Consider the following 57,671-nt stretch of genomic DNA (forward strand, 5'->3'; position numbering starts at 1 on the left):
TTGATACAGTGAAAGTTACTTTTGTAGCTGTAGGATCTACTTTACCATTAGCATTAATAGATTGAGCAATAATTATACCCGCAGCTACACTATCTGAAGCTTGTTGCTCTCTTTGAATTTCGTATCCTTGCGAGCGCAATTGTGCTGCCGTAACATCATAATCCGACCCCACATAATCTCCAAAACGCACTTTTGCCTTGCCAGACGAAATAACCAAGTTGATACTGTCCCCTTTTTTTACGTCAGTTCCTTCTTTAGGCGTTGAACGCACAACGCTACCCTTTTTGACAGTGGTCGAAGTTGTCGAAGTCACACTACCAACATTTAAGCCAGCATCTTGAATTTTCTGTTCAGCCTTGATTCTTGTTAGGTTGGATAAACTTGGCACAGTAATTTGACTAGCCTGAATCTGAATAAACGCAAAAATAGCAATGATAGCAACAATAAAGAGAGTTGTAAAAGCCAAAATTTTCGGTAATTTGTTTTCACGGTACTTGATGCCATTGCCTCGAAGGACACTTCTAACATAATTAGGTGTTCGATCAACGATTTTTGCAATGCTCTTAACAGCGTAACCTTTTTTACCATACTCAATAATCAAATCTTTTACTGACGGTTCCTCAGGAACTTCCTCCGGTAAAACATTAACAGAGGAAACACCATTCTTGAGCTGGTCTTGAATCTGTTCCATCGGAATAATACGCGTTTCATTTTCAATATCTGCAGTTGGCGCAAATCTTTGTTCATTTGAACGACGTGGTGATAGAACCGTTTTTAAATCTTCAGCCATAACTGAGGCATCTGAATATCGATCCTGTGAGTTCTTAGCTGTGGCTTTTAAAATAACATTTTCTAGTGCTTGGGGAATTCTTGGATCAAAGTCACGTACTGAAGGCATATCGGCAGTTGCATGTTTTAATGCTATTGCGACTGGTGTATCTCCTTCATACGGTACTTGTTTTGTTAGCATTTCATATAACATAACACCAAGTGCATAGATATCAGACTTTGCCGATGCCATACCCCCACGTGTTTGTTCTGGTGACAAATAATGAACTGAACCAATCACAGTATGTGTTTGCGTTAAATCTTGCTCCGATTTAGCAATTGCAATCCCAAAATCGGTAATTTTCACCTGATCTTTTCTGTTGATTAAAATATTTTGTGGCTTTAAATCACGATGAATAATGCCTGCATTATGCGCAGCCTGGACTGCGTCTAATATTTGCATCATAATATCAACAACTTGTTGATATGCGATTGGAAAATGTTCACTAATGTATGATTTGAGATTTGTACCATCAACATATTCCATGACAATATACTGTGAACCTTGGTATTCACCAACATCGTATACTTGAACAATATTGTCATTAATTAGTTCTGTTACGGATAAGGCTTCACGCTGAAAGCGTTTTGCCAAATCTACATCATTTTTCATATCAAGACGCATCATTTTAAACGTTACATCACGATTAAGAAATTCATCATGCGCCAAATAAACATTGGCCATACCGCCATCGCCAAGCGATTTTATAATACGGTATCGATTGTCAACTAGTGTATCTGGTAACATTTCTAATCCTTTTCATGTGTGACGAGTACCGCCGTCACGTTATCTGGTGCGCCTTTTTTATTTGCTTGCTGAATCATATCAAAAACTTTAATATCAAGTGGTTCTTCGTAACGCATTATTTGCTTAATTGTTTCATGGTCTAACACTTTTGTAATCCCATCAGATGTCAAAAATAAAATATCATCCGACACAAAATTGTGTTGAGAAATTTCAATATCTACGTGTTCATCAACACCTAAAAATCGTGTCACACTATTAGCATGTGCCATATTACTAGCATCCGCGCTGGCCATAGCTCCTCTGCGGACGATTTCATTTTTCAAAATATGGTCATTGGACAGTTGTGTTAATTGGCTATTATGCAACAAAAAAGCCTTAGAATCACCTAAATTAGCAATCACAACTTTTTCGTCAAACAACACAGCCAAAACAACGGTTGTTGCCATCTGTGATAATTCTTGGAAGCGTTGTCCGGCCTGGATAATAGTATCATTCTCAATTTTGGCTTGTTTTTTTAACCACGTAATTGTAGGGACAATTGTCTCTAAATCATTAATTTCCCAAGCATGTCCAAAGTGCTCGACAGTCATTGCACTGGCAACCTCACCGCCTTCATTCGAAGTAACACCATCAGCAACGATAACCATTGTCCGTCCAGCTTTATTTATAAAAGAACCTACATAATCTTCATTGTCGTGGCGTTTGGACCCTGGATCCGTACGATAGGCAATTGCCATTAATCATTTTTCCTCAATGTAGCAACGAAAAAACCATCTGTATGGTAGTCATTGGGATACACATGTAAGGCTTTTTCGCTATGATCTAATTTTAATTTATACGTTGTTTCCGTTGGAATTAATTCAAAATTTGGATGTTTTTCCAAAAACTTTGTTACAACATCGTCATTTTCTTGACGCAATATTGTACAAGTACTGTAAACCATGATACCATTTTTTGCAAGGTTTTGGCTAACTGAGTCCAAAATTTGTGTTTGTAAACCAGCTAAACTTTCGACATCTTTCAAGGTTTTATCATATCTAATTTCAGGTTTTCGGCGTAATAAACCAAATCCTGAACATGGTGCATCAACTAGAATTCGATCAAATTTCTTGTCAATCTGTTCAGGAACCTTTCTTGCATCTAGAACACGTGCGTGAATTTTATCAGCAACATGCAATCTTTCGGCATTGTTATTAATCAACTTAATTTTATGATCATGAACATCTAAGGCCGTAATGACTGCATCGGGTGCGCTGTATTGTGCAAGCTGTGTGGTTTTTCCACCAGGTGCTGCCGCTGCGTCTAAAATACTTTTAACATCAGGCGTCAAATGTAAACTTTCTACTGGTAGCATCGCACTTTCATCCTGCAATGTTAACCAGCCATCATGGTATGCTTTAGAACTAGCCACATGCCCACCGTCGACTAAAAATGCATGTGCAGCCACGCTCGACGCTGAAATGGTGAAATTTTCTGATTCTAGCGAAGTAACCACCTCTTGATCATTAGCTAATGTCGTATTCACACGGATGGATTGCTTAGGTGCATCATTAATTGTTGCAATGATTTGGCGGGCTTGTTCATCCCCATTTTGCTTAATTAACTCTTCAACTAACCAAATCGGCAAACTCGCTTCAATAGAAAGGCGTTGTATGTCATCATCAATATCGGCAACACTACGAAGACCTTTACGACTAATGCTATGCAAAATAGCAGTAACAAATTTACCAGTTCCAACGTGTCCTAGAATTTTAGCTACTTCAATTGATTCATTAAAGATAGCATGCTGCGGTATCTTATCAAGGTATTCCATTTGAAAAATAGCTGTATAAAGTAGTTCTCGGACCCACGGATCAATCTTTTTGCTACCTACGAAAGGTTCAAGCCAATACTCAAAAGTTAAGCGATGCTGAATGACCCCATAAACCAGAGTCGTTAATAGACGGGTATCTGCTTCACCCAACTTATGTTGCTTGATTACTTGATTTAATTGCAGATTAGAATATGCGCCATTTTTTATTTTGGCTAATGTTTGTACTGCTAAAACACGTGGATTATCACTATAAACTCGTTTATCACTCATTAATTGTTGCCCATTTCTGACCTACTTTGAGATCCTTTCCAGCGCCATTTAAATAGGCACTGATCGCCATTTCTGATTTACCTGCTGGCTGCAGCCGATTAATTTGAACAACTGTACCATTGGCGGATGCCACTTTAAATTGTTTTTTGCTTTTCTCAACAATGGTACCTGGTTCTTGCACCGTTAATTCAGACAAAGGTGTCACATCAGTGATTTTCACACGTTGATCAAAAACCTGCACAAAGGCCGGATGAGTTGGATATAAACCGCGTATATGCCAATCTAGTTCTTGGGCTGTTTCCGTTGCAAAATTAAGATTCTGCATGTCATGCGGTATATTTGGTGAAAAAGTAACCTCTTCTTCATTTTGTTTCATTGGATCAATATCACCGTTTGCGATTTTAGGGAGTGTCTTTATTAGCAAGTCACGTCCTGCAATGCTTAATTTTTCAAACATCGTACCAACATTATCAGTACTCGTAATTGGAACCTTTATCGTATCAATTACATCGCCAGCATCCATTTTTTTAACCATGTACATAATTGAAACACCGGTTTCTTTATCACCATTCATAATGGCATAATGAACTGGTGCACCCCCTCGATATTTTGGCAACAATGAAGCATGCGTGTTAACTGCAGCAATTTTGGCCGCATCTAATAATTTTGTAGGTAAGAATTGTCCAAATGCCGCGGTCACAATGAAATCAGGATTAATATCAATCACTTCTTGCATTTCAGGAGAACCACTTATTTTTTCTGGTTGTAACACCGGCACATCATACGCCAATGCTGCCACTTTAACAGGACTCGGCGTCAGAGCATGCTTACGTCCCTGCGGCCGATCGGGTTGTGTCACAACAGCTTTCACATCATAATTATCACTTTCCTGAAGCGCTTCTAATATTGGAACTGCAAAACTTGGAGTGCCCATTAATACTACTGAATATGTCATTTTATACCTCTCAAACATCTGTGTTAAGGTGTTTTATTTTTTATTCGCACGATAACACAAAAATGTCCGAGCAATCTCGGACAGTTATCAGTATTTATTATAACACATCACATAAATGAGACAGGATCACGATCAATACTTAGTTGCAAACCATCTTTAGCCTGTTGTGCGCGATTTTGTAGTTCCTGTAGCAAAGTATCCATTTGATTACGTTTTTTAAACTTCAGAATAATTTGAAAGTAATAACGCTTACGCATTTTAGCAATTGGCTTTGGCGAAGGTCCTAAAATAATCACATCTTTCGCAGCATGCGTCCGTAGCCAGCGTGCAACTTTTAACATCTGAATAGCGGCTTGATTTTCATCTGAATGGCTAGCCTGTATCTGAACTGTATAAAAATAAGGTGCGTAATTTCCGGCATGACGAACGGCCATCTCTTGTCTATAAAAGCCTTCATAATCATGATTTTGGGCATAAGTAATAGCATAGTGCTGCGGATTAAACGTTTGCACCAACACCTCTCCAGCTTTTTTAGACCGACCTGCTCGCCCACTGACTTGGGTTAACAATTGAAATGTACGTTCACTGGCATGGAAATCTGGCAATCCTAGAGATGTATCTGCATTCAAAACACCCACTAACGTAACATCTGGAAAGTCAAGTCCTTTAGCAATCATTTGCGTACCTAATAAAATATCTGCCTCATGATTACCAAATTTTTGAAGCATCTTATCCATACTACCTTTTTTGCGTGTCGTGTCTTGATCCATACGAATCACCCGTGCATTAGAAAATAATTCTTTTAACTCAGCTTCAACCTTTTCTGTACCAGTCCCATAATAACGTATACGTTTAGAACCACATTGTGCACAAACGGTGGGGATTTTTTCTTCATGACCACAGTAGTGGCACTTTAGTGTATGTGTATCCATGTGCAATGTCATAGCTAAATTACAATTAGGGTCACATGGAACATCACCACAGTCTCGGCACATCACGAAGCTTGAAAATCCTCGACGATTAAGCATTAACACACTTTGTTCACCTTTTGCCAGACGGTCGGCTAATTTGATACGTAATTCTTCCGAAAAATTGGTCTCCGGCCCTTGTGACAGTGTTTCTTTCATATCAATCACATTGACACTTGGTAGTTTTGCACCACCTGCCCGCTGTGTTAGGGTTAACAGTTCATAAACACCACGTTGCGATCGTGCGCGGCTCTCCAAAGAAGGTGTCGCTGAGCCCAAAATGACCGGTATTTGATGATATTGGCCTCGCCAGAGGGCGATATTTCTAGCATCATACCGTGGATTATCTGACTGTTTATAAGTTGTTTCATGTTCTTCATCAACAATAATTAAACCAATATTTGTCAATGGCGCAAACACGGCAGAACGTGCACCAACAACAATTTTTACATCACCACGCTCAATTCTACGCCATTCATCATAGCGTTCACCATCACTCAATCCTGAATGTAAAACTGCTGTCTGGGCACCAAAGCGTCCTTTGACCCTTCTAACCATTTGTGGCGTGAGTGCAATTTCAGGTACCAAAAATAAGACCGTCTTGCCTTGTTCAAAAACATGTTGTGCGACCTGCAGGTAGACCTCAGTTTTACCCGATCCAGTAATACCTTCAAGTAAAAAAGGTTGAAACTTTTGTGCATCAAATGTATCACAGATACGTTCATAAGCCGCTTGTTGCTGTGTATTTAACTCAAGCAACGCTGTTTGTTTAACTTCAGCATGAAATGGATCGCGAAGTAACTCAACCTTTGTTTTCATTAACCACTTTTTAGTTACGGCTTGATTCAAGACAGCATCGCTAATATCGATAATTTCTTGAAGATCTTTTTTTACCCATGTTTCAGCCAAATGACCGAGTATAAACTGCAACAACATTTTTTGTTTTCTTGCTGAAGTTCGTAATTCACTTAACTCGTTTTCCAAAAACTCAATATCATCACTAAACTGATAAGCCAACTGCGTCTTTATTTTTGCTTTGTCATGTACTACCACTTCTACATCGATTTTGCGTTGACGACGTAATTTAAGCAAAGTTGCCATATCTGACTCAGTCAAGTCGCTCGTTTTAAAAGCTATCTCGTCAAGCCCTTTAAATAAACGGTCACGTACATCGTCGTCCACTTCGTCAATAATCTTTAACGTACGCTCATAATTGGCTTTAAATACATTCGGTAGCATGGTTTGTAAAATTGTAATACGAAAAGCAAATGTTTCACTGGCTAAGTAGTCAGATAGACGTAGTAGTTCTGTATTTAATACTGGTGTTAAATCTAATATTTGCTGAATTGGGCGCACTTGTTCCTCTGGTAAATCAGTTGAAGCCGTTAAATCAACAACAAATCCCATCACATTCCGGCGCCCAAAAGGCACCGTCACACGCATACCTGTCGATAAAGAATCTACCATGTTGTCTGGAACGGCATAGGTATAAGGTTGATCAGTTTGCATTGTTGGCACATCAACAATGATTTGTGCGTACTGTTTTGTCATAACTCTATTTTACCAGAGGGTCTCATAAGCGTCATTTCATTTCGCAAAATACCATATTTCATGCTATCCCAATACTGACCTTGCCACTACCTGACTTGTCGAATTCGTCCCTCTAATTTTAAGCCCAGTTTTTCGCTGACACGCATCATAGCCTTATTACCAGACCAAGTGGTTAAACCAATATGTGGTAAACTGCCATATTGATCAAATAATATTTTCAGCCACATGCTTAGTGCACAAGTTCCTATTCCCTGTCGCCAAGTTGCTTGTTGATAAATAACAATTCCCACTTCAAGCCAAGACTTTAGTTGTCCATCCTCAAAATATGCACTCACAGCACCAATCATTTGACCATCAACTAAAATAATACGTCGGTTCATATTATTCACAAATCTTTCAGGACCAATACTGTTGATGAAATTCTCCTTTGTAGGTAACACATCTTTAAAATACGGCCCGTTCCATTTAGTCCATTCAGCCTGCGGATCACTATAAGCTACCTCCCAAAATAGCGCTAAATCTTCTGTTTTAAATTGTCTTAACTCTATCATTTTTACCTTTCAAAAAAAACTGGCACAAACCAGTTTTTTCTTTAAATATGTTTAATATTAAATCCTGTTCTAGTTTGAATCGCATCTAGTGCTTGTAAGTAGCGTGCATAATATCCATAAGGATCATCACTGTCTCCTTCTGCATCAAGAATTACTAGTTTGTCCGTAAATCCGTAGTCTTCAATCACTTCTAATAAATGGTGGTGGAAAGCCCAACGCGAATCATTATCTGAAGTCGACATATTTCGGAAGCCATCATCAACATATGGCGTCACCGGTGGAATTAATAAAATTAAATCAATCAGCTCTTCACCGATTGTATTATCAAATAGTGGCTTTAGCTGCGCATTATCTTCATCATTTAACCACATATCTGCATATACTTTGGTTACCATTGCATCAGTATCAAAAATCGTTAGACCATTGTTGGCTGGAGAGTTAATTTCTCTCGAGTTCGCGTCATATTGTCCTTGAATTAAACGAATGTAGTCTTTCACGACTAACTCTTCGTCACTAACATTTGATTTTTCTTGATACTCACGAGCATACTCTTCGGAAAAAGGTGAATTACTTGTTCGAGCCAATCGACGTACTAACGTGGATTTCCCTGTTGAAGCTGACCCCATCACTGTGACTTTTTTAGCAAAATGACGTCGAAAAACACGGTTAATGTAATCCCAATTGCCAATAGGATTTTTTCGAATATCTGTCGCTGATATTTTTAATACAGTACGGTCCATCAAGCTTACTTTAAATTGACCGTTCTTAGGTAACCTTGCTTCTAATTGATTTTTGTAATCCTGCTCACCAGTATAAAATGTAATCGTTGCATCTTTATTAACAATATTATGCTTCACTGTTTCGACAAGTATTCGTGTCCATTCATCCCAACCATTAGGCATCATTGGAATATTATCTTCATTAATATAGTCAACTTTAATATCTGTCTCGTCGCTAAAAGCTTCTCTCAAATAGCGAAAACGTTTCTCAACGGACAATCCGATTTGATACCCTCTATCATTTGTGTAGCCAGAAGCAATAACAACGACACCGTCGTTTAGAGCAGCCGCTTTATATATTTCTGCTTGATGCCCTACGTGCATTGGCGCTAATGTACCAAAAAAAACACCAATTTTGTCACCTTGAAGATCATCTGTGAATAAGTTTCCTGCAATTGTTCTCATGACTTTATTAATTATATCCTATTAAAATTTGAACATTACACATGTTCATTCTTTTTTGGTTAACTTTCGCCACTGAATAATACCGTATATCGCATTAACAGATAAGGCAAGGTTCATACCTAACATGGCAAACGCACTAGGATCCGCATGTCCTGTCCAAGCACGTCCCCACAAAATAATTTCGACTATATCAAATAGTAACCAAGCATACCATGATTCCGCAAACTTTGCAGTTTGCAAAATTTGAGCCCCCATTGATATGGTCGTCGTCAATCCATCCATATATGGTTGTCTTGACCCAGCTTGATGTAAAATCATACCAACAATCACTAATATCACCAAGAAAACTGGGATAACTAGCAGCCATTGTTTTAAAGTCATATATTTAGTTGCTACTACATCTTGGCTGTCTTTTTCTGATAAATTATCACTTTTCATAAAGCCAAGCCAGGCTGCAATACCAACAAATTGCATGACAACCCAAAATGCACTTAAAGCAACTTCACCAAACAACTGTGACTGAAATGCCAATGGCATGTACATGACCGAATAAATCAGCCCCCAAAAATAATTTGTTATGCGCCCCTTAGCAACCAACACAACAGTGATAATATTCATTATCCCTGTCATCAATCCCACCCAATCAAACGTGCTATTATGAACAACCCCTAGTGTCCAAACCAGCAATTGAAGTAAAATCAGTACCAAAAATAGTACACCCTCAGCCCATTTCCAGCCAAATAACAATTCTTTGAAAATGTTCACAGGGTTAAAGTAGCGCCAAAACCGCTGCCAAATTGGTTCCTCAACCATTATATATTCTCCCTAATAATTATTTCTTTCATTATATCAGTAATTAACCTAAAAAACGCTTAGTTTAGGGAGACTTTAAAGTCCAAAAGACAGTTATTAACCTAATCTTCGAACAACTTCAAATATTGGCCGTAACCATCTTTTTCTAAATCTTTTTTGGGAATGAACCGTAAACTAGCTGAATTAATACAATATCTTAAGCCACCACGCTCAGGTAATCCATCATTAAACACATGACCTAGATGTGAAGCCGCTTCTTTTGAGGTGATTTCTGTCCTTGTCATTCCTAATGACCGATCTGTATTTGCTTGTAAATGCTCGTCGTCATCGATTCCTTTTGTAAATGATGGCCAACCACAGCCAGCATCGTATTTATCCGTTGAACTAAATAATGGTTCACCACTGACAACATCAACAAAAATACCATCTGCCCACCATTGATCATACTTACCCGTGAACGGACGCTCCGTTGCTGCATGTTGGGTCACCTCATATTCTTCTGGTGACAAACGGGCACGTAATTCTTCGTCGTTATATTTTGTCATAAAGTCCTCTTTTTATTTTTTAATTCTACGCTGGTTTTGAGATACGTCAACCAATAGCACTTAGTGGTGAAAATAAAAAAAGTTGGCATTCCTGCCAACATTTTAGATATGTTGTTCAATCCAATTCCATACTTCATCTTTACCATATTTTGTTTCCGATGAGAAAAACTGAAAATTACTGTTTTCATTATCAAAGCCTAATGCCTTTTTAATGACTGACTCAGCTTTATTAAACTTACCACGCGAAATTTTATCTGATTTAGTTGCTACAACTAGAATTGGAATATTATAGTAATGTAACCACTCATACATCGAGATATCATCTTCACTCGGTTCATGGCGTGCATCTACTAAACTAATGACACCACGCAACTGTTTACGACTAGTGATGTATTCTTCAATCATGACACCGAAAGCTTCACGTTGAGCCTTTGAGACTTTAGCATATCCATATCCAGGAACATCAACGAAATATAACTTATCTTCAACATCATAAAAGTTTAACGTTTGTGTCTTACCTGGTTGTGAAGATGTACGCGCAAAATTTTTCCGTTGGATTAGTGTGTTTGTTAAAGAAGATTTACCGACATTTGAACGGCCAACCAAAGCTATTTCAGGTTTTCCGTCTGTTGGATATTGAGATGCTGATACAGCACTCATCACCATTTCGACATTGTGTACATCCATTTATTCACTCACCTTTTTTAATTGTAGTTCGGGCTGTTCACCTTGTTCCACGCTAGCTTTGGTAATAATAACTTTAGCAACATCATCACGACTGGGAATATCGAACATGACATCCTTCATTACATTTTCAATGATTGAACGTAATCCTCGAGCGCCCGTGTGTCGCTTAATCGCAACGCTAGCCATTGCATCCAATGCATCCGGTTGAAATTCAAGTTCAACATCATCTAGGCCTAGAAGAGCAGTGTATTGCTTGATTAAAGCATTTTTAGGTTCTGTCAAAATTCTGGTTAAGTCAGAAATAGTCAACTCGTCTAGAACAGTTACAATAGGCAGACGCCCTATAAATTCTGGAATCAATCCAAACTTGGTCATATCTTCTGGTTGCACATGATGCAAAATATTATCATCATTTAAGGCCTCAGCATTTTCATTAGCATCTGAACCAAAGCCAATCACTCGTTCGCCCAGTCGTTCCTTAATGATTGTGTCAATTCCCGCAAACGCACCACCAACAATGAACAAAATGTTGGTCGTATTCACTTGAATTAACTCTTGTTGCGGATGTTTACGCCCACCTTGTGGTGGCACGCTGGCAGTTGTTCCTTCAAGCATTTTTAATAGTGCCTGCTGAACGCCTTCACCAGAAACATCACGTGTGATAGATACGTTCTCTGATTTTTTAGCAATTTTGTCAATTTCATCAACATAAATAATACCACGCTCAGCAGCTGCAACATCAAAATCAGCTGCTTGTAGTAATTTCAAAATAATATTTTCAACGTCTTCACCAACATAACCCGCTTCAGTCAATGTAGTTGCATCAGCAATTGCGAATGGTACGTTCAAAATACGTGCCAAACTTTGTGCTAAATAAGTTTTCCCCGAACCAGTTGGTCCCATCAAAGCAATGTTTGATTTTTGTAGCTCAACATCTAATGTTGGCGCCACGTTTTCATTAATACGTTTATAGTGATTATATACAGCTACCGCCAGAGTCTTTTTAGCATCCTCTTGCCCAATAACATAATCATTTAATTCATTAACAATCTCGTGTGGTGTTGGCAGTGACAAAACTTCTGCTGCACGATCTACAGTTAATTCTTCCTCAATAATGCCTTCAGCCAAAGCGACACACTCATTACAAATGTAAACATCATTTGGCCCGGCAACAATCTTTTTTACTTCACTTGCAGATTTTCCACAAAAACTGCAGTGTATTTCTTCTTCAAAATTTGGTGTATTCGCCATGATTATTATCCTAAACTTTTAGTTACTTCCTCCATTCTACCAGTTTATTCGTGCGCACGAAATAGTAAATTATGATAGTATGTGGGCCTATAAAATAATTCGAGCCAAAATAAAAAAGCCAACAGGCTTTTTTTATTTTACTTAAACTGCTTTAGCAGAATCTGTCACTTTCTTAACAGCTTCGCGCATAGCGATATCATGCTTCAACATTGATTCAGAAATGGCAGCACGCACCTTATCTTCTTCCATGTTGTATTGCGCAGCCAAGTTAGCAACTTCTTCAGAAACTTGTTCTGCTGAAGGATCAATCTTTTCAGCTGCAACAATTGCTTCCAATACTAAGCTCGTCTTTACACGAGTTTCAGCACCTTCTGCAAATTGCTTATGCAAATCATCTTCAGTTTGACCTGAGATTTGGAAGAACATTTCACGAGAAATGCCTTGTTGTTGCAATTGTCCCAAGTATTGGTCGATTTGACGATGTACATCTTCGTCGATCATCTCTGCTGGAATTTCATCGCCATCAACTGAAGCGTTATCAACTGCCTTAGAAATAACAGCATCTTCAAAAGCTGCTTTAGCAGCTTGCACTTTTTCATCAGCTAACTTCTTAGATGTCTTTTCCTTTAATTCAGCCAATGTTTCAACTTCTTCATCAACATCCTTGGCAAATTCATCATCTAATTCAGGCAATTCCTTGCGCTTCAATTCATGAATAGTTACTTCGAACAAAGCTTCCTTACCTGCCAAGTCAGCAGCTTGGTAATCTTCAGGGAATGTTACGTTAACATTGACATCTTCACCAGCTGTATGACCAACTAATTGTTCTTCGAATCCAGGAATAAATTGACCTGAGCCCAAGCCTAGAGAGAAGTCCTTACCTTGTCCACCATCAAACTTAACGCCATCAACTGATCCGTCAAAATCAATCACAACAGTGTCACCGTTTTCGGCTTTAACTGATTCTTCTTGCAAAACCAATTCTGCTTGACCATCTTGCAAGCGCTTAATTTCAGCATCTACATCAGCATCAGTAACTTCTTCATCTTGTGCTTCAACTTCAAGGTTCAAGTATTCACCCAACTTAATAGCAGGGGCAGTCTTGACAACAGCCTTTAAAGTCCAAGCTTCACCCTTATTCATTGAAACGGGTTCGATGTTTGGGCGACCAACTGGTGTGATACCAGCTTCATCAATTGCAGCTTCATAGGCAGCAGGCAAAACAATATCCATTGCTTGTTGGTACAAAGCTTCTTCACCAAACTTTTGGAAGAAGAGTTGCTTAGTTACCTTACCTTTACGGAATCCAGGAATACTAACTTCATTCTTATTACGTTGGAAAGCTTGTTCCAAACCTTCTTCAACTTGCGCACGCGCGATTTCAAATTCTAATGTGCCTTGGTTTTTTTCATCCGCAGCTGGTGTCCACTTAGACATGTTATTTCCTCCGAGTTTTCAATACTATATAATTTTAGACTAAATTCAAGAATATCACAACCATTTTATCTATATAATTGTGTATTTAACTTTACTGATAAATTAACAATATCAAAAAAGAAAAAATTATTAATAATATTTTTCTAACTTACATAAAGTTAATCAGTAATTTGTAACATAATCCATTCAATAATGGCATTTACCGTACTCGCTCTACGTTCTATGGTTGAGATGCTTAATTGTAATTTTTCAGTAACCATTTCCTCAATGATTTTCTGTTTATCTAATTTCTTATTTATCCGAATTCTTAATTGAATGAGTCGATTAAATAAAGAATAAGACACAATTTCTCTAGCTAATAATACATTACGCTTACCCACATTTTGATTAATAATGTGTTGACCTCGTACTGTTAGTTCAAATAATGTCTCTTTTTGAAAGGCTAAATCAAAATACATTAAAATATTCTTAACATAATATTCTGCCTGTCTCGGATCAAAACCGAATGCATCCGCGATTTCCTGACGTTCCATTTTTTTATTTTTCAACAACATCATCAATTCAATGACTTTCGCCATATCGTTAGCTTGGGGGAAAAGTTGTCCCTTGGTTGGCTTTGTGACGACACTTTGAGCATAAATTAGTAAGGATTCTTTGGTTTCTGTTTCATCTCGATCAATAAATTGAAACTCAAAACGTCGAATTTCATTAATACTATTATAATGATAAATATTATCAAATTGAAAAACTCGAATACGCGCATATTGACTGGCCGCATTAATCTCAAAAAAAACCGGAACTACTGGCTTTCTGGTAATTTGAAAGTCAGATAATAATTTGCGATAAGGAAAATAAAGTTGTCGAACCAGAAAGTTAGTCTCTTTAACCTGCTTTGCTTCAATGATATAGACTGCTTTAGGTGATTCTAAAACTGTATCAATTTCGATTTGAGGATTTTCAAGTTGTAAATTAAAAACTCTGTCACCTTGGTGATTTGTAATATTAAATCGCCATTTTCCACCGCCCATTCGGCCATTTAGCGTACGAATAAAATCTGAATCGTCAAAGGAAGAGTCAAATGCGTTAGCTGCCAATCCTGCACTAATCCAGCTATTTTCGTTCCATTTATCCGAATTTCCCAACAAAGACTCTAAGTTAGGAATTGGATATTTTTCAATTTTTGTTGGATTTTTTTCAGATAGATCGGCATACTCATTAAAATGCCCAACCAAATACTTTTTACGTGATATTGGCAAAATATTTAGTTCATTTTCTAAAAATACGTCTGGTAAATCTTCTTTTTTATCAAATTTTGATAAGTTTCGAAAATCTGGTCCCGACATTTTTTTTGAAATCCGATTGACTTCCATGGCCGTGATTTCGAAAAATCCATTTGATTTAAGTAGTTTCATATCGTTAGCGCGCATGCTCAAAACTTTTTGCCAAACTATATTTTTTGCACCATTAACCATGCACAATTACCTCAGCCACACGTTTACGTGAATTAGCATGTGCACCAACAGATCGGTTTACACTAACATGTTCAATCTTCACTCCTTTAATATCTCCATAAAGCTCATTAATTAAAGGCACATCAGAATTAGACAACAACACATGAACACCATTTTCATGTAGATGTTTGAACAAATCGCGCAATCTAACTTGCTGATCATAACCAAATGATGAACTATAGCTCGTAAAACTACTTGTCTCAGATATTGGAATATAGGGTGGATCAAAATATACAAAATCACCGGATTTTGCTTCTGAAACAGCTTGTTCAAAATCACCATTTAAAATTTTAATTTGTGCTGTATTTAAATATTTTGAAGAGGAAAAAATATTTGTTTTATCCGCAACGTTTGGATTTTTATAACTACCAAATGGCACATTATTTTGGCCCTTTTTATTAACGCGCCATAGCCCATTAAAACCTGCCTTATTCATATATACGAAACGCGCTGCACGCTCAACAAATGTCATATTTTCTAAACGGCCATCACGGTCGGCTGACCGTAAATCTAAATATAATTCTTTACTATGACTAGCTTGATATTTTCGTAACAACTCCAACATTTTTTCAGGTTGATCACGTACGGTTAGCCATGTTATGAATAGTTCTAAATTAAAATCGTTAATAACTGCACATTCCGGTTTTAGGTTAAGTAAAAAGGCACCGCCACCTAAAAATGGCTCAAAGTATGTCCCAAAATTTTTCGGAACATACTTAGCCAATTCAGGTAATAGTTGCCTTTTTCCACCGACCCATTTAATAAACGGTCGTAACTCAACTGAATGATTGCTTGTTGCTTGTTGCTTGTTGCTTGTTGCTTGTTGCTTGTTGCTTGTTGCTTGTTGCTTGTTGCTTGTTGCTTGTTGCTTGTTGCTTGTTGCTTGTTGCTTGTTGCTTGTTGCTTGTTGCTTGTTGCTTGTTGCTTGTTGCTTGTTGCTTGTTGCTTGTTGCTTGTTGCTTGTTGCTTGTTGCTTGTTGCTTGTTGCTTGTTGCTTGTTGCTTGTTGCTTGTTGCTTGTTGCTTGTTGCTTGTTGCTGCTAATCATAGTCGTGATCCTTTATTTTGTCAAGTATTGAGATCTTAATTGTTGATCAGTTTTGATTTTGGATCAAGTTGATTACCAAATAGCATTCATATTTCTAACAAATTTTGCTGTTCTTTTCTCGATTTGATTGGCGTTCCACTCAGTGATAACTTGTGAAATTAATTTATTATTTATAATTTTAGATTGACTTAATTTTTTGAATTTTAACTGTAATGACCATTCTTCATCCCAGGTTAAACTTTTTTCAAGCAGTGTAAAATTACCAAATCTATTAACAAAATCTCTATCATTACCAAGTTGTTCATCATTAGCTATTCTGATTAAACGATACTTTGGATTTTTATTTCCCTTAAACAAATCATATGAAGATATGGTTTCTCCATCTTCTACTGAAAGTAGTTCGGATAATAAAAACACATGCCCTTGTTTCGTATTACGGGACTGATTAATTGTCCATTTATCTCTATTCCAAAACGGTAAAGTAAGCTGAGCTCGTTCTTTTTTCTCAATTTCACCTAACTCAGTTGTTATATCTTCAACAGTTGTTGCTATTCCAGTTTTGATATTTCTAGCAACACGCACTAGGTCCTTCTCTAAATCGTTGGCAACTTCGCCTAATATAAATATATTAGTAGCATAAACACTCAATATTTTATGCAAAACTTTTCTAATATCTGCTTCCTCAAATGCTCGATCGTACAATGCCAATATAATTGGATGAAAAGTTTTGACCAATAATGAAGCAGTGTCTACTAAATTTGCTAATTCTTGATCTTTAAAATATGACTTCAATCCTTTTACTAACCCTTGATATATATCCACATATTTTGCTAATTCGTCCAGTATTCTCCTAGCGTCAGCTGAATTTTGTAGGTTTTTACTTTTTCTCATTGTTCGGAAGAGCTTATCTTGATTTACTAATCCCGAATTAAACGCCCAATAGGATCGAATATATCTTGAAGTATCGTTAGATTTACGATCTAGCGTATTGAACACTTTTTCCCATTTTTTATTTGCATTATCAGCATCATCAGCTAAAAAGCCAAGTAATAAATTCTTTAATAAGTCTGCTTCTTCCAGGCTTTTTCCACGTGCATTTAGTGTTTCAAAAATGACAAATCCGTCTTTTGTAGACGATGTGTTAATTAAAATCACCTTAAATCTTTTAGTAAATACTTGAACTAGATGTTCTAACCTTTTTAATTGTTCAGGAACACCTAAATTTGTCACTCCATCTTTAGATATGTATTCCTTCACATGTTTTTGAAAGTACAGAAATGCATTGTTTAAGTTTTTTTCAGTTTGGTTACTACTATCTGATGTATTTCCTTTTAATAATAATGTAGTAAAAAAAGAAGCAACGTCATTTTCTGAGGGCAAAGTTAAGATAGGTGTCGTAAGATCACTTGCTAATAAGTAATTTTCCTGAATATCATCAACCCTGCGACGAGCATTATACTTCTCATCATCGCTAAGCTGAGAACTATACTTTTCATCACTAATAAAATGGTTAGCAACATTTCGTATTGATGCCAATAGTAGTGTTGACGTAATTAAACGTTGTTGTCCGTCAATCACCTCATAACCATTTTCGGATGTATTTGTCACAATTTGACCAAAAAAATGTTCATCTGAGTCATCTTTTAATACTTCCTCTAAATCATCCCACAAATCTTCAAGTTGAACGCTTTGCCACGAGTATTCACGTTGATATGCTGGAACGTGGTAACGAGCCTCATTTTCTGAAAGTAAAGAATGAATTGATTTTGTCTCTGGATTTGCAATTGCCATACTATTTTCTTCCAATCATATTATTAACTCAATTAGATCACAAAAAAAGGTCATAGCATATTACATTTAGATCACAAAAAAGGACAGCTCATCAGCTGTTTTTCACACGAACTGGCTGTGGTTGTCCGACATGTAAAACTTTTTTCAATGAAACACTCACTAAACCGACAGCGACAATAATCAATAGTATCATAATGGTTTCTCCTTTATTTAGTTGTTTACTATATTAGCGTTTGAACATTAAATTTAAATCAATAACACAAAAATAAAAACAGCTTCAAAAAGCTGTTTAGTCTAAATTAGTAATTTCAGCAATTGCTTGTGCATAAATCGAAATTGAGCGGTACAAGTCATCAAGTAAAGCAAATTCGTTAACTTGGTGCATTGTGTCTGGTGAGTCTGGGAATAGTGCACCATAAGCAACACCACGTTTCATTAAACGACCGTATGTGCCACCACCAATGACTTGATCATGTGCTGGCAAACCGGTTTGGTCATGATAAACACGCAATAATGTTTCCACTATTGGGTCACTAGGTGCAACATAATGAGGGACTTGAGCATGTCCACCAATCGTTGGTTTTACATTCCATCCATTCAATTGAGAAGCAAGACCTGCTTCAATTTTTTCCGGTGTAATTCCCTTTGGATAACGGAAATTAAAGTTAATAAAGGCCTCGCCACCATCAACAAATTTCTGAATACCAACATTCATAGACAAAGGTCCCATCACATCATCAGTATATTGAACACCGAATTTTTCGCCAATAGTATCATCGTGTGCTGGTGTTCCCAAATACGTTAAGAATGACTTAGCTGTACCACCAAAATCAAAGTCTTGCAGGAAGTTTGCTAAGTAAGTTCCAGCGTTTTCTCCTGTTTCGGGCATCGCTCCATGAACTTGCTTACCGTTTAAGACAAATTTGATGATTTCACCATCAGTTTCAGTGGAACCAGATATCTTTGGATTTGCAACCAAAAACTCTTGGAATTCTGTTACGATTTTTTCTGAATGAGATGATTTTACCGTTGCACGAGCAATTCCAGGAACCATATTCGTACGCAATCCAGACTCAAAATCAACAAGCATAACAGTTCCACCATTAGTCGCCTCACCCTTGATGATTACTTGAACATTTCCCTTTTCTCCGTTGATAATTGGATATTCAGCATCTGGTGAGAAGCCAAATACAGGCTCTGGCTCAACTTCAAAGTAACGAGTCATCCCCGTCCAATCATTTTCTTCGTCAGTTCCAAAAATCAGACGAACCCGACGTTTCAATGGTACATTCAAATCAGACAAAATTTTGAAAGCATAGTAGGCTGACATTCCTGGTCCCTTGTCATCTGAAGCACCGCGGGCAATAATCTTATCATCCGTTACAACAGGCTCAAATGGCTCAGTATCCCAACCCTCTCCTGCAGGCATCACATCAACGTGAGACAAAATAGCGACATATTCATCAGCATCTTTAGGACCAATTTCAATATAGCCTACAATGTTGTCAATATTTTTGGTAGTGAAACCATCTCGCTCAGCAATAGACAACATCTTAACTAAAGCAGCCGTTGGGCCTGGCCCTAAAGGTGCATCAGGCGTTGCTTGTGAATCATCACGAACAGACTCAACAGCCAATAAGGCTTTTAAATCTTCAATATAGGCTGCTTTACGTTTCTCTGTTTCTTGTTTCCAATCAACTGTCATATTTTTTTAACCTTTCTAGTAACTCGTATAATAATTATACCCTGTTATGGCATTTTTTTCTAATATTCATGTCAGGAATAATACTCAAATAATTCATATACTATATAACGCTATAACTACGATTTTTTAATAATCGTAGCTAATTTCGCACGCAATACACGATCTGCAGCACAAATATATAATCCTTGTCGGCCACGTTTTAATAGTACATTTAGCGCATTCAACATAATTGATTCTTTGTCTTGCTCACTAAATGAGTGCCCCTTTGTTTGCCGAAAAGCAGCATTATCCTCATATTTTTCGGTATGAACCACGATTTTATTCTTTTCGTCATCAAATGTGATACTAGGCCCGATAATCACACCCGCATAGTTTAAATCAAAACCTTGAATTGTGTACACTGATCCAACTTCATGAATTGTTTCCGGTCTCAACGCCCATGGTGTTGTACCTGTATCTAACTGGTCCCAAGGCAATTTAAAATCGTCTATTGTCACATACCAAGTACCGCGATTAACTGTATACGGATAATCCGTAGTCGCTAACAAACGTGACATGCCCACTCGCTTATTTTGTTGTTGAATCATTCTGTAAAGGGCATTAGCATTTGAAAAAATCTGAAAATCGAATCCATCGATATTATCCAATGTTGAAATTTCTTTATTTTGTGTTAAATTGTCAATCCATTGAACAACATGCTCATTATGACCAAGCATACGATATTGATTACTTAATTGATATCTTTTTGGTGCGTACTGCGAAACGATTTCTTCTAACTTTTGATTTGTCCACATACTTTTGAATTTTAAGACTTGATGACTATCAAAAACTAAAATAATGACTTGAGCCCGTTTGATAATCTCAACTAGTTGGTTGGTTTGATTGAATTTATTGTAAGGATCAGGTTCAGTTAACAATAAATGTGCTTCGTCAATTAATACAACATCTGCATGACGTTGCGCTTTATCCATTTGATGAATAAAAGTTGTAGGTTTTAGAAACTGTTTCTTTTTTAATTCTTCAGTTTTTCCTGCCAAATCACGGTATATTTTCCATATTTCAGCATGATTGACAAGTAAATAATTATTGGTCTGATGAAGTACTGACAATTCATTATTTAACACGGCATGTTGAAGTTGTTTAAATATTTCAAAGAGGACAACACTTTTCCCTGAGCCGGCGCCGCCTTCAATAATCAATACTTTCTTTTTTTCTTGCTTCAAACTCTGATTCACAAAGTTAACCACATCTCGAATTAAATAGGCCTGTTCAGTCGACAACTTTTCCTCATCAGAGAGAAGAAAACTATTTTTTTCCATAAACATATTGTACACTATCTACACAATGGCTCACATACAAAGTCACGCTAGATGAGTATTCTTATCACCTTCTTTGTGCATTAAGTAAAACTATCGTGTAAAATAATACTAAGGATTAAACTATGAAAACATTAACTGAAGATATTTTATACCGAGTTATCAAAAAAAGAGCCAAAGACTCACATAAAGGGACCTATGGCCGTGTTCTAATCATTGGCGGTACGGCACAATTTGGTGGTGCAGTAATTATGAACGCATTGGCTGCGGTTAATTCTGGAGCCGGACTAGTAACCGTAGCCACAGACCCATCAAACTTTACTGCCTTACACAGTCGACTACCAGAAGCCATGGTAGTTGACTTTAATGAGGATCTGACCGAATATATTAAAAAATCAGACGTTATTTTAATCGGATCAGGTCTAGGCGATCGTATTGATTTAGTACAACATACATTCTATGTTATTTTGCCACGCCAAATACTCATCGTTGATGGTTCTGCTTTAACTTTAGTTGCTGAAAACAAGTTAAAGTGGCCAAAGTCACGGCTCGTTTTAACACCACATCAGATGGAGTGGCAACGCCTCAGTGGTGTAACAATCGATGAACAATCTTTTGAAGCATTTAATATGCTAGCGCAACAAAGGATGAATGTTAAACCAATTTTAGTTTTAAAACAACATCATACTCAAATTTATACCAGTGACTGTGCTTTTGAAATACCCGTCGGTGGACCTTACCAGGCTACCGGGGGGATGGGTGACACACTCGCAGGGATGATTGCCGGATTTACAGCACAGTTTATGCTGTCATTTCCAGAAGCAATTTTAGCCGCAGTCTATGCTCATTCTGCCATAGCTGACGAACTAGCTAAAACCCATTACATCACACTACCCACAAAAATCAGTGCCTCAATACCTGAATTTATGCATCGCTATGCTCGATAACACGTTAAAACAAACAGTATGTTAGAATGTCTATATAACGCTCAGGGGGAAAAAAACTTGAAATTTATCTCATGGAATATCGATTCTATCAATGCGGCAGTTGAACACAAAAGTGTCCGTGGTGAAATGACTTGGCATACATTAAACGAAATTGCGGCCATGCGCCCTGACGTTTTTGCCATCCAAGAAACAAAATTAAAATCAACAGGCTTAACAAAAAAACAAAAGACAACTATTGCAGAACTGTTTCCAGAATACCATTTGTACGTGAACTCTAGTACTGCGCGCTCTGGCTACTCTGGCACAATGGTGCTCTCCAAGGTGGAACCAATTCAAGTAGCGTATCCGGCTATTGCTGCACCCGCCCCCATGGATTTGGAAGGGCGAATCATCACCCTAGAATTCCCTGATTTTTTCGTATCAACTGTCTATACACCTAATTCAGGTAGCTCATTAGTACGTCTACCTGAACGCGGTGAATGGGATGATAAATATCGTGAATATATCCAAAGTTTGGATGCTACCAAACCAGTTATTTTTAGCGGTGACATGAACGTCGCACATCAAGAAATTGATTTGAAAAATCCCAAGACAAATCGGCATTCTGCTGGATTTACTGACCAAGAACGGGAAAAGTTTTCAGCGCTATTAGATGCTGGATTTACAGACACTTTCCGATTATTAAATCCAGACACACCAAGTATTTATACTTGGTGGGCACAAATTAGTAAAACAAGTAAAATCAATAATTCCGGTTGGCGAATTGATTACTACTTGGTTAGCGATAGAATCGCTAAAAATGTCACGAAATCTTCTGTTATAGATACGGGTGCGCGCCAGGATCACGCACCGATTCTTCTTGAAATTAGTATATAAATAAAAGCCGTGCATAAACTGCACGGCTTTTTATTTATTTTTAACATACGGTTTAAGTACTTCTGATCCAAAATGATCAGATTCATAAATTAAGATGTTGGCTGCAGCTACTGCATCATCAAGCGCATTATGGTGATGATCCAACGTAATCCCTAAATTACCAGCAACAGTATTTAACTTATGATTTTCGAAGTTTGGAAATAACTTACGACTGGTTTGTACCGTATCTAACAGCAAATAATGCGGTTCATCAATATGGTAATACTGCAATGTTCCTTTTAAGATACTGTTATCAAATGGTGCGTTATGGGCCACCACTAATTTATTTTCTGTGAAAAAAGGTGAAATTGTTTGCCAAACTTCGGGAAATTTTGGCGCATCAACTACATCTTGTTGATGAATACCATGGATAGCTGTGTTGTATGAGCTAAACGTTGTTTCCGGTTTGATTAATGAATAAAACTTATCAACAACTTGATTATCACGTACAACAGCTAAGGCTATAGAAACCGCCGAATGCTTTTCACGGTTTGCTGTTTCAAAATCCATTGCTACAAAATTCATAGTTATAACTCCAAGGCCATTCTTTGCAACTCTGTATCACGACCATTTGGCAACGTAAAGTGCTCTTTTTCACCCACACTTAAAAATCCATATTTCTGATAAATATGCACGGCGATGTCATTATCAATTTGTACATCTAGCCATACTTTTGATAGCTCGTTAAGTTTAGCCCAGTCCAAAAGTGCTCGCATTAAATCCTGACCAAGACCAGCACCATGAAATTGTTGCAAAATAGCCACACCAATTTCTTCATTTTCGATAGATCCTATTCCTACCGGTAATGATTGTTCACCTTGTTCAGCAATCAACAACAAAGTAATTGCCGGTGCATCGCTTTTTACAGGTATCTCATCCCCATTACGCATACTTGCAATCAAAAAAGTATCTGTTTCCACCATTAATTCTTGAATTAATTGTTGCCATTCAGCAGCTCTGGCTAAGCTGGCTTCTTCTAAGCTGAACGTGATCGGTTGGCTCATATCGAATGTCATAGTTTTTCCTCAATTTCAATAACTGAACCAACACCTGCGATACTTATTGTCCGTTCATTATCAGCCTCACCTCGAGTAAATGTGATGTCCAACCGATTGTTTGGCAACAAATCATTCATATACTGCGGCCACTCAATAAGCGTTACACCATCCGTGCCGATAAAGTCCTCGAATCCTTGATTATCAGCACCCGTCATTTCCAAGCGATAAGCATCAAAATGATAAATGGGAAACTCACGCGCTGTATAAGTATTCATAATATTAAATGTTGGACTCTTAACCCTTGACTTCACCCCTAAAGCAAGTGAAAATCCCTGAGTAAAGGTTGTTTTCCCCGCCCCTAGATCACCATTCAGCGTGATCACTAAACCAGGATAAGCAAGTGATGCTATTCTACTAGCTAAACTTTGTGTTTGCTCAAAATTGTTTGTTAAAAATTCTTTCATTATTTTATTATAGCACGAGTGAATTGGTAAAATTAAACCGAAATATCGTTACTTTTTTAAGTTCATGAATTATCTCGTAATCCACAGTTTATTGTTATCCGTATGGAAAAAAGGTTTTGACTTTTTAGTTGGATAAAAGGTCATATTCTTATCTTTTAGCTTTTTTACGCCAGCAATAACCCCACTATTTTCGTTAGTTGTAGCTTCTTTAACATAGTAGAGTCTACCTGGAATATCATCAAATGTAACAAGCCCTTCATCATTCGAACGACGGATTAATGGTTCTCCATCTCTTTTTAAAGCAATTTTTTTGTTCTTAGAGAACAATTGAAAGGCGACAGATGAAACGGGATTACCATCAATATCTAAACGATAAAATGATAAATCGAACTTCTTCTTAGCTAACTTGATACGTACGATGCGTTTATACAAGCAAATAAATTGCACTACGATTAATAAAATGATACTAATAATAATAAGCGCTTGATGGATATTGTTAAACGTATCAGCCTTTTCAATATTTTTGGTCATGTTTTTCTTATAAGGGATACGGTATCCTGTCACCAGTAAACGATGAGAATTGACCATGTAAGGTGTACAGGTTATCAAGGTTACCAAATCTTTATCAGGTTCAACTTGCAGTCCTTGGTAATTTTCAGGTTTAACAACTTCAATTTTGAAAACTTTATAAGCTAATTTTTTATGAAATACAGTTAACACAAAAGTATCATTTTTCTTAACATGATTTAAGTTCGTAAATAACATTCGTGAAGCTAAGCCACGGTGCGCCGAAATAACACTATGCGTTCCTTTTCCACCCAAAGGGAAAGATGTCCCTTGTAAGACAGTTGCACCATAATTAAGTGTTTCTTCATTAGTTGTGTCAAAAAGTGGAATATGCACATTAATTTTAGAAATACTAATTGTTCCAATTAAATGCTTCTTCAATACCCCATTTTCGTTGTCAGTAGCACCAGAAAACGGGTCGCTACCAAGTTGAATACCTTCTTTCCTTAACTGTGCATTTTTCTGTTGCATACGTGCTTCTTTTGCTGATATATCTTTAGTCGTTTCTTTTTGAATGGTTTTAATTCGTTGCTGGTCAATAAAGTGATTCAGCGCACCGACGTAAAAGGGATACAATGCTACTAAAAAGCCTATAAGAAAAATAATATTTAAAAATATACTTTGCTTATTCTTTTTTTTACTAGTTCGCTTAGTCATTTGTTTCGCCACCTTCTGTGTCTATTTGGTAACCATTTTTCACTACTTTTCTGATATAGAATTTTTTATCTTTTAAATGTTTAACTATTGCTTTAAAAGGTTTGATATTCATGTTTGAATTCATCGGAATTATTTTATACTTGCCACCACTAATTTCACCAAATGATACATAACCTCTTGAGTCACTCGTAGACTCACATAATTCACCTTGATCATTTAATATTTTTTTACCAAAAAAATCGACTACAGTGAACTTGTATCCAGAAATAGCGTGACCATTGTTATAAACAAAAAATGATAACTGATAATTCCTTTTATGTGACAATAATTCAATAACCTCACGTCTGATGATATAAAAGATCAACGCTATAAAAACCAGGATCAGCGTCGTCAAACAAAGCAAATATTTCCCCTGATAGGATACTGCTTTTTTTTCTTGTTGATCAAACGAACTTCTATCCAAAGGTACTCTTTTCCCAGTCACCAATAATCGATGTGTATTGACCATATAGGGTGTACACGTGACCAAAGTTGCCAAATCTTGATTAGTTTGTATTGTGATATCACTTAAATCTGTTGGTAAAACTACTTTGATTCGAATAACTTGATAAGCTAAACGTTTCCCATATATTTTCAAAAAAAACTTATCGCCTTTTTTTAATTCGTGCAGATGAGTAAATAATTCTTGATTAGGCAAACCACTATGCCCCATCAAAACGGTGTGCGTATTTTTTCCGCCAACAGGATAAGAGCTACCTGGTAGTAATGTGATTCCTTTATATAAAAGACTGTCAGTCGTTGTATCAAACACCGGTAAACTCAGAGATATTTTAGGAATGAATATGCTGCCTAACGAGTGCTTTTGATAGTACCCTCTACTCTCCTTGGGTACATTGTTCAATGTTTGCCCTAAGATATTTTTGACGGGTGATATCCCAAGTTGTTGATTTTCTACTGACTTTTGATTGTTCTTTTTGATTAATTTTTCGAGTTTCTTGGCACTGGCTTTCTGATTGCTTTGATTTAGTTGATTCGCAACATTTAATTCTTTTTGCGCGACATAGTTATTCACGCCATTAGCAATAAAAGGGTACATGAATACCAAAAAACCAATGAAAAACATTAATGCAATGAATAGTTTCAGAAATATATTAGTGTTGTTTTGTTTTTGTTCTGCCATCGGTTTGTTATCCTTTGAAACTATGGCTCATACTAGCAATGAAGACATTTATTTCAAAGAATGATGAACATAGTATTTATTTTTATAAAAAAAGTGCTCACCACGAACATGGTTTGCACTTTAGTTTTCAAATATGATTAGATATTTTGGTTCTTCTTATTACGCTTATTCCAAACATATGCGCCACTCATCAAAAGTGCACCTGCAATCAAGAACAAGTAGATACCAGAACCACCAGTTGATGGTAAGATACCCTTCTTAATGTTTGTCACAGTGATTGTTTGATTATCAGCATAGCTTCCTTTAGTAACTGTAAACTTAACAGGAGCTGTCAAAAGTGCATAGCCTGTTGGCGCCTTTGTTTCAACAAGTGCATAGCTTTGACCATCAGACAACTTGCTTGAATATTCAAGACCCTTTAATTCAACTGATCCTTGATTATTTGATGTATATGTTGTCGCTGAGTCATTATTTGATGCCCATGTGTATGAACCATCAGTTGCTTGCGTCGCGTAGGCAACTTTGTCACCATTAGCATTTAACTTAACCAACTGGAACTCTGCACCAGCAAGCTTTGCAGCACTTTGCTTGTCTTGTTTAACAAATTTCACACCACCAGTGTAAATTTCAGGTCCTTGAACCGGTGTAGTAGTAACATCTGTTCCGTTACCAATTTTTAACGTAGCCGTGTTGTTCAATGCTTTGTCAGGAACGGCAGCATTAGTCAAGGTAGCATCATAAGTAACTGTTAACTTTTTACCAGCAGCAGCCTTAACAGCAGCTGAATTTGTCATAAATTCTATTGTAAAGCCTTTACCATTTTGGGCAGTTGCATTAGTTGCCGAAACTGTATAGTCAGTTCCTTCAGTTAATCCTGCAACCTTTACTGTAGTAGCATCATCATCAATACCTAAGTTAGGAGTATCAACTACATTAAATGTATCTTTATCCGCAATGTTCCATGGTACTGCTATTTGTAATTGATAACCAAACTTTTGACCATAAGTGGCATTATAAACCTTTGATCCATCAGGCAATGTCACCATCAAATCTTTTTTACTTTCGGCGTTTAAATCTTTTGTAATAGCATCAGCTTGTTCGTTCTTGGGATAAACATGAACATCAGAATTAATTTCTGAGTCTGACCCTGACTTATAAACGGGTAAAGCTAACACAATTGGCGCAGCTTTTTGTGTAACATTCGTTGGTGAATTTGTTTCAACAAACAAGTAAACCTTGTCTTTATCGCCGTCCTTAGACTTCAAATTTGAAAAAGTTACTGTGCCATCGGCTCCAGCTGTTACACCTTCTGCAACTTTTGTGGCGTAACTTGGTGCAGCATCAGCGGCATCAGATTGAACCTCTTGGGATGCTTTTTCAGCAGTGTCACCATTAGAACGTAAATTCAAGTAATGGTCAGTTACATCATAAGCTGTAAAAGTAACACCTGCTAATGGCGTTCCACCAAAATTATTATCTACTTCACCTGTATTGGTCTTACTATCTGGTACTTTCCCTTCATCAAAGACCCTTTTATGCAATGTAACATTAACACTATCTGTTGTATCCGCAGATACACTAGTAACACCAAACAAGGCTGATACTAAAAGAGGAAGTACGAGTAAAATCGCATGAGCCATTTGTGACCATGACTTACTTTTCATTTTTAAAACTCCTTTTTAATTGTAATTTTTTATTATAAATTTTTATCAATATTACCAATAAAATAATCAACAAACCAACTAAAGAAATTGAACCAATTGCTATTCCTGTTTCTGGTAAGAATGGCAATCCAAACGGTGGTTGCTTTTTTTGGTAATTCAAAACTATCGGACTTGCATTTTGATACACGTCATTAGGTATCACCCCAGCAGCTACTTTAGACAACGACTCACCATTAACAGTAATTGGCGGTAAATTAGCTAAGCTAGTGACTGCTGGAATATTCACACTAATGTGTTGTGCCTGAGAAGATATTTCAAAGTTCTTTAATGTTTGAACCTCTTGAAAATAATATTGACCCGCGGGTAGCTTACTATTATTCAAAGCAACTAAACCGTCATCGTCAGATACGACTTTTTTTACTTCTTTCTCATGTAGTGGATTATCAGTGGTTTTCCAACTATCGTCATCAGTCAAGTATTTTTTTTGGTTGTTAACTGTTTTATACAACACAAATTTGACACCTGCTAATGGTAATTCTTTATGATCAAGCATTTTTCCATATTTAAAAAAATATGGTATGCGTGTCACAATGGCAGATTTGGTTTCAATGTCAAGTTTATTTTTATCTATATCTTGGCCGCCTATTGAAAATGCTATTGGATCACTCACTTGCTCGTAGGACAAACCATTATTTTCAAATTGGCTACTCTTTTGTTGCACAATAAGATAAGCTTTTCCATATTCTTTTGAAACATGAAATGCTGCTTGTCCATTGGCATCAGTAGTTTTAGTATCTATCAACCGAATTTGATTGTCTTGAATATAATTTTGAATACCCTGATTTTGAGATTTCAAGTCTTCAAAATAATTTTCATCATTTTCATGCTTTTGATAATCAGCCGTCAAATCATACAGTTGAAATGTTACGTTACTACCAGGAGTATAGGATACTGGATTTGATTCATACACGCTCAACTGATGATGCAATTCTATCGTAAATTGGTTATCAGTATCAGCTGAAACCTTAAAATTATCTTGTTGCAAACTAAGCAGACCAAATGAAAGACAAGTAATGATAAACACAATCATTTTTTTAATCATGATCGGTTCCCTCGCTTTATTCGGAAAAGATAATAACTGCTAGCACCCAAGGCAATGAGTATAAAGGTACCAGCTATCAACATATAACGTACAATACCAGTGCCACCTGTAGATGGAAAAACAGTTTTATTTGAATTGTTGACTGTTAGGCTAATTTGATTATTCCCTGCATCATTTTGTAAAGTTGATTTCCAATCGCCATTATTATGAGTTACCTTAACACTGCCATCATCAGAAATGATTATTGTGACGTCTTGACTAGTAATGTAGCCATCAGGCGCTTTTAATTCTTTCAAAGTATAGGTTCCGGATGAAAGATTTTCAAAAGTAAATATAGCTGTTGGATCGGTTTCTTTATAAGATGATGTTTTACCATTGGCATCGGTTAATGAGAATTTAGCTCCTTTTAGCGCATTTCCAGTTGCTTTATCAGCTTTATTAACTGTCAAATCAAACTTTTTGAAAGTATCATTTTTGACGAATCTAACAACATTATTCTTGTCAGTATTGTTTGATTGTTCCGTAGCAATAGAAAAACCATCTTTATAACCGTCGCTATCACTGGTTGGTGATTTCACATTAATATCTTGACCGCTACTTGACCATTTTCCATCTTGCGATAGTGTTACTGGATAAACCGTAGCATCAAGTTGATACCCAGATGGACTCTTCGTTTCTTGAATGGTGTAATCCCCAGGTGTCAGTTGCTGTAACTGATTATCTTTTAACGTATAGGACTGCTTGCCATCTGTTGATTTAACAATGAATTCAGCTCCAGTGAGTTTATTTTTCGAGTTACTGGCATACTTATCAATAATCAAACCATATTGTGTATTGGTTATCGTTGACTCATTTATTTTGTTAGTAATGTTTGAAACATAACCATCTGTGCTTTCGTTTAGCACCTGATAATTGAACGTTCCACCTTTATTATCATAAGCTGGTAACGAAACCGATTGATTATTTCGATTCAACTGTTTGAAAGTTTTAGACCAATTATCCGATTGACTCAAAGTACCTGTTGCCCGCCAATCGTTGGATTGGTTGTTCGTAGTTCGCGTTACTTCAAAATTAATACTATCTGGTCGCTTCGATGAATCAGTCAACTCTTGCCATTGTTTGGTAACCTTTAGCTCCGTTCCAGGTGCTTTCGCAGAAGGAACACCAAATTCCACAGCATGAGCATCTTTTGTCGGCGTGAATATTGTTTTGCCATTCATCTGATACCAATAATCCGGTTTAAAACTATCTGATTCAGTATTTAAATGCGCTTGATAATGTATTTGAATTTCTTGATCTTTCCCCAGATTAATATTACTTACAGAGATACTTCCGTTTGATTTCGTAACTGTTGGTAAATTGTGAACAGCACTCCTTCCCACACTCCTAACTGTTGGCGTATCATCCCCATAAATGAATTGAGTACCTAACGGATCTGAAATACTTCCTTGATTGACCGTGTTAAATTGACTCAAAACATTTTTAGCCTGATTATTTAGATAAGTCTCAACATCAGATGAGTTGTTAGCATCTTGATACAAATCCGGACTAGAAGCAATCAATTGCATGCGTGAGCGAACCTGAGCTTGACTTAAATAAAATGGATTAGTGACATTATTATAATCATTACCTAATTGTATTCCCAGAGCGTGTATTTGACTCCCTGTTAGTTGAGCTAATCTTGCTTCTCCTAGAGTTGCGGCCCATGTATCGTTAATACGATTTCCAGAACTATCAGTATAACGACCATCGACATATCTTTTATTATTTCTTAGCAGACTCGAAGTATTCCCAGGCTCGTCTCTAGTGTTACTAAATGAAGTTCCGAAGATTGTATTGTTGCTAACAATCGAATTAGTTACACGATTGGAAAAAGTAGGTACACCATCTGTCATAACAATCATCATTTTTTTACTATTACTAGTATCTGATGACAACATTTGTTGTGCTCTGCGTATGCCTGCTTGTGTAAATGTTCCTCCTTGAAATCGCTGATTTAGTAAATTATTAATCGCCGAAATCTGTCCATTATTAACTGAACCTATCTCTTGACTAACAAAACCGTTTGAACCACCAATAAAAGTTGGACTCGAAAAACCAACAACACCAACGCGAACATACTCTCCTAAGCCGGAAGAATTAATTTGGGTCAAAAAATTATTAACCCCGTCTTTGACTGCCTGAACTCTATTTGTTCCACCATTACTTTGTGGATTCATCGATCCTGACATATCAACAACTAAAACAATATCAACCGGCTTAACATTATTAACTTCATTACCTTTGGCGTTCAAGTAAACATCATACAATCCTGGTGTAGATGTTTCTTTAGCATATTTACGAATTTGATAATCCGGGTTGTTATTATCCATTCCAAATTTCAAATAAGAATTGGTTGTATTATTTGAATCACCATTCCAAGTATTTGTCTTATCCCAGCCATTTAAAACATTTCCACCCTGATGATTTATTACATCATTTTGTCTAGGAATAGTCCATGAATTGACTGGAAATACACCCATATCATTATCTGTATACTGGGGCGTAATATCACTTGCAGCAGATACTGTAGTAAGAGGTACTATCAACGCATTCGCTATTAAAGTCGATAATATTAAAAAAACACTAAAACAACGCACAAATGGGCTATTAACAAGCTTATGAATGTTAATTTTCATATTTCTCCTTTCTAAGAATCCCTCCGTTCTTGGCTTAATGATGAGTAATTTTAATTTGTATTGATCAAATAATTTAAACTACTAAGTAACTTTAATGTTAAACGCTTAACATTAAAATATAATAAATACCGTATTTAATTTATAAAATCAGAAACTAAAATGACACATAATTTATGCTGAACTCATATTTTTTATATTGTATTCAGTATTTTATTTTTTACCATTCATTTTCCTCTCCCCGCATTCTATTGTGAATATCCTCTCAAAGCGAATATTGATATCACAAGCATCATTATCCATGAATTAACTGATGATTTCATGATAAAAAAAGGAATTTCATAGCATATAAAGATACTTTGGAATTCGAATCATGTTTATTAATACGAAGTTTTTATACAATTATGAATAAATGTATCAAGAACATATCACAATACTATAAACACTATTTAAATAATTAATAATAATGGGGGACAAATGATCAATATTAAAAAATTAGCAAACATTTTGAACGCTGAAGTTATTTTACTAAGCATTCGTGATAAAAAGGCAAATTATATACACAGTTGTTCGAAAGATTATAATAACGATGCTGTTAATTTATTGACTGAAAATGTCAATTTATTAACTAATCATCCATTCCATTCGTTAAACTATAATTCAGGACATATTTTGACCGTCCGTGTTACTACTGAAAAAATCATTTGTTTCTCATTCAATTATAATGAATGCAATTCATTAAATAATGAATTATTAATGCTCCATTCCCTTTCCAATTTAAAAGTTACTGCGCAATTAATTTATACTTTGTATACTAATAATTCAGCACCAAATGATGAAGTACTCATTACTCGATTTACTGATAAAATTCATATCGATAAAAAGAATTACGTACCGTTTGATCCTGAATTTTTTTTTAATGTCGAAACTGTCATTATCAAGGCAATAGTATATTCAGATAAAATAGCATTAACAAAAGCACTAGAAGATTTATCTCATATAACTCTTATTGGTGAAAGGTTCGCTTCTAACAATATTATACGTGGTGAAAAAGATACTTTAATTTCTTACGTAGCTGTCTTAAATCGTGCAATTGTCCAGTGGGGATACCCCATCAAAAGAGCTTTTCAAATTCATAATAACCTTGTCCAAGAAATTGAATTGTCGCCACAATTTATTGATTTTTTTCAAGTTATCAGAAAAATCACTTGGCATTATTTTAAAATTATGAAAGTATACAAAATTAATAATTTCTTACCTCTTCATCAAAGAATTAAACAATATATTAAAGAACATATTCATGACAATATTACATTAGATAGTATTGCTAAAGAACTCAATGCATCAAAATAAGCATTAAATCCAGCTTTTAAAAAGGAATACGGTACAACCATTACAAAATTTATTAGAAACTCGAAAATCGATATTGCCAAGGAATTACTCCTCACTTCAAATTTATCCTTACTTGAAATTTCAACTTTGTTATCATTTTCTACTACTAGTTATTTTGTCAAAACTTTTAAAGAAATAACTGGCTATACACCTAATTTTTTCCGCCAAAATCCAGATTTGTAAATTTATAAATATGAAAAACACCTATTACGCAGCGTAAGCTGAAATAGGTGTTTTTTGTTACTAATTAACAAATCAATTATTTCAATTTATTTGTTTTTTTAGCTTTTTTTGATACTAATATTGCTAGAATAGTAACTACTGCTGTCAGCCCCTCTACATAATTGCTTTGTCTAGCATTGGTTCTTGGTAGCTTAGCACTATTATTAATCTGTTGATTTATCAAATTCGTATTTTTGATTAATGATGATGAATTACTATCACTGATATTTGTTGAATCACTTAGTGACGTTGATGTACTATCACTCGCACTTGTTGAGCCGCTTAGTGATGCTGAGGCACTATCACTCATACTCGTTGAAGCACTTAGTGATGCTGAGGTACTGTCACTCGCACTTGTTGAAGCACTTAGTAAAGTTGAGGCACTATCACTCACACTCGTTGAACCACTTAATGATGTTGAGGCACTATCACTCATACTCGTTGAATCACTTAGTGAGGTTGACGTACTGTCACTCACACTCGTTGAAGCACTTAATGATGCTGAGGCACTATCACTCATACTTGTTGAAGCACTTAGTGAAGTTGAGGCACTATCACTCACACTCGTTGAACCACTTAATGATGTTGAGGCACTATCACTCATACTCGTTGAATCACTTAGTGAGGTTGACGTACTGTCACTCACACTCGTTGAAGCACTTAATGATGCTGAGGCACTATCACTCATACTTGTTGAAGCACTTAGTGATGCTGAGGTACTGTCACTCACACTTGTTGAACCACTTAGTGAGGTTGAGGCACTGTCACTCACACTCGTTGAAGCACTTAATGATGCTGAGGCACTGTCACTCACACTTGTTGAGCCACTTAATGATGCTGAGGCACTATCACTCACACTTGTTGAACCACTTAATGACGTTGACGTACTATCACTCACACTCGTTGAGCCACTTAATGATGCTGAGGCACTATCGCTCACACTCGTTGAACCACTTAGTGACGTTGAGGTACTGTCACTCACACTTGTTGAACCACTTAGTGAAGTTGACGTACTGTCACTCACACTCGTTGAAGCACTTAGTGATGCTGAGGCACTATCACTCATACTTGTTGAAGCACTTAATGACGTTGACGCACTGTCACTCACACTTGTTGAAGCACTTAATGACGTTGACGCACTGTCACTCACACTTGTTGAGCCACTTAGTGAAGTTGAGGCACTATCGCTCACACTCATTGAGCCACTTAGTGAGGTTGAGATACTATCGCTCACACCTGTGGAATCACTTAGTGAGGTTGAGGTACTATCGCTCACACTCATTGAAGCACTTAGTGACGTTGATGCACTATCACTCATACTTGTTGAACCACTTAGTGAGGTTGATGTACTGTCACTCACACTCGTTGAACCACTTAGTGATGCTGAGGCACTATCACTCACACTTGTTGAAGCACTTAATGACATTGACGTACTATCACTCATACTTGTTGAAGCACTTAATGACATTGACGTACTATCACTCACACTCGTTGAACCACTTAGTGAAGTTGATGTACTGTCACTCACACTTGTTGAAGCACTTAGTGATGCTGAGGCACTATCACTCATACTTGTTGAACCACTTAATGATGTTGAGGCACTATCGCTCATACTTGTTGAAGCACTTAGTGAAGTTGATGTACTGTCACTCACACTTGTTGAAGCACTTAATGATGTTGACGTACTGTCACTCATACTTGTTGAGGTACTTAGTGAAGTTGATGCACTATCACTCATACTTGTTGAACCACTTAGTGAGGTTGATGCACTGTCCCTCACACTCGTTGAAGCACTTAGTGAAGTTGATGTACTGTCACTCACACTTGTTGAAGCACTTAATGACATTGACGTACTGTCACTCATACTTGTTGAGGTACTTAGTGAAGTTGATGCACTATCACTCATACTTGTTGAACCACTTAGTGAGGTTGATGCACTGTCCCTCACACTCGTTGAAGCACTTAGTGATGCTGAGGCACTATCACTCATACTTGTTGAGCCACTTAGTGATGTTGAGGCACTATCGCTCATACTTGTTGAAGCACTTAGTGACGTTGATGTACTATCACTCACACTCGTTGAGCCACTTAATGACGTTGACGTACTATCGCTCACACTTGTGGAAGCACTTAGTGATGCTGAGGCACTATCGCTCACACTTGTTGAACCACTTAGTGATGTTGAGGTACTGTCACTCACACTCGTTGAAGCACTTAGTGATGCTGAGGCACTATCACTCACACTCGTTGAACCACTTAGTGATGTTGAGGTACTGTCACTCACACTTGTTGAGCCACTTAGTGAGGTTGAGGCACTATCGCTCACACTCGTTGAACCACTTAGTGATGCTGAGGCACTATCACTCATACTTGTTGAAGCACTTAATGACGTTGAGGTACTGTCACTCACACTCGTTGAACCACTTAGTGATGCTGAGGCACTATCGCTCGCACTCGTTGAGCCACTTAATGACGTCGATGTACTATCGCTCACACTCGTTGAACCACTTAGTGATGCTGAGGCACTATCACTCATACTTGTTGAAGCACTTAATGACGTTGAGGTACTGTCACTCACACTCGTTGAACCACTTAGTGATGCTGAGGCACTATCGCTCGCACTCGTTGAGCCACTTAATGACGTCGATGTACTATCGCTCACACTCGTTGAACCACTTAGTGATGCTGAGGCACTATCACTCATACTTGTTGAAGCACTTAGTGATGTTGAGGTACTGTCACTCACACTCGTTGAAGCACTTAGTGAAGTTGAGGTACTATCGCTCACACTTGTTGAGCCACTTAGTGAAGTTGAGGCACTATCGCTCACACTCGTTGAAGCACTTAGTGATGTTGAGGTACTATCGCTCACACTTGTTGAGCCACTTAGTGAAGTTGAGGCACTATCGCTCACACTCGTTGAAGCACTTAGTGATGTTGAGGTACTGTCACTCACACTCGTTGAACCACTTAGTGATGCTGAGGCACTATCGCTCGCACTCGTTGAGCCACTTAATGACGTCGATGTACTATCGCTCACACTCGTTGAACCACTTAGTGATGCTGAGGCACTATCACTCATACTTGTTGAAGCACTTAGTGATGTTGAGGTACTGTCACTCACACTCGTTGAAGCACTTAGTGAAGTTGAGGTACTATCGCTCACACTTGTTGAGCCACTTAGTGAAGTTGAGGCACTATCGCTCACACTCGTTGAAGCACTTAATGACGTCGATGTACTGTCACTCACACTTGTTGAAGCACTTAATGAAGTTGAGGCACTGTCACTCGTACTTGTTGAGCCACTTAGTGACGTTGATGTACTGTCACTCACACTCGTTGAAGCACTTAGTGAAGTTGATGTACTATCGCTCACACTTGTTGAAGCACTTAATGATGTTGAGGCACTGTCACTCACACTTGTTGAGCCACTTAGTGAAGTTGAGGCACTATCGCTCACACTCGTTGAACCACTTAATGACGTTGACGTACTATCACTCGCACTTGTTGAGCCACTTAGTGAAGTTGAGGTACTGTCACTCACACTCGTTGAACCACTTAGTGATGCTGAGCTACTTAATGAGGTTGAGCTACTATCACTCACACTCGTTGAAGTACTTAGTGATGCTGAGGCACTATCACTCATACTTGTTGAAGCACTTAATGACGTTGATGTACTGTCACTCACACTCGTTGAACCACTTAGTGATGCTGAGGCACTATCGCTCACACTTGTTGAAGCACTTAATGATGTTGATGTACTGTCACTCACACTCGTTGAAGCACTTAGTGATGCTGAGCTACTTAATGAGGTTGAGCTACTATCACTCACACTCGTTGAAGTACTTAGTGATGCTGAGGCACTATCACTCATACTTGTTGAAGCACTTAATGACGTTGATGTACTGTCACTCACACTCGTTGAACCACTTAGTGATGCTGAGGCACTATCGCTCACACTTGTTGAAGCACTTAATGATGTTGATGTACTGTCACTCACACTCGTTGAACCACTTAGTGATGCTGAGGCACTATCACTCACACTCGTTGAACCACTTAGTGAAGTTGAGGTACTGTCACTCACACTCGTTGAACCACTTAGTGATGCTGAGACACTATCGCTCACACTTGTTGAAGCACTTAATGAAGTTGAGGTACTGTCACTCACACTCGTTGAACCACTTAGTGATGCTGAGGCACTATCACTCACACTCGTTGAACCACTTAGTGAGGTTGAGGCACTATCGCTCACACTCGTTGAACCACTTAGTGATGCTGAGGCACTATCACTCATACTTGTTGAAGCACTTAATGACGTTGATGTACTGTCACTCACACTCGTTGAGCCACTTAGTGATGCTGAGGCACTATCGCTCGCACTCGTTGAGCCACTTAATGACGTCGATGTACTATCGCTCACACTCGTTGAACCACTTAGTGATGCTGAGGCACTATCGCTCACACCTGTGGAATCACTTAGTGATGTTGAGGTACTATCGCTCACACTCATTGAATCACTTAGTGAGGTTGAGGTACTTGCAGATTCTGATACAGGATCAGGTGCATAGTTAACTCTATACAACTGTGGATCATTATCTGTTCTAGCATCCCCATTGGTAGTAGTATCAAACTTTCTGAATCCAGCCAAAGCCATTGCCAAAGATGCATAAGTATTGCCATCTGCCCCTAATACAGTATACGTAAATCCTTGTCGTACCAAATCTGAATCACTTACACCAAATGATATTTCTCCATTTGAGTAACCATCACTGCTATATTTTGTAGCCGATGCACTGGAAGAACTAGTAGGGATTTGTTCATATGCTTCATTAGTAACAGGATTATTAGTTGGTTGGCTGGTAGAAATAACTACTGCTTGCTGATAGTCAGGTGTCAGGCTAATGCTTAGTGCTTGCTTATCTGAATCAGTTGTACTTGCGCCATTTTTGCTGGCATCGAATGTGAATTTTTGCTGAGCTGACTCAGGAGCCAAATGATAACCACTCTCCGTCACCCCTGAATCAGATAATAGCTCTCCTAAGGTTTTAGTTTGGTTTGAAAAACCATTTACAGTTACTGTAATGGAGGAAGATCCATTAATAGACGTGCTATCTGTATTTTGAACTGTTACGTCCACTTGTTGGACTGATGCAGTAACAAATATGGTTATTAAATCATTATTGGTTGAAACAAGGCTGCTAGTTGGTTGGACTTTACTTGTGTCATAGGTATAGCCAGCGGGAACGTTCGTTACAGTGTAATAACGATTAGTCCAGTCAATAGTATTGCCGTAATTAGCTGTAGGGAGACCATTGCCATACTCGTCATTTGCAGTCGTTACACTACTTGTGTCAAGAATATTTCCATTTTGATCAACATATTGATATTGAACTGTTTCTGATAACCCATATACATATATTTTGTACGTATATGTATCACCAGAAATTGGCACAATAGCATAGGTCGCTTGACCATAACGATCACCATCATCATTGCTACTTGTCGAATCTCCACCTGATTGCGCATCCGAAACGGCACCCGGATATACTTGATTGGTTAATGCCCATTTATAGTTTGTTGGCATATGTGTTGAAGCCCAATCGCTTGTAGCAAGGTTAATCGTTTGACCTATGTTGTACTTAGTTTTATCTGAAACATCAAACGGTACTGTATTAATAACATTACCATTTCTATCAACATATTCAATATTAATCTTGCCATTATCAATTGCTGTAGTTTGTAATTCACGAGTTCTAAAACCAATAATGGACGATGTAGTAGAATTACCTGATACATCTGTTAATTTAGTTGTTCCATTAGAGTAGTTTAAACTAACAAATGTTGCATTGTCATCACCCGTTGGTTTTGATGTACTAGTATTTGGATTTGACCAAGTTTTTATACTGGAATTATTCATAGTAATTGAACCAGTGCCAGTAAAAATACCAAGCCACGTATTACTTGGATTTCCTGATAAGTTTTCAGTATTTAGGTATAAACTTTTTGGTGAAATGAATTTAATTGATGAACTTCCGCCAACTTGGAAAATACCACCAGCAGCACGTTGATGTATATTAAAGACAGTACCTGCATTAAAAGTAGCCTTTTGTGTGCCTAACAAACTAATTGCGCCGGCTTGTGTTGTCGAAGGTGCATTTAAGGTAAAGTTTTGGCCAAAAGTATATTGAGCAGATGGGTTAGCTAACTGTGTCCCATTAATAAAGTACTGGAAGCCAGTTTGTGTCCAACTAACATTATCTCCAGCAGTAATACCATTAATTAGTAAATAGATTGCTGGAAATCCAGCAGAAACACCATTGTAAGTGTAGGCTGCATTCGACGATCCATCCCCCATAGTTAGCGTATTGCCATAACCAACACTACCTACAGGTGCAGTCGTTTCAAAATAAAATTCAGAGAAATGAATATCATTTGAAGTACGATTTAATGTAACACTGGCGTTGTTGGCAAAATTAACGCTTCCGACACTACGAGTCACTTCGTTAGATAAATTAAAGACATTTGTACCAGAAAAATTAATTTTTGAACCTATACCATACATAACGTGCACAGGATTATACCCATTTACATCACTCTTAGTCAAAGTCACATTATTAATATTTGCTGTTAACTGGTTAGCCACCGGTGAAGATATGAGTGAATATCCGTTACCATCGTTCCAAAAGACTCCTTGTTTAACAGTTATATTAGATAATGTAAAGTTTGTTTGTGTGGTAGCAACAGCATAGTTAAACGTTTGTCCACCAATATCAATTGCATGGTTGTTTCCATTGATAATTACACTTGCGCCATTGGCACGATTAGCTAAAGAACCTGTAGTAATATTGAAATCATTTGTAATATTGATATAGGTAACACTACTATTTGCCCAAGCTGCCTGTAATTGTGCATAATTAGAAACATCCCTAACAGTACCGTTAGCGATTGCCTCCTGATGATACGTTGAATCATTCGTCACTTGATCAGGAGCTGTTACATCAACAGAAGTTGGTGATGTGCTCGTTGTGTCATTTGTTGAAATTGACTCACTAAAATTAGCTCTTCCGCTATCCGGATTACTTTGAACATTCAAAGTATTTTCTGTAGCAGCTAAGTTTTGAGTATCGAGTGTTGAAATATTAGCCACTAAACCGTTTTGATCAGCAAAATTTTTCACAGTATTTGCTACCGTTTTAGTAAATAAGGCTGTAGTAGGCAAAGAAACATTTAACTCGTTAGCTGAAGTATCAAGTATTAACTTACTATTATCAGGCAATTTATCTTGGAGTTCCGATAATTGACTACTTGTAACTGTTGTTGGTGCTTGCGAAGTATTATTCGTAAGTTGCGTTTCTGAGGCTACATTATTATCGAAAGCTGTAGCTGTACTTTTATTACTGTTCGATTCACTTGAAAATTCTACCCCTTTCTCTATTGAGTCATTATTACTGACATGATCTTGCACTACATTCGTAGAGGTAGAAGCCAGATTGTCTTTATTATCTATAGCAACTTCTGTACTACTATTACTTGAAGTAACATTAGAAGAAGTACTTTGATTATTTACTTGATTAGAAGCCTTAGTAGATTGTGAATCTTTCACTGTTGAAGAACTATTATTAGACAATGAGACACTAGTACTATCTTGTAGTGATGTACTAGTGCGTAATGAAACGCTGTCCTGCAACGAAGTACTACTTTGTGTTGATGTACTCAAACTAGTCGAACTAGATAAACTTAGTGACTGTGATAGAGACTGGCTATCTGAAAGGGATTGCGCATCCGCAGTACTAGCCTTATCGGCAGGGATTGTTGCTGTCGCCTTTGTAACCAATGTATCAGCAGTATTTTCTTTAGTTGTGCCAGCATTATCGGCATTTACTGTATCTGCTGAAGCTGAGCCACTATCTACCAATTGACTTCCCAGTAAACCACCTAATAATGTCAAACCAGAAAATACCCACTGTTTTCCAGATTTATACATTTTAAATCGTGTTTTTGAATCTTGAGATCTAGATAAATTAATTCGTTTCATATGTTTCCTCTCTCAAATCATTTTTAGTCATACATACAACAACTTCATAGTACTCGTATTTAATTTCAAAAAAAAAAATGTACCAATATCGGAACATCTTTTTGATAAATTACATTTCAAAGGTTTCTTTTTTACTATTTTCGTACTTAAATTGATATTTTAGGAGAGATTAGCATAACTTTTGATTAATTCAAACATTTTTTGCTCATACGTTACACTTTCAAAGCGCAGTGTCATTTCTAAAATATTATCAAGCTCATTATGCAATGGTTTTTTATCCGACCAATGACTTATTAATGTATGGCAAAGTAAACAAATATTCTTAGCCTTCCAGTCAGTTACTTGAGTGTCTAATACTGTCATTTTTTTTAATATTTTCCAAGTTAATTCACGATTTTGTAATCTTACCGCTATGCACAATATGTCATACAAGAAAAAAATTTTCTGATTTAAAGAAAATATGATTGATGGTTGACATATACTAGCATACAATTCTGGTAAGAATTTTGAAAATCTTTTAGGCGCCATATACGCCATCGTAATTAGCATAATAATATCAATAATTGTCCACTCGTCACGAATAAATATTATATCCATAACATCAGTAAACTTGTCCGAGTATAAAGAAATATCTTGGACATTAGTATATAACGCACAAAGCTCTGAAAATTTGATTAAAAGTGAATAAGGATCATTTTTCATAGTTGTATTTCTATGTTTTTGTAGAGAATCTCTTAATTCATAACACACATTTCGAGACAAATTTAACGAATAAAAAGCAAGCAACGAAGTTTTTTGAATAATTTCATCAGTTGGCTGACTAAAAAGTTTATGCATTTCCAAATCGGTTAACACTAAAATTTTCTGTATACCAATTAATAAATTGTATGGTAAATCAATCTCATTGTCTAACCATCGATAGTATCTTGAGCGACTAATACCGATTTTTTTTGTGATACTATTTACTGAAATATTACGAGAACGCCGAATTTCTTCTAATTTTTCTTTATCAAAAGCGATGCCTACTAAACTAGTACTCACTTCTTTATTAATTATCTCAATATCCGGATAAACAGAAGTAATTCCTACAAAAAAAATTTTTTCTTTCAAAATACTTCCCTCCTATATCAAGGTAATTGTGTTAATAATGAATATATGATTCCAAACAATACTACTATCCCCATAATTATTGTGAATATAACCTGTACGCTACCTATACTACTTTTTTGATCAGGTCTAATAATTTGTTTTTTTTCATAATCTACTCTCTTTTGAATATCGTTGTTTAATATGGTTATTTTTTTCTTATCAGTCATGTCATGATCATTCATAAAATAAACTCCTCTCTGGATAACCCATTGCAATTTGAAATTCTGTTTCCATAATTGCATGCTTTGTATAAAAACCAGTAGTTAATAACATCTTAAAATGATTGACTTGTATCATTATGCCCGCTAGTTGGCGTTTTGTCAGTTGATGCATTTTTTCTTCTAGTTCATCTAAAGAATCAATAATGATACCCAAATTATAGGTTTGTACAATAGCAGCAATAGCTGTCCCTCTTTTTACAATTACTGGCAAACCACTAGCGATATACAGACTCACTTTATGTGGGTTATTATATTTTGCGTATTCTTCACTATTTTCATATTGACTAGTATTCACATCCCAAACTAAACCAAAGCCGGAAGGCAATTTTTGTACAATTTGATTAGGTGATAAAACCCCTCGATAATCGACTTGGTTACTTATAGGATAGCTTGGTTGTTTACCGTAAGCTATTATTGGTATTTTATAAGACCAATTTTTTAAGTAAGCTGATTTATTTAATGAACCTGCAATAATTATTTTTTTCTCAATCTTTTTTCTATTTGGTACCTGAACATTAACACTATAATCAAATATATCTAAATTCACAGTGTTCGTTTTCAAACCATACTCTTTTAACACAGTCCCCATACGATAGTTATGTACAATAACAACATCAAAATTATTCAAATAAGTAATCTCATCAAAATAAGTAGTAGAAGGAAAACGTAAAAATTCCACATCATGTAGTACTGCAACCAAATTCACTTGACGAATATGCATATGTTGCATAAAAGTTTTTTCAAATTGAACACCGTTATATGTTGGAAATTGGTAGTAAACCGTGTCGCCTGCTTTTACCCCTGCTGTAATACCATCAATTCTGGCATGAAGCGCATCTAAACTCTCCAACGTAGCATCATATCTAAAAATTGGTAACCGCCTCAAACCTAACTGTTCAGAAAATTTTGAAATATCGTTTCTTGCTTTAAATGTAGCTCCTGAATCTGTTGCTTGAATAATATCTGTCATCCACGTAGTCATACCGCTATGTCCACCCTTCTATACCAGAATAATTAACTAAACTCCGAAAAGACTTTTTGATACAAATCGATTTGACCTTCAGGCCCAAAAATAGTCTCTTGTTTAGTCAGTTCTTCATCGAATTGAAACTTATTTTCAGATGTTGTTTGTAACTTATCTTTCAATAAGTCAAACTGATCATTAGCAAAAATGTTTTCTCTAGCAATATAGTTCTTATTATGAACAAAGTCATCCATCGATAGAATCAACTTACGAGATAAGAATGCTTTTCTAACTGTGTCTAAAACTTCCGGTCCATTGTTGATATCTAATAAATAATCTGTTTTATTGATTGCCTCTACGATATCTTCCTCCGTAGAAATTGGATAAAGTTTGACATTATCATACATATCCAATTGCAATAATCGGGCTGACATTTCAGTCCGCGCCATAATTTCAAATTTTATATGTGGCAATTGATTAACTAGCGAAGATATATTCCAAATATCATCAGAATTAGTGACAATCAATGCCGTGTTTTTAATACTTTTCTCGCTTCTTTTTAGAGCAAAATGATTTAATTTACCCAAATAAGAAACTATATTATTTCGAGGATAAGAATGATTATTGTGTACTTTTCTCATGTCTTTTTGCCGTTGAAAGAATATATGCTTCGTATTGGATTCCAAATTATTTAATATCGAAATCATATTACCAGGTATTTCTCTATCTAGTGGTTCATCCCATATTAAAATAGCTTTCGAATCTTTTCCTAATCGATTAACGATAAACAGAGGAACAGATAGTGAATTGTAAACTATTTGATTATATTCGTTTTTTTGAAAATATTGCTTGATAAAAAACAAAACAAATTCTGTTTCACTTGGGAAAAAGTGCGTCTGTTCTGGTAAATTTAATATAATTTGGTCGGTAATCAAATTATGACTAATTATTTCTTGCCCCGTAGTAGAATAATATGTTTTTTGTACTGACTTGTTTTGATGAAAAAAAGTTCTTGCGAAGATATTGCCATAACAATTATAATGATCAACAAATTGGACTTTCCCCAACTTATCACACCATTCTACTCTCTCAACCACACGATGATTATGATAAAATATTTTAGCTCGTATTGTATCATTATCATAGATTTCTGCTAGTTGATCATTACCACGAATTCCCCAAAAATTAGGGACTGGTACTTCATCAAAATATAATGGTTTTTGGTGTACATTATCGTAAGACATTGAATAAAAACTAAAAGGTGAAACCATATCCTTATCTAGCCAACCATTATCGTTTATCACAACAGTTTTAAACGCTACTTCGGCTTGCTTTAAGGACCAAATAAAATCGTCTACTCTTTGATCCGCATTTTCAAATAAATTAATCATTAGTCACCTCTTCAATTAACTTCTGCCACAAAATTTTTGTATTTTTTTCCAAAAATTGTTCTGCTTTTTGATAAGATGCTTGTTTTAAAATCTCATAATGGTTAGTACGAAGAAGTTTTTCAATGCCTACACCCAGTCTTTTAATGTTTTGATCTATATTATGGTCGTATTCTACTAAATAACCATTAACATCATTATCAATAAATTCTTGATTCCCGTATGGTACGTCGTAACCAACCATTGGCAACCCGGATCCGACTGCTTCCATAAGTGTTAACCCAAACCCTTCGCTCTGTGATGCTGTTACGTATCCAAAATACGATTTATATATTTCTGTCAAATCTTGATGCCCTTTTAAATTGATGTAACTAGCGGCATTATACTCATCAATCATTTGTTGTATTTTTTCTCTTTGATTACCCATGCCATAGATATCTAAGACAACAGAGGGAATGGATTCATGTAACCTAATAATAGCTAAGACAATCCAATCAATGTGCTTTTCAGTCGCTAAACGTGAAGCAGTTATTAAACGATTTTTATTTCGTTTATGCCTTTTTCCACGTAATTTATCTAAATTGCCTACAGGAATAGCCTCAATTTTGGGTGTAATACCCTTATATCTTTTAAATTGATTTTCAAGTTGCTCTTTCTGTCTATAAGTTGCTGTCACAAAAAAATCTATTGCATCAGCATGCATAAACTGATACTCATAAAAATTATTCCATACGATATGTTCTTCATCTGTTTGATTACTACTATAATGTTCAGCATGAATTACAACACCGACTTTTGCATTATTTTTATTTTTTAAGACTGCTGATGCAATATATTTTTCTCTATCAATAATTAAAACATCTTGATTAGTAGGATGAATTCTTTCCAGAAAATAAGATACAAATTCGTACTCTGAATATAGAATTTTTTCTCCCATGTTATAAAGTACATTTTCTTGGTCAATTAGTTGTTCATAAGCTATAGTGCCATTTTCATTATAAAAAACTCTTCTATGAACCTTCGCCCGATTATCAACTGGTGTGTAATATTCTGAAAATGTTCGTGTATAAGTAAAGTGATCTTTACGTATTAGATAACCATTGATTATATAATCTGCATAATTAACATTTTCATGTTTATCATCCAAAACTACTCTGACCGTTACACTGCTATTCTCGTAGAGAACTACTTCAGGTGTAATTCGCTTGTTAAAGTGAGCTACATTATAGGCCTTCTCAAATTTTTCTAGTGTATAACTTGATATTGAGGGTTTCAAATCTGTAAAGTAAAAATGAATCGGTAATATATTATTGACATTCATTCCGATTCGATCAGCCATATCAAATATATTGCCATTTAGAATAAGTTCAGCAAATACAAATTTTGTTTGTATTTTCAACTTTCTAAAAATACTTTCACGATATGCTTGTGCATACTCTACACCACTGCTAGCCCAACCCAATGCTAGATTAAAATTATATACTGTCACTAAATATATCCTTTCTACACTTACTTATGCGAAATCAACTTCAATACTACCGTCTCGTTGCATCGATAATTCACTTAACATAAAACCCGATACCGCTTGTTCATTAATTTTTTCAATCATTAGAGTATATGATTTTTTAGCCTCAATTTGGTATTCATAAACTGGGTTATGCTGAGCTAAATTACGATTCATAACGATAGTTTTGAGTTGTTGCAGATTATCAACTTCTTCGACCCATTGTGTATCAATAGCTTTAAGTAAAATTAAACGTTGAAAATACTTAAATTGGAACATACTACCGATTTTTTTCCTTTTATTCTCCAACACCCTTTGAAATATTTTTAGTAGAAATTGTTTAATACTACTTTTTTTATTGAAATCAATCCGTCCAAAATCCTGATTATGTTCGTTAAATTGGTAATCTAAGTTATTTAATATAAAATTTTCGAGCTCATTTTTAGACATTTCTTCTTGCGAAGAAATTTTATCAAACCAAGTATTAGCCATTGACTCTAAAATACTTTCATAGTTATCTTCTTGGCTAATTAAATAATTTCTTACTTCATAGACCTTTTCACGTTGGATGCGAGATACTTCATCAAATTCCAATGTTTGCAATCGCGCTGTTTTATTCTGACTTTCGGCACTTTTTTGCGCATTATCGATAATTTTTTTAAATTTTCTCTGTTTAAGTTGTTGTAAATGATACTTCTTATGTTTATCTACATATTTTTTTAACCAATGGGCACCGTTTTTCAGTAAAATTTCATCGTCTAAGGAAACAAAAAACTCACTACGCCCATTATTACCTTGTCGCCCTGAACGTCCTCTTAATTGATTATCAATCCTTTTACTTTCCATACGTTCAGTACCAATAACAATTAAACCACCCAATTCATTCACTTCATCGCTAATTTTTATATCAGTTCCTCGTCCAGCCATTGCGGTTGCCACAGTAACTGCGCCTTTTTGGCCTGCTTCCTTAATAATCTGTGATTCTAATGCAGCATTCCTTGCGTTTAATACATTATGAGGTATTCCCTCTCGTAACAATATTCTTGAATACAGTTCAGACATCGTAACTGAACTACTCCCCAATAAGATTGGTCTGCCTATTTTATGATATTTAATAATTTCTTTAACTGATGCTGTTAATTTACTTTCTAAATCAAAATAAATATGATCTTCTCTATCAAAACGTTTGATCGGTTTATGTGTTGGTACCATAATCACTGAAACATTGTACATGTCTCGCAATTCTTTTTCGTCTGTTTTTCCTGTTCCTGTCATACCTGATAACTTATGAAACATTCGAAATAGATTTTGATAAGTAATTGAGGCCATTGCCCTCGTCTCTAATGTTATTTCTAGATTCTCCTTAGCCTCAATAGATTGATGAATTCCTGATTGTAATTTAGTACCAAGTAATTTCCGACCATTACTAGCATCTAATAATACTATTTCACCGTTTTCGACAACATAATCACAATTTTTATAATACAAAAAATGAGCTTTTAAGGCTAACATAATATATCGGTAAGTTTCTACATTCTCTTTGGACATCATGGAATCAATACCGAAAAATTTTTCACCTTTTTTTATACCAGTTGATTTTAGCCAAACATGTTTTTGCTCTTCATCTAATTCATAATCTTCAAATGGTTCAAGCGTTTTAATAAAATAATCAGCTACTTGATAAAGATTAGATTGTACGCGAGGTGCCCCAGAAATGATGAGTGGTGTCTGTGCCATATCTAGCAATACCGAATCAATCTCATCAATTACAGCGTAATTGAACCCTCGAATATTTTTATCATTTGCATTATCTGCTAAGTTTTCAAACAAATAATCAAAACCTAAAGCCGAATTAGTTGTGTAAATAATATCTGAACTATATATTTTTTTCTTATCTAAATCATCATTTTGCTGGTTCTCCTGTGCTACTCCAATACCAACTGTTAAGCCTAGCCATTCAAACACTGGACCAATTTCTTTTGCATCTCTGGCTGCTAAGTAGTCATTAACCGTAATTAACATGACACCATATCCCATTAAAGCATTCAAGTACAGTGGCATCGTAGCCGTCAACGTTTTCCCTTCCCCCGTTTTCATTTCAGCTACATTACCGCCATGTAGTATGATTCCTCCAATAACCTGTTCACGAAAAGGATATAATCCAAGAACACGTTTATCAGCTTCACGAATTGTAGCGAATGCATCTGGTAGAATATCATCTAGTGTTTCTCCCTTTACTAGACGTTTTTTGAGTTTAAATGTTTGATCTTGCAGTTGATTATCACTCATATTGGCATATTGAACAGACTTAGATTCTACTATTTCATATATTTTGTAATAATTTTTCAATGCTAACTTCTTTAATAAACTATTCAATGTGTCATCTCCAATTTTTAAAAATATTAATTATTAAATTACTGAGAATTTTTTTGGACTAACATATCTAATATTTTTTTTTCAGATTTAACACTTAATAGTTTTGATTTTTTTAATGCTGTCTCAAATGTATGCTTTATTTCAATTTTAGAACTAGTCATTTGACTACTAATTAATATGGCTAAAACACTATCAAATATATGTTGCCCGACAAATATAATATTTGTATCTAGTGAATAAATAAATTGTTTAATATTTGCCAATGATTGATAATCGTTATTTTCTAACATATTTTCAATTTGGTAAAAATTTAAAAAAGGATCGCCAATTGCTATTATATGTTGAGATGCTATATTCACTGGCATAGTAACTAATTGATTTCTATACTCATTAAAAGTAACTTTTTGATGTTCATGATTTGCTCTATATGCAGTAGGTAGAACAAGATTTTTATTTGTATCAAAATAATAAGTTGTATTTTCTGTACCTGATTCAAATATTAATAATTGTTCAAAAAATATTTTTTCATTAGATGAATTAACTAAACTGATTTGATAATTAGTTGCCTCTTCAGGAAAGTTAAAGAACATTGTACGATTTTGATTAATAATGGTGTCTATTTTTACACCATAAATATCATAAAAATCAACCTGAATAAATATAGAATTTTCAGGATATGCTTGGTACATCGAATATAAAGCATAACGATGTCCGCCTTTTAAAAGCGGCAAAGTAGGTGAAAAACGAAATTCAGAAAAACTAGTTTCCGAGTACCACGTATGAATTTTCACAGCCTGTGCCATCATAGGATTGCGATAATGTATTAAATTCTCGATAATATCTATTGTGGCGCCGTAAGTATATGTTTTGCTGTTATTAGAATCCCATAGAACCTGAAATATAAAGTTATTTTCGAGAGATATTTCTGAATTCATTCCGCAGTACCAACCCTTCCAAAATCATATTGAAGAATATTTTTATACTGTTTAATAAACCAATTATTGATGGCATAGCTATTGTCATTATGACGGCCAACAAATCCCCTTGATAATAAAGAAATTCCTTTTTGATCACAAAATCTTTGTATATTCTTAAAGGCCATAGGATCATAGTCATCATTGCGCATAAAGGCTATGCAAAACTTAGTATGCTGATAATTTCCTTTTGTAAATTTATCCCAAAATCGATTATTTACATTTTCTTTTTCAATTACGTTTGATTCACCCGCAACATTAAGAAGTATGTCAAGCGCTGTCGGAAAAATGTTGGGTCGAATAGTATGTTCGTGATAAGCTACATCGCCTATATTAACAAGTGGTTTTCCAATAATCACTGCATGTGGTTGTAAATCGGCTGCATAATATAGTGCGCCAAATGTTCCCATAGATAAACCTGATAAAACTAATTGACTTTCTGTAAAATCTAACTCCTTTAACGTCGACCTAATGGTTTGAATAAGATTATTTTCAATATCGCGTTTTCCCATGTAAAAGCTTCCTCCTTCAAGACGAGGATCTGTAACTAACAAATAAGGAGCAGATAAATCTCTCATCATAAAATTCCCCTCGAATCCCTCAGCAGATCTATATCCTGAAAAATAAACATTTAATGGTGGTTTTCTATCACCAGGATGAAAATAAGTCATTAATTCTTGACGATTTTCACTCACAATTCGTTTTCCACCAACAAAAAAAGTGCCTAACGCTTGCCTAGATCGTCTAATATGAAGCTGGCCAAGTTTAACTTTCCCTTTCCCCCTGGCTGAAACTGAAGTCGATAAATATTCTCCTGGATTAAAACTGGTAATCACATATGGTCTTTGTAAATCTTTTTCACTTAGAGAAGTTGTTTGGATAATATTTTGGCCATCACTGCTAATACGCGTAATATCCAAAATGATTTCAACCGCCTGTTCACACTCATACTCTAACCATAATTCAATGACTTTATTTTCTTGAAAAATATAATTATACCGCCACGTATATATTTGTTTGAACTCCTTACCCCAACTTCCTTCAAAAACTGTATTGACATGTCCCAATATACTTAATTGGTTTTCCTGGTGTCGCCTTAATAGCGTATTACCAATCGAAAGTTTCGATCCCTCTTGACCATTGAATAAATATTTTTGAGCTTCTTCTAGGAAATAATTAATGTTACTCAAGTCAACTTTGATGGCCCTGTTCTCATTCAATATACTAAGCAATTCTTGATTTCTAGTAACAGAAATATCGTATAATATTTGAATTGGCCAATGCTTCTCTAATAATTTATTGACACTATTTTCAGTTAGAACATCATTTTTATTTACTTGGCTAAGTAAAATATAATCAGGAAGCGTGGCTTCACTTTCTTCTTCGCCCAGAAATGGTAAATTCTTATTATTATTTAACGCTGTGTCCAACTGTTCCCAAGACATAAACTGAAATGAGATATGATTATTAGAGATATTTTCAAATATATTTATCTCACCTACGTTTATTATTTTAATCATGTTCGTTACTACTCCTCACAAGATCAATCCAACGTTGAACATTGTTTTTATTTGAATACTTTTCTATTTGACCAATGTTATAAACTAACGATTCATTCCAATAATTTAGTGTATCCAAATAGTATTCAATTGCTTCATCTAGTTCGTTAATCGTTTTTAAAATTAACCCATTTTTTCTATCCACAATATACGAAGATTCTTTCATATTTATTTGCGGTAGACCTGCACTTATACCACTAATCTGTAAAAAAGTATCAGGTTTATTACTCAAATCTAAAATCATTCTGGCACTATTAAGCCCAATATTAATATCTTTTTCAAAAGTAATCACTTGTTTTTCTACATGTTGCATTACTTCAATTGCCTTAGTGGCATTTTGATATTCTTTGATTTCTGAAAATCGTTTTAATTCATTGTCATGTATTTTATTTTCACTATCATCGTTAAATGCTTGCCAAGCCATTTGATAAACAGCAGATTCTTCATGAACTTGATAAAATGCCTTAACATAATCAAATATTTTATTACTAATGGTTCTGATTTGAAGACTACTTTTCGAAGCGATTACAATTGAATTTTCTTTGTGTGTAATTAATCTGTGAGCAAGTTTCTGAATAGCTGTTGGCAAAATACCTGCCAAACTGTTATCTACATACCAATAGATAACTTGTTGCCTCATCGATTGGCTTTCTCCTAGTTTTAAATCAGCATCAAACGGTGCTAATTCATGAACCGTAAGATTTCTATGTTCAGATTGACATTCTTTTTCTAATTCACGTTGAGAAAATTTTGTATCAGCAATTAAAATGTCCGCCATACTCAAAAACTGATTGAGGAGTTCTTTGTCTTCAAATTTAAATCGTTGATTTGAAAAAGAGACAATCATACGACTATTCAAGTGACTAAGCTTCGTTAGATAATTATTTTCTAAACAAGCAGACAAAATAATTGTATGGCTTCCTTTTATGTCCATTAGATGTTCTTCGATGTAAGATATGATTAGTTCTTCAAGACTGCCATAAATATAATTCTTTCCTCCAAATGCTAATTTAACTTGATGGGTTAATAAATTATGATGTATTTTTATATTTTGATAGTCATCAAAATAATTCATATAAATTTGTTTTCCGGTAGAATCATAAGCTATTACACTTGATAATATGCCTCTATCATCATAAAAATTTTGCTTGGTAATTATATCATTAACAAAATAATCAACATGATTTACACCACCAAATTTAGAATAATAGACCTTTGCAAACACACTTTTTTGATACAAAACAATTAAACAAATTGGAGTATAAATAAACTGAGCTTGGTCAGGAAATTTAAGGCTATCTACTTTTAAAGGTAGTCCAATATTACTTTGTATATTTTGTAAATATTCGAATACTGACCAATATTTGACATCAGTCAATCCTTGTCTATTTAGTTGATAGCGAATACTTGGCAAATAAGTCGGTAAAATGATTTCTACTTCAATATTATTTTTTTGAAACATTTTAAGTTGATGCACAATATCGTCAAAATCTGTTGGCCCATCAGATAACGACTGCCAACTTGGTATAATATAAATCAATTTGCTTTCTCCCTATCAATTAAAATACTAAAATTTGTTAGTTAGTATACTTGGATAATGATTCTTTTCAATTAAAGCTCGACATTGATCAGTAATTGACACGATAGTTGTGTTCAAAATTAATAAACTTCCAAAAAGATATGAAAACGAACTAAGTTCTTCCCACCTGAGGCTCATAAATAAAGGAATTCCTAATAGCAACATTGTCACCACATTACCAATTGTCGCCATATCCATTAATTTGTGAGTTATATATTCACGCGTATCATTGCCCGGTAGTACATCAACAATATAATCACCGTTTTTCAGTAAGTCTTCACTAATCTCACTTGGGTTTACATTGACAAAAGCAAAGCCATAACCCAAAATAATTAAAATAATGAGATAAAGACAAATACTACTTGCTGTCTTTAGTGACGTTAAATTACTGACATTTCCTTCTTGTAAAAAAGGTACCCAATTTTTTAATAAAGGAAGGACAAGTTGAGGCAAAGCCATAAATGTTAAGCCAAACATGTATGGCATCGCATTAGCCGGTAACAACTTAATTGGAATATAGGTAGGTACTGCTAGTTCATTACGAATCATAATACGAGTAACTGGAATCCGAAATTCAGATCCTAATACAAATGAAATAACACTAATAATCAAAACAATTCCTATACTGACAACTACAAAACTAATGACCGAATTCATTGTCGGATTATTTATCAAAGTTTCTTGGATAAATGACCATGTAATCTTCGGTAGTCTGCTCAATATACCAATTAAAATCAATAAACTCGGCCCACCTATTCCCGTCTCCATATTCAAATCAACTAACCACATTGTAAACATAGCACCAGTCGTAAAAACAAATGTAGCTAAAATTATATTTAGTTCGGTATTGGGAAAAAAAGTAATATTATTTTTCATACTAACCGATAATCCCAATGATTGAATCATAGCAATCAACAAAATCAAAGTAGCTTTCATATAATAAATAGTGTCATCATTAATTTTACTGAACCTATCTTTATTTAATGATTGGATTACCCGCCAAAAAATCATACCTGACATATAGGGCCCTAATCCTAGTGCAAAAAAAGATAATCTCGATAGATTTCCGCCTGTAACTAAACTAATTGATTCCATAAAATCAGGCGATTCATATGCCTGAACGAGATAACCTGGAAGAATAATATGTGTACCAATTTCATATATAAAAATAATTATTATAGAATAAAAACTTCTCTTGATTAGTTCTCTCATTTACTTCCCCAAATTCCTGTACAAAACCTTGACATAGCATATCTAATGAATTATAATGGTAGAATTATGTTGTGTTAAAACAGAATTAACTATCGTTTAACAAATATCATTTATCTTTATATAATTGTATTTTGCGATACATTTCTTTTAATGTCATGCTACATTAAGGTATAAAATGCTATAAAAAGGTAGTTAACTGATTAAGCTACATTTATATCTCCTGTTTTATAAAATTTATGTCGATACAAAAAGACCTATTACTCATTTCATGAATAATAGGTCTTTTTGTATATCAATTACTTAACTAATTTATCCCAAATCACAACTTCATCAGCTGCTAATGACTTAGGTACATCAATAATTCTTTGATTGCTGCTGCCTCTAAACTGTAATGTCAAATCTTTTTCTTCTTCCAAAAAGCGTCCATCCACCAGAATATCTATTAAGGATAATAGCCGCATCTTATCATAAGTCTCTTGCTGCAATTCATCCCATGTATATCCAGTCCAGGACCATATATCTTTTGAATGACCAAATTCTTTACGAATTCGACGACACAACTTCAAACAGACATCAGTATTTAAGAAAGGTTCTCCCCCTAATAAAGTTAATCCTTGCACATAGTCCTGGCTTAAATCCTCAATAATTTGGTCCTCTAGTTCTTGCGTATAAGGTTGTCCAAAATGAAAATTTTGAGCTGCAACATTATAACAACCAGGGCAAATAAACATACAACCACTTACATACAAACTACAGCGTATCCCCTCACCATCAACAAAGTTAAAAGCCTTATAATCAGCAATATAATTTTGACTATACTTCTGCGCGGTCCATTCTTTGGGCATCGGATTGTTTGGTTTTCGCAAAGGTCGCGACATTGTCAATCATCTCCTTAGTTAAATTCTTCTGACGTGAAATTATTTCAACATGTCGACCATGAACCATTGGTCGTTGTTGAGGATTTCCTAGATAACCGCATGTTCTCTTAACAACATCACACAATTCAGGATCATGATTACCACATTCAGGGCACGTGAATCCCCTTGCTGTTGCTTCAAATTCCCCAGCAAAGCCACACTTGAAGCACTTGTCGATGCATGTGTTGGTTCCTAAATAACCGACATGATCATAGGCCCAATTCCAGACAGCTTCTAATGCTTGTGGGTTTTGTTTTAAGTTAGGATATTCACAATAGTGAATGAAGCCACCCGACGCATATTTAGGAAACGTCTCTTCAAATGCTATTTTTTCAAATGGTGTTGGATGTTTTCTAACATCATAATGAAAGCTATTAGTATAGTACTGCTTGTCAGTAACATCGGGCACATCCCCAAATTTCTCTTGGTCAAGATGACAAAATGTATCTGTCAAGGATTCAGCAGGTGTTGAATACAAACTATAGTGATAACCACTCTCTGCTTTCCATTCTTGACAATACTCCTGCATTCTTTTAACAACTGCTTCAGCAAATTGATGTGCTTCAGGATTCTTTTCCCAGTTTGGCCCAAAGAATGCAACGCATGTTTCATAAACGCCCACATATCCTAATGAAATCGTAGCACGACCGTTCTTAAAAACTTCATCAACACTATCAGTGGCCTTCAATCTTTTACCAAAAGCACCGTACATATAAAGTAATGGTGCATTTTCTGGCACAGCTTCTTTGGTACGTTCAATCCGATAAGCTAGCGCATCATGACATAACGCCATTTTTTCATCAAAAATCTGCCAGAATAAGTTCATATCTCCCTGAGCAAGCAGAGAAATACGTGGCAAGTTAACCGAAACAACGCCCAAATTCATACGTCCGGAATTAATTTCAACACCGGTTTCATCTTCCCAACCTTGTAAGAACGAACGACAACCCATCGGTGTTTTGAAACTACCTGTCAATTCAATAATTTTATCGTACATTAATAAATCAGGGTACATACGTTTGGTTGAACATTCCAAAGCTAATTGCTTAATATCATAGTTTGGATCTTCTGAACTAAAATTCAATCCTTTTTTCAAAGTAAAGATTAATTTTGGAAAAATAGCCGTGCGCCGTTCTTTTCCTATTCCCTTAATACGAATCTGTAGAATAGCTTTCTGAATTTCTCGCTCTAACCAGCTTGTTCCTAATCCAAAATTAACAGTTGTAAATGGCGTTTGGCCTTGCGAAGAGTACAATGTGTTTATTTCATATTCTAATCCCTGCATCGCATCGTAAATATCTTTGCAAGTTTTTTCTTTGGCATACTCTTCTTGTCGATCAGCATCAATCCATTTTTTGGCATCAACGAGATGCTTGTCATAATTCATTTGTGCGTAAGGCGCAAGTAACTGATCAATTCGATTAGCTGAACAACCACCATACTGTGAAGAGGCAACATTAGCGATGATTTGAGCCATCTGTGCAGTGGCCGTTTGAATAGAATGCGGTGAATCTACCCATGCATTCCCAATTTTATAACCGTTGGTTAGCAAGTTTTCAAAATCAATCAAACAGCAATTGGTAGCTGGTGTAACTGGTGAATAATCTAAATCATGCCAATGGATATCCCCTCGTAAATGTGCTTTGGCTACTAAAGGTGGCAACATTTGCAATCCTAACGCACGACTTGCCGCTCCTGCCTCCAAGTCCCGTTGTGTATTGAATACACGACTATCCTTATTGGCATTTTCATGAACAACACTCTCATCTTGTGCAAAAAGTTTCTCTATACGTTTTTGAACATTTGAAGCATCAGAAAACTTTTGTTGGTCTGCTACATAGTACGAGTTGTAAGCTTCTACAGCATCCAATTGTTCATATTTTTTAAGTAAAGAAACTAATAAGTTACGAATTTCTATTGTAGTAATACTCGCTTGTTTAGCTAATATTTGATATAACTCGTGGTTGATATCATTGATAGTATTTTCTGATAAATTGAGTTTTTCAAAAATAAAGTTAATTTTATAAGCATAGAATGGT

42 protein-coding genes and 3 pseudogenes (2 of these 45 cut by a window edge) are annotated in these 57,671 nt (G+C 35.7%); 6 read left to right on the forward strand and 39 right to left on the reverse strand.

Going from position 1 to position 57,671, the window contains the following annotated elements; translation table 11 throughout:
• From pknB to GJV51_00365, 18 genes are all read right to left on the reverse strand, one after another.
• On the reverse strand, positions 1–1,576 hold the 5' portion of the coding sequence (pknB, locus tag GJV51_00280; GenBank protein QGM24516.1) for a Stk1 family PASTA domain-containing Ser/Thr kinase. The gene continues 350 nt to the left of window position 1, outside the view; 1,576 of the gene's 1,926 nt are visible here — the first part of the coding sequence; its start codon is at positions 1,574–1,576; the stop codon falls past the left edge of the window.
• Positions 1,577–1,578: 2 nt separating this feature from the next.
• Positions 1,579–2,313, reverse strand: a complete 735-nt coding sequence (locus GJV51_00285; GenBank protein QGM24517.1) for a SpoIIE family protein phosphatase — start codon at positions 2,311–2,313, stop codon at positions 1,579–1,581.
• The gene (gene rsmB, locus GJV51_00290; GenBank protein ID QGM24518.1) at positions 2,313–3,659 is read right to left on the reverse strand and encodes a 16S rRNA (cytosine(967)-C(5))-methyltransferase RsmB; all 1,347 of its coding nucleotides are present in this window, start codon (positions 3,657–3,659) and stop codon (positions 2,313–2,315) included. Before rsmB ends, GJV51_00285 begins: the two co-directional genes overlap by 1 nt.
• On the reverse strand, positions 3,652–4,614 hold the full coding sequence (locus GJV51_00295) for a methionyl-tRNA formyltransferase (protein QGM24519.1): 963 nt from the start codon (positions 4,612–4,614) through the stop codon (positions 3,652–3,654). Before GJV51_00295 ends, rsmB begins: the two co-directional genes overlap by 8 nt.
• 107 nt (positions 4,615–4,721) lie before the next feature.
• Positions 4,722–7,133, reverse strand: a complete 2,412-nt coding sequence (priA, locus tag GJV51_00300) for a primosomal protein N' (protein QGM24520.1) — start codon at positions 7,131–7,133, stop codon at positions 4,722–4,724.
• 86 nt (positions 7,134–7,219) lie between these two features.
• Entirely contained in the window at positions 7,220–7,684 is a 465-nt protein-coding gene (locus GJV51_00305; protein ID QGM24521.1) for a GNAT family N-acetyltransferase, read from the reverse strand.
• Positions 7,685–7,725: 41 nt separating this feature from the next.
• Positions 7,726–8,868 carry a nicotinamide-nucleotide adenylyltransferase gene (locus GJV51_00310; protein ID QGM24522.1) on the reverse strand — a complete coding sequence of 381 codons (1,143 nt, stop codon included), beginning with the start codon at positions 8,866–8,868 and terminating at the stop codon, positions 7,726–7,728.
• A 45-nt stretch (positions 8,869–8,913) separates the two neighbouring features.
• On the reverse strand, positions 8,914–9,681 hold the full coding sequence (locus GJV51_00315) for a nicotinamide mononucleotide transporter (GenBank protein QGM24523.1): 768 nt from the start codon (positions 9,679–9,681) through the stop codon (positions 8,914–8,916).
• 101 nt (positions 9,682–9,782) lie between these two features.
• Positions 9,783–10,226 carry a peptide-methionine (R)-S-oxide reductase MsrB gene (msrB, locus tag GJV51_00320; protein QGM24524.1) on the reverse strand — a complete coding sequence of 148 codons (444 nt, stop codon included), beginning with the start codon at positions 10,224–10,226 and terminating at the stop codon, positions 9,783–9,785.
• A 102-nt stretch (positions 10,227–10,328) separates the two neighbouring features.
• Positions 10,329–10,913, reverse strand: coding sequence for a YihA family ribosome biogenesis GTP-binding protein (locus tag GJV51_00325; protein ID QGM24525.1), 585 nt, complete (start codon positions 10,911–10,913; stop codon positions 10,329–10,331).
• Positions 10,914–12,164 (reverse strand): ATP-dependent Clp protease ATP-binding subunit ClpX, encoded by a 1,251-nt coding sequence (gene clpX, locus GJV51_00330; protein QGM24526.1) that lies wholly within the window; start codon positions 12,162–12,164, stop codon positions 10,914–10,916.
• 141 nt (positions 12,165–12,305) lie between these two features.
• Positions 12,306–13,601 (reverse strand): trigger factor, encoded by a 1,296-nt coding sequence (locus GJV51_00335; protein QGM24527.1) that lies wholly within the window; start codon positions 13,599–13,601, stop codon positions 12,306–12,308.
• Positions 13,602–13,759: 158 nt separating this feature from the next.
• A complete protein-coding gene (locus tag GJV51_00340; protein ID QGM24528.1) occupies positions 13,760–15,073 on the reverse strand; it encodes a hypothetical protein in 1,314 nt (437 codons plus the stop codon).
• Positions 15,066–15,875 carry a Dam family site-specific DNA-(adenine-N6)-methyltransferase gene (locus tag GJV51_00345; protein ID QGM24529.1) on the reverse strand — a complete coding sequence of 270 codons (810 nt, stop codon included), beginning with the start codon at positions 15,873–15,875 and terminating at the stop codon, positions 15,066–15,068. Before GJV51_00345 ends, GJV51_00340 begins: the two co-directional genes overlap by 8 nt.
• Positions 15,785–16,159 (reverse strand): hypothetical protein, encoded by a 375-nt coding sequence (locus GJV51_00350; protein ID QGM24530.1) that lies wholly within the window; start codon positions 16,157–16,159, stop codon positions 15,785–15,787. The genes GJV51_00345 and GJV51_00350 overlap by 91 nt, the downstream gene beginning before the upstream one ends.
• Before the next feature lie 72 nt (positions 16,160–16,231).
• Entirely contained in the window at positions 16,232–17,950 is a 1,719-nt protein-coding gene (locus GJV51_00355; GenBank protein ID QGM24531.1) for a DUF262 domain-containing protein, read from the reverse strand.
• Positions 17,951–18,239: 289 nt separating this feature from the next.
• The gene (gene pepV / locus GJV51_00360) at positions 18,240–19,655 is read right to left on the reverse strand and encodes a dipeptidase PepV (protein ID QGM24532.1); all 1,416 of its coding nucleotides are present in this window, start codon (positions 19,653–19,655) and stop codon (positions 18,240–18,242) included.
• Between the two features lie 116 nt (positions 19,656–19,771).
• The gene (locus GJV51_00365) at positions 19,772–20,980 is read right to left on the reverse strand and encodes a DUF2075 domain-containing protein (GenBank protein ID QGM24533.1); all 1,209 of its coding nucleotides are present in this window, start codon (positions 20,978–20,980) and stop codon (positions 19,772–19,774) included.
• A gap of 116 nt (positions 20,981–21,096) precedes the next feature.
• Here GJV51_00365 and GJV51_00370 point away from each other — a divergent pair, with 116 nt between their 5' ends.
• Together GJV51_00370 and xth are read left to right on the forward strand one after the other, a co-directional pair.
• A complete protein-coding gene (locus GJV51_00370; protein ID QGM24534.1) occupies positions 21,097–21,918 on the forward strand; it encodes an NAD(P)H-hydrate dehydratase in 822 nt (273 codons plus the stop codon).
• A 57-nt stretch (positions 21,919–21,975) separates the two neighbouring features.
• A complete protein-coding gene (gene xth, locus GJV51_00375) occupies positions 21,976–22,794 on the forward strand; it encodes an exodeoxyribonuclease III (protein QGM24535.1) in 819 nt (272 codons plus the stop codon).
• A gap of 30 nt (positions 22,795–22,824) precedes the next feature.
• Here xth and GJV51_00380 read toward each other — a convergent pair whose 3' ends face one another.
• From GJV51_00380 to GJV51_00415, 8 genes are all read right to left on the reverse strand, one after another.
• Positions 22,825–23,358, reverse strand: coding sequence for an exonuclease (locus tag GJV51_00380; GenBank protein ID QGM24536.1), 534 nt, complete (start codon positions 23,356–23,358; stop codon positions 22,825–22,827).
• A gap of 2 nt (positions 23,359–23,360) precedes the next feature.
• Complete coding sequence (locus GJV51_00385; GenBank protein QGM24537.1) at positions 23,361–23,849, reverse strand: GNAT family N-acetyltransferase; 489 nt, start codon at positions 23,847–23,849, stop codon at positions 23,361–23,363.
• Positions 23,846–24,295, reverse strand: coding sequence for a tRNA (adenosine(37)-N6)-threonylcarbamoyltransferase complex ATPase subunit type 1 TsaE (tsaE, locus tag GJV51_00390; protein QGM24538.1), 450 nt, complete (start codon positions 24,293–24,295; stop codon positions 23,846–23,848). The genes GJV51_00385 and tsaE overlap by 4 nt, the downstream gene beginning before the upstream one ends.
• A gap of 69 nt (positions 24,296–24,364) precedes the next feature.
• Positions 24,365–25,519 (reverse strand): class C sortase, encoded by a 1,155-nt coding sequence (locus GJV51_00395; protein QGM24539.1) that lies wholly within the window; start codon positions 25,517–25,519, stop codon positions 24,365–24,367.
• Entirely contained in the window at positions 25,512–26,699 is a 1,188-nt protein-coding gene (locus GJV51_00400) for a class C sortase (GenBank protein QGM24540.1), read from the reverse strand. The genes GJV51_00395 and GJV51_00400 overlap by 8 nt, the downstream gene beginning before the upstream one ends.
• A 137-nt stretch (positions 26,700–26,836) precedes the next feature.
• A complete protein-coding gene (locus tag GJV51_00405) occupies positions 26,837–28,363 on the reverse strand; it encodes a SpaH/EbpB family LPXTG-anchored major pilin (protein QGM24541.1) in 1,527 nt (508 codons plus the stop codon).
• Positions 28,353–29,465, reverse strand: a complete 1,113-nt coding sequence (locus GJV51_00410; protein QGM24542.1) for a hypothetical protein — start codon at positions 29,463–29,465, stop codon at positions 28,353–28,355. The genes GJV51_00405 and GJV51_00410 overlap by 11 nt, the downstream gene beginning before the upstream one ends.
• On the reverse strand, positions 29,462–32,143 hold the full coding sequence (locus GJV51_00415; protein QGM24543.1) for a VWA domain-containing protein: 2,682 nt from the start codon (positions 32,141–32,143) through the stop codon (positions 29,462–29,464). The genes GJV51_00410 and GJV51_00415 overlap by 4 nt, the downstream gene beginning before the upstream one ends.
• 474 nt (positions 32,144–32,617) lie before the next feature.
• Here GJV51_00415 and GJV51_00420 point away from each other — a divergent pair.
• The 4 genes and pseudogenes from GJV51_00420 (at position 32,618) to GJV51_00435 (ending at position 39,579) form a co-directional block, all read left to right on the forward strand.
• Positions 32,618–33,715: pseudogene (locus GJV51_00420) on the forward strand (helix-turn-helix domain-containing protein).
• A 260-nt stretch (positions 33,716–33,975) separates the two neighbouring features.
• Positions 33,976–35,994, forward strand: a pseudogene (locus GJV51_00425) (hypothetical protein).
• 999 nt (positions 35,995–36,993) lie between these two features.
• Positions 36,994–38,322, forward strand: coding sequence for a hypothetical protein (locus tag GJV51_00430; protein ID QGM26088.1), 1,329 nt, complete (start codon positions 36,994–36,996; stop codon positions 38,320–38,322).
• A gap of 1,062 nt (positions 38,323–39,384) precedes the next feature.
• On the forward strand, positions 39,385–39,579 hold the full coding sequence (locus GJV51_00435) for a hypothetical protein (protein QGM24544.1): 195 nt from the start codon (positions 39,385–39,387) through the stop codon (positions 39,577–39,579).
• A 2,108-nt stretch (positions 39,580–41,687) separates the two neighbouring features.
• On the opposite strand, the pseudogene GJV51_00440 reads toward GJV51_00435, so the two are convergent.
• From GJV51_00440 to nrdD, 13 genes and pseudogenes are all read right to left on the reverse strand, one after another.
• Positions 41,688–41,789 (reverse strand): annotated as a pseudogene (locus tag GJV51_00440) (hypothetical protein).
• A 159-nt stretch (positions 41,790–41,948) separates the two neighbouring features.
• The gene (locus GJV51_00445) at positions 41,949–42,899 is read right to left on the reverse strand and encodes a hypothetical protein (protein ID QGM24545.1); all 951 of its coding nucleotides are present in this window, start codon (positions 42,897–42,899) and stop codon (positions 41,949–41,951) included.
• A gap of 17 nt (positions 42,900–42,916) precedes the next feature.
• The gene (locus GJV51_00450) at positions 42,917–43,120 is read right to left on the reverse strand and encodes a hypothetical protein (GenBank protein ID QGM24546.1); all 204 of its coding nucleotides are present in this window, start codon (positions 43,118–43,120) and stop codon (positions 42,917–42,919) included.
• Entirely contained in the window at positions 43,113–44,141 is a 1,029-nt protein-coding gene (locus GJV51_00455; protein ID QGM24547.1) for a hypothetical protein, read from the reverse strand. The genes GJV51_00450 and GJV51_00455 overlap by 8 nt, the downstream gene beginning before the upstream one ends.
• A gap of 32 nt (positions 44,142–44,173) precedes the next feature.
• Entirely contained in the window at positions 44,174–45,514 is a 1,341-nt protein-coding gene (gene gtfB / locus GJV51_00460; protein ID QGM24548.1) for an accessory Sec system glycosylation chaperone GtfB, read from the reverse strand.
• Positions 45,507–47,009 carry an accessory Sec system glycosyltransferase GtfA gene (gene gtfA / locus GJV51_00465; GenBank protein ID QGM24549.1) on the reverse strand — a complete coding sequence of 501 codons (1,503 nt, stop codon included), beginning with the start codon at positions 47,007–47,009 and terminating at the stop codon, positions 45,507–45,509. The genes gtfB and gtfA overlap by 8 nt, the downstream gene beginning before the upstream one ends.
• Before the next feature lie 15 nt (positions 47,010–47,024).
• Positions 47,025–49,391: an accessory Sec system translocase SecA2 gene (secA2, locus tag GJV51_00470; GenBank protein ID QGM24550.1), complete on the reverse strand. Its 2,367-nt coding sequence runs from the start codon at positions 49,389–49,391 to the stop codon at positions 47,025–47,027.
• A gap of 38 nt (positions 49,392–49,429) precedes the next feature.
• Positions 49,430–50,326 carry an accessory Sec system protein Asp3 gene (asp3, locus tag GJV51_00475; GenBank protein QGM24551.1) on the reverse strand — a complete coding sequence of 299 codons (897 nt, stop codon included), beginning with the start codon at positions 50,324–50,326 and terminating at the stop codon, positions 49,430–49,432.
• Positions 50,323–51,885, reverse strand: coding sequence for an accessory Sec system protein Asp2 (gene asp2 / locus GJV51_00480; GenBank protein QGM24552.1), 1,563 nt, complete (start codon positions 51,883–51,885; stop codon positions 50,323–50,325). The genes asp3 and asp2 overlap by 4 nt, the downstream gene beginning before the upstream one ends.
• On the reverse strand, positions 51,878–53,464 hold the full coding sequence (asp1, locus tag GJV51_00485; GenBank protein QGM24553.1) for an accessory Sec system protein Asp1: 1,587 nt from the start codon (positions 53,462–53,464) through the stop codon (positions 51,878–51,880). The genes asp2 and asp1 overlap by 8 nt, the downstream gene beginning before the upstream one ends.
• A gap of 27 nt (positions 53,465–53,491) precedes the next feature.
• Positions 53,492–54,715 carry an accessory Sec system protein translocase subunit SecY2 gene (secY2, locus tag GJV51_00490; GenBank protein QGM24554.1) on the reverse strand — a complete coding sequence of 408 codons (1,224 nt, stop codon included), beginning with the start codon at positions 54,713–54,715 and terminating at the stop codon, positions 53,492–53,494.
• Between the two features lie 296 nt (positions 54,716–55,011).
• Positions 55,012–55,593: an anaerobic ribonucleoside-triphosphate reductase activating protein gene (nrdG, locus tag GJV51_00495; protein ID QGM24555.1), complete on the reverse strand. Its 582-nt coding sequence runs from the start codon at positions 55,591–55,593 to the stop codon at positions 55,012–55,014.
• A protein-coding gene (gene nrdD, locus GJV51_00500) for an anaerobic ribonucleoside-triphosphate reductase (GenBank protein ID QGM24556.1) crosses the window boundary here: on the reverse strand, positions 55,529–57,671 show its 3' portion. Its footprint extends 68 nt past the window's final position; only the last 2,143 of its 2,211 coding nucleotides appear in the window; its start codon lies beyond the right edge, outside the window; the stop codon is at positions 55,529–55,531. Before nrdD ends, nrdG begins: the two co-directional genes overlap by 65 nt.

It is taken from the genome of Leuconostoc mesenteroides subsp. mesenteroides (genome assembly GCA_009676745.1).
In the GTDB taxonomy this organism is placed as follows: Bacteria; Bacillota; Bacilli; order Lactobacillales; family Lactobacillaceae; genus Leuconostoc; species Leuconostoc koreense.

Coding starts and splice junctions, on each gene's coding strand:
- GJV51_00285 (QGM24517.1), bottom strand. CDS start 2,313: ATGGCAATTGCCTATCGTACGGATCCAGGGTCCAAACGCCACGACAAT.
- rsmB (QGM24518.1), bottom strand. CDS start 3,659: ATGAGTGATAAACGAGTTTATAGTGATAATCCACGTGTTTTAGCAGTA.
- GJV51_00295 (QGM24519.1), bottom strand. CDS start 4,614: ATGACATATTCAGTAGTATTAATGGGCACTCCAAGTTTTGCAGTTCCA.
- priA (QGM24520.1), bottom strand. CDS start 7,133: ATGACAAAACAGTACGCACAAATCATTGTTGATGTGCCAACAATGCAA.
- GJV51_00305 (QGM24521.1), bottom strand. CDS start 7,684: ATGATAGAGTTAAGACAATTTAAAACAGAAGATTTAGCGCTATTTTGG.
- GJV51_00310 (QGM24522.1), bottom strand. CDS start 8,868: ATGAGAACAATTGCAGGAAACTTATTCACAGATGATCTTCAAGGTGAC.
- GJV51_00315 (QGM24523.1), bottom strand. CDS start 9,681: ATGGTTGAGGAACCAATTTGGCAGCGGTTTTGGCGCTACTTTAACCCT.
- msrB (QGM24524.1), bottom strand. CDS start 10,226: ATGACAAAATATAACGACGAAGAATTACGTGCCCGTTTGTCACCAGAA.
- GJV51_00325 (QGM24525.1), bottom strand. CDS start 10,913: ATGGATGTACACAATGTCGAAATGGTGATGAGTGCTGTATCAGCATCT.
- clpX (QGM24526.1), bottom strand. CDS start 12,164: ATGGCGAATACACCAAATTTTGAAGAAGAAATACACTGCAGTTTTTGT.
- GJV51_00335 (QGM24527.1), bottom strand. CDS start 13,601: ATGTCTAAGTGGACACCAGCTGCGGATGAAAAAAACCAAGGCACATTA.
- GJV51_00340 (QGM24528.1), bottom strand. CDS start 15,073: ATGGTTAATGGTGCAAAAAATATAGTTTGGCAAAAAGTTTTGAGCATG.
- GJV51_00350 (QGM24530.1), bottom strand. CDS start 16,159: ATGATTAGCAGCAACAAGCAACAAGCAACAAGCAACAAGCAACAAGCA.
- GJV51_00355 (QGM24531.1), bottom strand. CDS start 17,950: ATGGCAATTGCAAATCCAGAGACAAAATCAATTCATTCTTTACTTTCA.
- pepV (QGM24532.1), bottom strand. CDS start 19,655: ATGACAGTTGATTGGAAACAAGAAACAGAGAAACGTAAAGCAGCCTAT.
- GJV51_00365 (QGM24533.1), bottom strand. CDS start 20,980: ATGTTTATGGAAAAAAATAGTTTTCTTCTCTCTGATGAGGAAAAGTTG.
- GJV51_00370 (QGM24534.1), top strand. CDS start 21,097: ATGAAAACATTAACTGAAGATATTTTATACCGAGTTATCAAAAAAAGA.
- GJV51_00380 (QGM24536.1), bottom strand. CDS start 23,358: ATGAATTTTGTAGCAATGGATTTTGAAACAGCAAACCGTGAAAAGCAT.
- GJV51_00385 (QGM24537.1), bottom strand. CDS start 23,849: ATGACATTCGATATGAGCCAACCGATCACGTTCAGCTTAGAAGAAGCC.
- tsaE (QGM24538.1), bottom strand. CDS start 24,295: ATGAAAGAATTTTTAACAAACAATTTTGAGCAAACACAAAGTTTAGCT.
- GJV51_00395 (QGM24539.1), bottom strand. CDS start 25,519: ATGACTAAGCGAACTAGTAAAAAAAAGAATAAGCAAAGTATATTTTTA.
- GJV51_00400 (QGM24540.1), bottom strand. CDS start 26,699: ATGGCAGAACAAAAACAAAACAACACTAATATATTTCTGAAACTATTC.
- GJV51_00405 (QGM24541.1), bottom strand. CDS start 28,363: ATGAAAAGTAAGTCATGGTCACAAATGGCTCATGCGATTTTACTCGTA.
- GJV51_00410 (QGM24542.1), bottom strand. CDS start 29,465: ATGATTAAAAAAATGATTGTGTTTATCATTACTTGTCTTTCATTTGGT.
- GJV51_00415 (QGM24543.1), bottom strand. CDS start 32,143: ATGAAAATTAACATTCATAAGCTTGTTAATAGCCCATTTGTGCGTTGT.
- GJV51_00435 (QGM24544.1), top strand. CDS start 39,385: ATGTTGTACTTAGTTTTATCTGAAACATCAAACGGTACTGTATTAATA.
- GJV51_00450 (QGM24546.1), bottom strand. CDS start 43,120: ATGAATGATCATGACATGACTGATAAGAAAAAAATAACCATATTAAAC.
- GJV51_00455 (QGM24547.1), bottom strand. CDS start 44,141: ATGACTACGTGGATGACAGATATTATTCAAGCAACAGATTCAGGAGCT.
- gtfB (QGM24548.1), bottom strand. CDS start 45,514: ATGATTAATTTATTTGAAAATGCGGATCAAAGAGTAGACGATTTTATT.
- asp3 (QGM24551.1), bottom strand. CDS start 50,326: ATGAATTCAGAAATATCTCTCGAAAATAACTTTATATTTCAGGTTCTA.
- asp2 (QGM24552.1), bottom strand. CDS start 51,885: ATGATTAAAATAATAAACGTAGGTGAGATAAATATATTTGAAAATATC.
- secY2 (QGM24554.1), bottom strand. CDS start 54,715: ATGAGAGAACTAATCAAGAGAAGTTTTTATTCTATAATAATTATTTTT.
- nrdG (QGM24555.1), bottom strand. CDS start 55,593: ATGTCGCGACCTTTGCGAAAACCAAACAATCCGATGCCCAAAGAATGG.